General features: G+C 31.7%; 71 protein-coding genes, 1 other RNA gene, 4 pseudogenes and 1 riboswitch. Of the genes and pseudogenes, 24 read left to right on the forward strand and 52 right to left on the reverse strand.

Annotated elements, in window-relative coordinates; translation table 11 throughout:
- Positions 1-1,291, reverse strand: a 1,291-nt coding sequence (gene sufD / locus HMPREF3264_RS09110; protein WP_070873108.1) for a Fe-S cluster assembly protein SufD, incomplete at its 3' end; no start/stop codon positions are given.
- 100 nt (positions 1,292-1,391) lie between these two features.
- Positions 1,392-2,153 carry a Fe-S cluster assembly ATPase SufC gene (sufC, locus tag HMPREF3264_RS09115; RefSeq protein ID WP_002441672.1) on the reverse strand — a complete coding sequence of 254 codons (762 nt, stop codon included), beginning with the start codon at positions 2,151-2,153 and terminating at the stop codon, positions 1,392-1,394.
- 324 nt (positions 2,154-2,477) lie between these two features.
- Between sufC and HMPREF3264_RS09120 the strand changes: the two genes are divergently transcribed.
- Entirely contained in the window at positions 2,478-3,335 is an 858-nt protein-coding gene (locus HMPREF3264_RS09120; RefSeq protein ID WP_070873110.1) for a polyprenyl-phosphate transporter PopT, read from the forward strand.
- A 71-nt stretch (positions 3,336-3,406) separates the two neighbouring features.
- Here the strand turns inward: HMPREF3264_RS09120 and HMPREF3264_RS09125 are convergent, their stop codons facing one another.
- The gene (locus HMPREF3264_RS09125) at positions 3,407-3,604 is read right to left on the reverse strand and encodes a CsbD family protein (protein ID WP_002441669.1); all 198 of its coding nucleotides are present in this window, start codon (positions 3,602-3,604) and stop codon (positions 3,407-3,409) included.
- A 164-nt stretch (positions 3,605-3,768) separates the two neighbouring features.
- Here HMPREF3264_RS09125 and HMPREF3264_RS12810 point away from each other — a divergent pair, with 164 nt between their 5' ends.
- Entirely contained in the window at positions 3,769-3,924 is a 156-nt protein-coding gene (locus HMPREF3264_RS12810) for a hypothetical protein (protein ID WP_176746830.1), read from the forward strand.
- A 187-nt stretch (positions 3,925-4,111) separates the two neighbouring features.
- Here HMPREF3264_RS12810 and HMPREF3264_RS09130 read toward each other — a convergent pair whose 3' ends face one another.
- The 7 genes from HMPREF3264_RS09130 to HMPREF3264_RS09160 form a co-directional block, all read right to left on the reverse strand.
- Positions 4,112-4,921 (reverse strand): MetQ/NlpA family ABC transporter substrate-binding protein, encoded by an 810-nt coding sequence (locus HMPREF3264_RS09130; protein ID WP_070832239.1) that lies wholly within the window; start codon positions 4,919-4,921, stop codon positions 4,112-4,114.
- 20 nt (positions 4,922-4,941) lie between these two features.
- Positions 4,942-5,637 (reverse strand): methionine ABC transporter permease, encoded by a 696-nt coding sequence (locus tag HMPREF3264_RS09135; protein ID WP_002441663.1) that lies wholly within the window; start codon positions 5,635-5,637, stop codon positions 4,942-4,944.
- Positions 5,630-6,655 (reverse strand): methionine ABC transporter ATP-binding protein, encoded by a 1,026-nt coding sequence (locus HMPREF3264_RS09140; protein ID WP_070873111.1) that lies wholly within the window; start codon positions 6,653-6,655, stop codon positions 5,630-5,632. Before HMPREF3264_RS09140 ends, HMPREF3264_RS09135 begins: the two co-directional genes overlap by 8 nt.
- A gap of 88 nt (positions 6,656-6,743) precedes the next feature.
- Positions 6,744-6,846, reverse strand: a riboswitch (SAM riboswitch).
- 57 nt (positions 6,847-6,903) lie between these two features.
- Positions 6,904-7,200 carry a thioredoxin family protein gene (locus tag HMPREF3264_RS09145; protein WP_070873113.1) on the reverse strand — a complete coding sequence of 99 codons (297 nt, stop codon included), beginning with the start codon at positions 7,198-7,200 and terminating at the stop codon, positions 6,904-6,906.
- Positions 7,193-7,579: a toprim domain-containing protein gene (locus HMPREF3264_RS09150; protein ID WP_002441658.1), complete on the reverse strand. Its 387-nt coding sequence runs from the start codon at positions 7,577-7,579 to the stop codon at positions 7,193-7,195. Before HMPREF3264_RS09150 ends, HMPREF3264_RS09145 begins: the two co-directional genes overlap by 8 nt.
- 196 nt (positions 7,580-7,775) lie before the next feature.
- Positions 7,776-8,156 carry a glycine cleavage system protein GcvH gene (gene gcvH, locus HMPREF3264_RS09155; RefSeq protein WP_070832245.1) on the reverse strand — a complete coding sequence of 127 codons (381 nt, stop codon included), beginning with the start codon at positions 8,154-8,156 and terminating at the stop codon, positions 7,776-7,778.
- Positions 8,157-8,328: 172 nt separating this feature from the next.
- Positions 8,329-8,682: an arsenate reductase family protein gene (locus HMPREF3264_RS09160; RefSeq protein ID WP_070832248.1), complete on the reverse strand. Its 354-nt coding sequence runs from the start codon at positions 8,680-8,682 to the stop codon at positions 8,329-8,331.
- Positions 8,683-8,823: 141 nt separating this feature from the next.
- Here HMPREF3264_RS09160 and HMPREF3264_RS09165 point away from each other — a divergent pair, with 141 nt between their 5' ends.
- Positions 8,824-9,147 carry a thioredoxin family protein gene (locus HMPREF3264_RS09165; protein WP_070873115.1) on the forward strand — a complete coding sequence of 108 codons (324 nt, stop codon included), beginning with the start codon at positions 8,824-8,826 and terminating at the stop codon, positions 9,145-9,147.
- A gap of 77 nt (positions 9,148-9,224) precedes the next feature.
- Here HMPREF3264_RS09165 and HMPREF3264_RS09170 read toward each other — a convergent pair whose 3' ends face one another.
- Both HMPREF3264_RS09170 and aroD read right to left on the reverse strand, forming a co-directional pair.
- Positions 9,225-9,767, reverse strand: a complete 543-nt coding sequence (locus HMPREF3264_RS09170; RefSeq protein ID WP_002441651.1) for a nitroreductase family protein — start codon at positions 9,765-9,767, stop codon at positions 9,225-9,227.
- A gap of 78 nt (positions 9,768-9,845) precedes the next feature.
- Positions 9,846-10,568 (reverse strand): type I 3-dehydroquinate dehydratase, encoded by a 723-nt coding sequence (gene aroD, locus HMPREF3264_RS09175; RefSeq protein WP_070873117.1) that lies wholly within the window; start codon positions 10,566-10,568, stop codon positions 9,846-9,848.
- Between the two features lie 169 nt (positions 10,569-10,737).
- Between aroD and HMPREF3264_RS09180 the strand changes: the two are divergent.
- From HMPREF3264_RS09180 to HMPREF3264_RS09190, 3 genes and pseudogenes are all read left to right on the forward strand, one after another.
- A pseudogene (locus tag HMPREF3264_RS09180) lies at positions 10,738-11,159 on the forward strand (organic hydroperoxide resistance protein).
- A gap of 393 nt (positions 11,160-11,552) precedes the next feature.
- A complete protein-coding gene (locus HMPREF3264_RS09185; protein WP_002441644.1) occupies positions 11,553-12,059 on the forward strand; it encodes a GNAT family N-acetyltransferase in 507 nt (168 codons plus the stop codon).
- A gap of 197 nt (positions 12,060-12,256) precedes the next feature.
- Positions 12,257-12,877: a LysE/ArgO family amino acid transporter gene (locus tag HMPREF3264_RS09190; protein ID WP_070873119.1), complete on the forward strand. Its 621-nt coding sequence runs from the start codon at positions 12,257-12,259 to the stop codon at positions 12,875-12,877.
- A gap of 61 nt (positions 12,878-12,938) precedes the next feature.
- Here the strand turns inward: HMPREF3264_RS09190 and HMPREF3264_RS09195 are convergent, their stop codons facing one another.
- Complete coding sequence (locus HMPREF3264_RS09195; protein ID WP_037541214.1) at positions 12,939-13,523, reverse strand: histidine phosphatase family protein; 585 nt, start codon at positions 13,521-13,523, stop codon at positions 12,939-12,941.
- Positions 13,524-13,747: 224 nt separating this feature from the next.
- On the opposite strand from HMPREF3264_RS09195, the gene HMPREF3264_RS09200 reads away from it, so the two are divergent.
- A complete protein-coding gene (locus HMPREF3264_RS09200) occupies positions 13,748-13,984 on the forward strand; it encodes a hypothetical protein (protein ID WP_002441638.1) in 237 nt (78 codons plus the stop codon).
- Here HMPREF3264_RS09200 and HMPREF3264_RS09205 read toward each other — a convergent pair.
- Positions 13,976-14,179: a sterile alpha motif-like domain-containing protein gene (locus HMPREF3264_RS09205; RefSeq protein WP_002441635.1), complete on the reverse strand. Its 204-nt coding sequence runs from the start codon at positions 14,177-14,179 to the stop codon at positions 13,976-13,978. The two genes, HMPREF3264_RS09200 and HMPREF3264_RS09205, sit on opposite strands and share 9 nt — an antisense overlap.
- 442 nt (positions 14,180-14,621) lie before the next feature.
- Here HMPREF3264_RS09205 and tsaA point away from each other — a divergent pair, with 442 nt between their 5' ends.
- From tsaA to lnsA, 3 genes and pseudogenes are all read left to right on the forward strand, one after another.
- Positions 14,622-14,879, forward strand: coding sequence for a type II toxin-antitoxin system antitoxin TsaA (gene tsaA / locus HMPREF3264_RS09210; RefSeq protein WP_002441634.1), 258 nt, complete (start codon positions 14,622-14,624; stop codon positions 14,877-14,879).
- A 29-nt stretch (positions 14,880-14,908) separates the two neighbouring features.
- Complete coding sequence (tsaT, locus tag HMPREF3264_RS09215; protein ID WP_002441631.1) at positions 14,909-15,097, forward strand: type II toxin-antitoxin system toxin TsaT; 189 nt, start codon at positions 14,909-14,911, stop codon at positions 15,095-15,097.
- Between the two features lie 225 nt (positions 15,098-15,322).
- Positions 15,323-15,900, forward strand: a pseudogene (gene lnsA / locus HMPREF3264_RS09220) (lipoprotein N-acylation protein LnsA).
- 63 nt (positions 15,901-15,963) lie between these two features.
- On the opposite strand, the gene HMPREF3264_RS09225 reads toward lnsA, so the two are convergent.
- The gene (locus HMPREF3264_RS09225; RefSeq protein WP_070873121.1) at positions 15,964-16,197 is read right to left on the reverse strand and encodes a hypothetical protein; all 234 of its coding nucleotides are present in this window, start codon (positions 16,195-16,197) and stop codon (positions 15,964-15,966) included.
- Between the two features lie 141 nt (positions 16,198-16,338).
- A complete protein-coding gene (locus HMPREF3264_RS09230; protein ID WP_070873123.1) occupies positions 16,339-16,944 on the reverse strand; it encodes a GNAT family N-acetyltransferase in 606 nt (201 codons plus the stop codon).
- Between the two features lie 180 nt (positions 16,945-17,124).
- Here HMPREF3264_RS09230 and HMPREF3264_RS09235 point away from each other — a divergent pair, with 180 nt between their 5' ends.
- From HMPREF3264_RS09235 to HMPREF3264_RS09250, 4 genes are all read left to right on the forward strand, one after another.
- Positions 17,125-17,871: a poly-gamma-glutamate hydrolase family protein gene (locus tag HMPREF3264_RS09235; RefSeq protein ID WP_070873125.1), complete on the forward strand. Its 747-nt coding sequence runs from the start codon at positions 17,125-17,127 to the stop codon at positions 17,869-17,871.
- A gap of 118 nt (positions 17,872-17,989) precedes the next feature.
- A complete protein-coding gene (locus tag HMPREF3264_RS09240) occupies positions 17,990-18,274 on the forward strand; it encodes a hypothetical protein (protein WP_070873127.1) in 285 nt (94 codons plus the stop codon).
- 28 nt (positions 18,275-18,302) lie between these two features.
- Positions 18,303-18,521 (forward strand): hypothetical protein, encoded by a 219-nt coding sequence (locus HMPREF3264_RS09245; RefSeq protein ID WP_002441617.1) that lies wholly within the window; start codon positions 18,303-18,305, stop codon positions 18,519-18,521.
- Positions 18,522-18,822: 301 nt separating this feature from the next.
- Entirely contained in the window at positions 18,823-19,149 is a 327-nt protein-coding gene (locus tag HMPREF3264_RS09250) for a hypothetical protein (RefSeq protein WP_070873129.1), read from the forward strand.
- Between the two features lie 205 nt (positions 19,150-19,354).
- Here the strand turns inward: HMPREF3264_RS09250 and HMPREF3264_RS09255 are convergent, their stop codons facing one another.
- Positions 19,355-20,089 carry an SGNH/GDSL hydrolase family protein gene (locus tag HMPREF3264_RS09255; RefSeq protein ID WP_070873131.1) on the reverse strand — a complete coding sequence of 245 codons (735 nt, stop codon included), beginning with the start codon at positions 20,087-20,089 and terminating at the stop codon, positions 19,355-19,357.
- 125 nt (positions 20,090-20,214) lie between these two features.
- Positions 20,215-20,415, reverse strand: coding sequence for a cold-shock protein (locus tag HMPREF3264_RS09260; RefSeq protein WP_037541206.1), 201 nt, complete (start codon positions 20,413-20,415; stop codon positions 20,215-20,217).
- Between the two features lie 265 nt (positions 20,416-20,680).
- Between HMPREF3264_RS09260 and HMPREF3264_RS12645 the strand changes: the two genes are divergently transcribed.
- The 3 genes from HMPREF3264_RS12645 to HMPREF3264_RS09265 all read left to right on the forward strand — a co-directional run bounded on the left by HMPREF3264_RS12645 (position 20,681) and on the right by HMPREF3264_RS09265 (position 22,034).
- Positions 20,681-20,791 (forward strand): excalibur calcium-binding domain-containing protein, encoded by a 111-nt coding sequence (locus HMPREF3264_RS12645; protein ID WP_141764470.1) that lies wholly within the window; start codon positions 20,681-20,683, stop codon positions 20,789-20,791.
- A gap of 464 nt (positions 20,792-21,255) precedes the next feature.
- Positions 21,256-21,324, forward strand: coding sequence for an epsilon family phenol-soluble modulin (locus HMPREF3264_RS13145; protein WP_141764482.1), 69 nt, complete (start codon positions 21,256-21,258; stop codon positions 21,322-21,324).
- A gap of 161 nt (positions 21,325-21,485) precedes the next feature.
- A complete protein-coding gene (locus HMPREF3264_RS09265) occupies positions 21,486-22,034 on the forward strand; it encodes a hypothetical protein (protein ID WP_070873133.1) in 549 nt (182 codons plus the stop codon).
- A gap of 107 nt (positions 22,035-22,141) precedes the next feature.
- Here the strand turns inward: HMPREF3264_RS09265 and HMPREF3264_RS13150 are convergent, their stop codons facing one another.
- Positions 22,142-23,071, reverse strand: coding sequence for a thermonuclease family protein (locus HMPREF3264_RS13150; protein ID WP_083327801.1), 930 nt, complete (start codon positions 23,069-23,071; stop codon positions 22,142-22,144).
- Positions 23,072-23,222: 151 nt separating this feature from the next.
- Here HMPREF3264_RS13150 and HMPREF3264_RS09275 point away from each other — a divergent pair, with 151 nt between their 5' ends.
- On the forward strand, positions 23,223-23,813 hold the full coding sequence (locus HMPREF3264_RS09275) for a hypothetical protein (RefSeq protein WP_070873135.1): 591 nt from the start codon (positions 23,223-23,225) through the stop codon (positions 23,811-23,813).
- Between the two features lie 269 nt (positions 23,814-24,082).
- Here HMPREF3264_RS09275 and HMPREF3264_RS09280 read toward each other — a convergent pair whose 3' ends face one another.
- From HMPREF3264_RS09280 to HMPREF3264_RS09370, 20 genes and pseudogenes are all read right to left on the reverse strand, one after another.
- Positions 24,083-24,337: a hypothetical protein gene (locus HMPREF3264_RS09280; protein ID WP_070873137.1), complete on the reverse strand. Its 255-nt coding sequence runs from the start codon at positions 24,335-24,337 to the stop codon at positions 24,083-24,085.
- 152 nt (positions 24,338-24,489) lie between these two features.
- On the reverse strand, positions 24,490-24,891 hold the full coding sequence (locus HMPREF3264_RS09285; protein WP_070873140.1) for a DUF6941 family protein: 402 nt from the start codon (positions 24,889-24,891) through the stop codon (positions 24,490-24,492).
- Between the two features lie 295 nt (positions 24,892-25,186).
- Positions 25,187-25,513: pseudogene (locus HMPREF3264_RS12455) on the reverse strand (terminase small subunit); the annotation flags it as partial.
- A gap of 147 nt (positions 25,514-25,660) precedes the next feature.
- On the reverse strand, positions 25,661-25,819 hold the full coding sequence (locus tag HMPREF3264_RS12815; RefSeq protein WP_172605850.1) for a hypothetical protein: 159 nt from the start codon (positions 25,817-25,819) through the stop codon (positions 25,661-25,663).
- Between the two features lie 237 nt (positions 25,820-26,056).
- Complete coding sequence (locus HMPREF3264_RS09290) at positions 26,057-26,473, reverse strand: hypothetical protein (RefSeq protein ID WP_070873142.1); 417 nt, start codon at positions 26,471-26,473, stop codon at positions 26,057-26,059.
- A gap of 229 nt (positions 26,474-26,702) precedes the next feature.
- Positions 26,703-27,065 carry a hypothetical protein gene (locus tag HMPREF3264_RS09295; RefSeq protein ID WP_070873143.1) on the reverse strand — a complete coding sequence of 121 codons (363 nt, stop codon included), beginning with the start codon at positions 27,063-27,065 and terminating at the stop codon, positions 26,703-26,705.
- A 1,015-nt stretch (positions 27,066-28,080) separates the two neighbouring features.
- Positions 28,081-28,650 (reverse strand): terminase small subunit, encoded by a 570-nt coding sequence (locus HMPREF3264_RS09300; RefSeq protein ID WP_070873145.1) that lies wholly within the window; start codon positions 28,648-28,650, stop codon positions 28,081-28,083.
- Between the two features lies 1 nt (position 28,651).
- Positions 28,652-28,993 carry an RNA polymerase subunit sigma-70 gene (locus HMPREF3264_RS09305; protein WP_070873147.1) on the reverse strand — a complete coding sequence of 114 codons (342 nt, stop codon included), beginning with the start codon at positions 28,991-28,993 and terminating at the stop codon, positions 28,652-28,654.
- A complete protein-coding gene (locus HMPREF3264_RS09310; protein WP_070873149.1) occupies positions 28,990-29,439 on the reverse strand; it encodes a pathogenicity island protein in 450 nt (149 codons plus the stop codon). The genes HMPREF3264_RS09305 and HMPREF3264_RS09310 overlap by 4 nt, the downstream gene beginning before the upstream one ends.
- Positions 29,440-29,493: 54 nt before the next feature.
- On the reverse strand, positions 29,494-29,703 hold the full coding sequence (locus HMPREF3264_RS09315; protein ID WP_070873151.1) for a hypothetical protein: 210 nt from the start codon (positions 29,701-29,703) through the stop codon (positions 29,494-29,496).
- Positions 29,703-30,288, reverse strand: a pseudogene (locus tag HMPREF3264_RS09320) (pathogenicity island protein). The gene HMPREF3264_RS09315 and the pseudogene HMPREF3264_RS09320 overlap by 1 nt, the downstream one beginning before the upstream one ends.
- 81 nt (positions 30,289-30,369) lie before the next feature.
- Positions 30,370-30,702, reverse strand: coding sequence for a hypothetical protein (locus tag HMPREF3264_RS09325; RefSeq protein WP_002476284.1), 333 nt, complete (start codon positions 30,700-30,702; stop codon positions 30,370-30,372).
- 365 nt (positions 30,703-31,067) lie between these two features.
- On the reverse strand, positions 31,068-31,712 hold the full coding sequence (locus HMPREF3264_RS09330; protein ID WP_070873153.1) for a pathogenicity island protein: 645 nt from the start codon (positions 31,710-31,712) through the stop codon (positions 31,068-31,070).
- A gap of 1 nt (position 31,713) precedes the next feature.
- On the reverse strand, positions 31,714-32,235 hold the full coding sequence (locus HMPREF3264_RS09335) for a hypothetical protein (RefSeq protein ID WP_037548445.1): 522 nt from the start codon (positions 32,233-32,235) through the stop codon (positions 31,714-31,716).
- A 320-nt stretch (positions 32,236-32,555) separates the two neighbouring features.
- Positions 32,556-35,147: a phage NrS-1 polymerase family protein gene (locus HMPREF3264_RS12995; RefSeq protein ID WP_256323975.1), complete on the reverse strand. Its 2,592-nt coding sequence runs from the start codon at positions 35,145-35,147 to the stop codon at positions 32,556-32,558.
- Between the two features lie 96 nt (positions 35,148-35,243).
- On the reverse strand, positions 35,244-35,543 hold the full coding sequence (tscT, locus tag HMPREF3264_RS09350) for a type II toxin-antitoxin system toxin TscT (RefSeq protein ID WP_070873278.1): 300 nt from the start codon (positions 35,541-35,543) through the stop codon (positions 35,244-35,246).
- Between the two features lie 45 nt (positions 35,544-35,588).
- Positions 35,589-36,008, reverse strand: coding sequence for a pathogenicity island protein (locus HMPREF3264_RS09355; protein WP_070873155.1), 420 nt, complete (start codon positions 36,006-36,008; stop codon positions 35,589-35,591).
- 3 nt (positions 36,009-36,011) lie between these two features.
- Positions 36,012-36,212, reverse strand: a complete 201-nt coding sequence (locus tag HMPREF3264_RS09360) for a pathogenicity island protein (protein ID WP_070873157.1) — start codon at positions 36,210-36,212, stop codon at positions 36,012-36,014.
- Between the two features lie 12 nt (positions 36,213-36,224).
- Positions 36,225-36,443 carry a helix-turn-helix transcriptional regulator gene (locus tag HMPREF3264_RS09365; RefSeq protein ID WP_070873159.1) on the reverse strand — a complete coding sequence of 73 codons (219 nt, stop codon included), beginning with the start codon at positions 36,441-36,443 and terminating at the stop codon, positions 36,225-36,227.
- 3 nt (positions 36,444-36,446) lie between these two features.
- Entirely contained in the window at positions 36,447-36,665 is a 219-nt protein-coding gene (locus HMPREF3264_RS09370; RefSeq protein WP_070873161.1) for a helix-turn-helix domain-containing protein, read from the reverse strand.
- Between the two features lie 172 nt (positions 36,666-36,837).
- Between HMPREF3264_RS09370 and HMPREF3264_RS09375 the strand changes: the two genes are divergently transcribed.
- Complete coding sequence (locus HMPREF3264_RS09375; protein ID WP_070873163.1) at positions 36,838-37,512, forward strand: helix-turn-helix domain-containing protein; 675 nt, start codon at positions 36,838-36,840, stop codon at positions 37,510-37,512.
- Positions 37,513-37,524: 12 nt separating this feature from the next.
- Positions 37,525-38,613: a site-specific integrase gene (locus HMPREF3264_RS09380; RefSeq protein WP_070873165.1), complete on the forward strand. Its 1,089-nt coding sequence runs from the start codon at positions 37,525-37,527 to the stop codon at positions 38,611-38,613.
- 108 nt (positions 38,614-38,721) lie between these two features.
- Here HMPREF3264_RS09380 and ssrA read toward each other — a convergent pair.
- The 12 genes from ssrA to HMPREF3264_RS09440 all read right to left on the reverse strand — a co-directional run bounded on the left by ssrA (position 38,722) and on the right by HMPREF3264_RS09440 (position 51,532).
- Positions 38,722-39,083: a transfer-messenger RNA gene (ssrA, locus tag HMPREF3264_RS09385) on the reverse strand.
- Between the two features lie 129 nt (positions 39,084-39,212).
- On the reverse strand, positions 39,213-39,683 hold the full coding sequence (smpB, locus tag HMPREF3264_RS09390) for an SsrA-binding protein SmpB (protein ID WP_002441591.1): 471 nt from the start codon (positions 39,681-39,683) through the stop codon (positions 39,213-39,215).
- Positions 39,684-39,707: 24 nt separating this feature from the next.
- A complete protein-coding gene (gene rnr / locus HMPREF3264_RS09395; RefSeq protein WP_070873167.1) occupies positions 39,708-42,086 on the reverse strand; it encodes a ribonuclease R in 2,379 nt (792 codons plus the stop codon).
- A gap of 31 nt (positions 42,087-42,117) precedes the next feature.
- Positions 42,118-42,858: an alpha/beta hydrolase gene (locus tag HMPREF3264_RS09400; protein ID WP_070873170.1), complete on the reverse strand. Its 741-nt coding sequence runs from the start codon at positions 42,856-42,858 to the stop codon at positions 42,118-42,120.
- A 300-nt stretch (positions 42,859-43,158) separates the two neighbouring features.
- On the reverse strand, positions 43,159-43,392 hold the full coding sequence (gene secG / locus HMPREF3264_RS09405; RefSeq protein ID WP_002441585.1) for a preprotein translocase subunit SecG: 234 nt from the start codon (positions 43,390-43,392) through the stop codon (positions 43,159-43,161).
- A 68-nt stretch (positions 43,393-43,460) separates the two neighbouring features.
- On the reverse strand, positions 43,461-43,919 hold the full coding sequence (locus tag HMPREF3264_RS09410) for a hypothetical protein (protein WP_095323332.1): 459 nt from the start codon (positions 43,917-43,919) through the stop codon (positions 43,461-43,463).
- A gap of 254 nt (positions 43,920-44,173) precedes the next feature.
- On the reverse strand, positions 44,174-45,478 hold the full coding sequence (gene eno / locus HMPREF3264_RS09415) for a surface-displayed alpha-enolase (RefSeq protein WP_002441581.1): 1,305 nt from the start codon (positions 45,476-45,478) through the stop codon (positions 44,174-44,176).
- A 138-nt stretch (positions 45,479-45,616) separates the two neighbouring features.
- Positions 45,617-47,134 carry a 2,3-bisphosphoglycerate-independent phosphoglycerate mutase gene (gpmI, locus tag HMPREF3264_RS09420; RefSeq protein WP_070873172.1) on the reverse strand — a complete coding sequence of 506 codons (1,518 nt, stop codon included), beginning with the start codon at positions 47,132-47,134 and terminating at the stop codon, positions 45,617-45,619.
- A 2-nt stretch (positions 47,135-47,136) separates the two neighbouring features.
- The gene (gene tpiA / locus HMPREF3264_RS09425; RefSeq protein WP_002441577.1) at positions 47,137-47,898 is read right to left on the reverse strand and encodes a triose-phosphate isomerase; all 762 of its coding nucleotides are present in this window, start codon (positions 47,896-47,898) and stop codon (positions 47,137-47,139) included.
- A gap of 165 nt (positions 47,899-48,063) precedes the next feature.
- Complete coding sequence (gene pgk / locus HMPREF3264_RS09430) at positions 48,064-49,254, reverse strand: phosphoglycerate kinase (protein ID WP_002441575.1); 1,191 nt, start codon at positions 49,252-49,254, stop codon at positions 48,064-48,066.
- A 201-nt stretch (positions 49,255-49,455) separates the two neighbouring features.
- Positions 49,456-50,466: a type I glyceraldehyde-3-phosphate dehydrogenase gene (gap, locus tag HMPREF3264_RS09435; RefSeq protein WP_002441572.1), complete on the reverse strand. Its 1,011-nt coding sequence runs from the start codon at positions 50,464-50,466 to the stop codon at positions 49,456-49,458.
- A gap of 52 nt (positions 50,467-50,518) precedes the next feature.
- Positions 50,519-51,532 carry a sugar-binding transcriptional regulator gene (locus tag HMPREF3264_RS09440; RefSeq protein ID WP_037541196.1) on the reverse strand — a complete coding sequence of 338 codons (1,014 nt, stop codon included), beginning with the start codon at positions 51,530-51,532 and terminating at the stop codon, positions 50,519-50,521.
- Between the two features lie 365 nt (positions 51,533-51,897).
- Here HMPREF3264_RS09440 and HMPREF3264_RS09445 point away from each other — a divergent pair, with 365 nt between their 5' ends.
- Positions 51,898-52,146 carry a hypothetical protein gene (locus HMPREF3264_RS09445; protein ID WP_002441568.1) on the forward strand — a complete coding sequence of 83 codons (249 nt, stop codon included), beginning with the start codon at positions 51,898-51,900 and terminating at the stop codon, positions 52,144-52,146.
- A gap of 49 nt (positions 52,147-52,195) precedes the next feature.
- Here the strand turns inward: HMPREF3264_RS09445 and HMPREF3264_RS09450 are convergent, their stop codons facing one another.
- Entirely contained in the window at positions 52,196-52,858 is a 663-nt protein-coding gene (locus HMPREF3264_RS09450) for a DUF4887 domain-containing protein (protein WP_070873175.1), read from the reverse strand.
- Between the two features lie 318 nt (positions 52,859-53,176).
- Here HMPREF3264_RS09450 and HMPREF3264_RS12465 point away from each other — a divergent pair, with 318 nt between their 5' ends.
- The 3 genes from HMPREF3264_RS12465 (at position 53,177) to HMPREF3264_RS09460 (ending at position 54,858) form a co-directional block, all read left to right on the forward strand.
- On the forward strand, positions 53,177-53,350 hold the full coding sequence (locus tag HMPREF3264_RS12465) for a hypothetical protein (protein ID WP_256323977.1): 174 nt from the start codon (positions 53,177-53,179) through the stop codon (positions 53,348-53,350).
- A 394-nt stretch (positions 53,351-53,744) separates the two neighbouring features.
- Positions 53,745-54,644 carry a TIGR01777 family oxidoreductase gene (locus HMPREF3264_RS09455; protein WP_070873177.1) on the forward strand — a complete coding sequence of 300 codons (900 nt, stop codon included), beginning with the start codon at positions 53,745-53,747 and terminating at the stop codon, positions 54,642-54,644.
- Between the two features lie 31 nt (positions 54,645-54,675).
- On the forward strand, positions 54,676-54,858 hold the full coding sequence (locus tag HMPREF3264_RS09460; RefSeq protein ID WP_002441562.1) for a hypothetical protein: 183 nt from the start codon (positions 54,676-54,678) through the stop codon (positions 54,856-54,858).
- Positions 54,859-55,045 lie beyond the last annotated feature (187 nt).

Here is a 55,045-nt window from a genome sequence, read left to right on the forward strand (position 1 = left end):
GTTCAATAACTTCTCTTAATTGACGTTTAACATCCTCGATTGGTAATTCGCGAACTACAGGATCTAAGAATCCATGAATAACTAAACGTTCTGCTTCTGTTCTTGAAATACCACGACTCATTAAGTAATACAATTGTTCAGGGTCTACACGACCTACTGATGCTGCGTGACCTGCTTCAACATCATCTTCATCTATTAATAGAATTGGGTTTGCGTCACCACGTGCATTCTCAGAAAGCATTAACACACGAGATTCTTGGTTAGCGATAGATTTCGTACCACCATGTTTAATATAACCAATACCGTTAAATACTGAAGATGCGTTTTCTTTCATTACACCATGTTTTAAGATGTAACCATCAGTTTCTTTACCATATTGTACAATTTTAGAAGTTAGGTTGATTTTTTGATCACCTGTACCTACAACAACTGATTTCAATTCACTTGTTGAACGGTCACCTACAAGGTTTGTTGTGTTGTCGATAATTTGACTACCTTCGTTCATTAAACCTAATGCCCATTTAATAGATGCATCAGCTTCAGTTGTACCACGACGAATAATGTGACCAGTGAAACCTTTATCTAAGTAATCTACTGAGCCATAAGCTACATTTGAATTTGCTCCAGCAATCACTTCTGAAACAATATTAATTTGATTACCTTCACCACTTGCGTTAGATAAATAGTTCTCTACATAAGTAACTTCAGCGCTTTCTTCAGTCACAATGATAACGTGGTTGTAGAAACTAGCATTCTCATCATCATGTAACACAACGTATTGAATTGGATGTTCAACTACTACATTCTTAGGTACATAGACGAATACACCACCATTAATTAATGCAGTGTGTAAAGCTGTTAAACGATGTTCATCAATGTCTACAGCTTCAGTCATAAAATATTTTTGAACCAAGTCACTATGATTAACTAATGCTTCTGATAAACCTTCGATAATCACACCATCATTTTTAGCTTGATCCGACACTTGAGTATAAGCTAAATCGTTATTATGTTGGATGACTAAGTTTTCAGTGTTCTCCACATCAATGATTTGCTTTACTGATTCTGGTAGTTCATCAAGATTATTATATGCACTACCTTTTGTTTCGTGTTGTTTAAATGTATCAAAGTTCCATTTTCGTAATTTTGTTTTGTCAGGTTTTGGCATTTCTAAAGTTTCTGTTAATTCCAACGCTTTTTTACGTAATTCTGTCATCCAAGAAGGTTCATTGTGCGCTTTTGAATAATCAACAAGTTGTGCTTCAGAAATGTTCAAAGTTTCAGTTGTCATAACTTTCTTTTCCTCCTGCTTGATGAAATAGTTTGTTGCTCGGCATGTTCATTTTCATCATTAAAAGTGAACATCTCAATGTTAAAAGTCTGATTGACGACTATTCAGTTGCACCAAATTCTTCTTTAACCCATTCGTAACCTTCTTCTTCAAGGCGTTTAGCTAATTCTGGTCCACCAGATTTAACAACTTTACCACCATACATAACGTGTACTTTATCCGGTGTAATATAGTTTAATAAACGTTGATAGTGCGTAATCATTAATGCGCCAAAGTCTTCTCCACGCATTTGATTAATACCTTTAGATACAACTTTCAATGCGTCAATGTCTAAACCTGAGTCAATTTCGTCTAAAATAGCAAATTTCGGTTCTAACATCATTAATTGTAAGATTTCGTTACGTTTTTTCTCCCCACCAGAGAAACCTTCATTTAAATAACGTTGCGCCATGTCTTGGTCGATATCTAAGAAATCCATTTCTTTGTCTAACTTCTTAATAAATTGCATTAAGTTGATTTCTTGTCCTTCTTCACGTTTTGCATTGATAGCTGAACGCATAAAGTCAGCGTTAGTAACGCCAGTGATTTCTGAAGGATATTGCATAGCTAGGAATAAACCAGCTTTAGCTCTCTCATCAACTTCTAATTCTAAGATATTGACGCCGTCTAGTAATACTTCCCCCTGAGTCACTTCGTAAGATGGGTGTCCCATGATTGCAGATGATAATGTTGATTTACCAGTTCCGTTTGGCCCCATGATTGCATGTATTTCACCTGTGTTGACAGTTAAATTTACACCTTTTAAAATTTCTTTATCCTCAATAGACACATGTAGGTCTTTGATTTCTAATGTTGATGACATTTATATTCCCTCCGTAAAATATAAAGTTTTCTTAACTAGTTTATAATAATTTTAATCTGTAGTCAAAAAGACTTAGTGATATTCAATTCTCTTTATTATAACGCACTTAGTTGCTAATATAAACTTTTTGAACCACTAATTTAGATTTATTCTTTAAATAAAATTATTTTTATCTAACGCGTAAAATTTCATTAAATGATAAACAAGCTCTTAATTTCTCAATAGCCAATTTTTAGACATATTAAAGTATTTATTGCCCTAAAATTTCATTTCTATGATATGATGCACTTTAACCTTTAAATCATTTATAGAAAGGAGCCATTCATGAACAATTTCAAATGGATTAATATCCTTAAAGGTTTTGGTATGGGCACCAGCGATTTAGTTCCCGGCGTGAGCGGTGGAACAATTGCCTTACTATTAGGTATATATGACGGATTTATTAGTTCAATTAGTGGGCTGTTTTCCAAACGGTTTTGGCCTAGCCTCAAATTTTTACTTCCTATTATAATAGGAATGGGTTTAGCCATAGCAATATTAAGTAACTTATTTAATTATTTGTTAAGCCGCCACGAAATTTCTACAATGTTCTTTTTTACTGGACTAATCATCGGTATTATTCCATATCTACTTGAAGTTTCAGATTTCAAGCGTACCTTCGAAACTAAACATTATTTAATGGTGCTAGCAGGCATCGTCATTTTAGTTGTAATTACTCTTCTAAATAACGGTGATAAACACTCCGGCGAAACATTATCTTTATCTTTTAGTCTTATTATTAAATATTTTATAGCTGGAATGTTTGCCTCTAGTGCAATGCTACTACCCGGTATTTCTGGGTCATTTATGTTATTAGTTTTTGGTGCGTATGGCACAGTAATGTTCTCAATTTCTGAACTTGTTAAGTTGAATTTTTCAGCATTACCTATTTTACTTATCGTTGGTTTAGGAATTCTCACTGGATTTATGGTATCTAGTCGCATTATTCAATATTTTTTACATCATCACAGTACTATGACCTTCGCTCTAATCATTGGTTTTGTTATTGGATCAATTTTCGCAGTTTATCCAGGTCTTCCTGAAAATGGATTAACCTGGGCGATTTCTTTAACAACATTAATTGTAGGTTTCCTAATAAGTCTAAGCTTAGGTCGTATGACAGCTCATAATGAAACATCATAACAAGCTAGAACACAACAAAGCCCTCAAGTACGTTTCTGTACATGAGGGCTCATTTAAGTGGTTAGACAACCTTAGTTGTCTCCTTTATTACCTTTGAATTTATCAATAACGTCATTTGCTTTTTCTTTTGCGTTATCTACAAATTCTTTTGCTTTACCAGAAGTTTTGTCTTCTTTACCTTCTTGTTCTAAATCTTTATTGTCTGTAGCATTACCTACTGTTTCTTTAATATTACCTTTAGCTTGTTCAAATTTGTTATCTTCAGCCATTGTAATTTCCTCCTTATGACTTTTATCTCTATCATTTATACCCTCTAAAATATAAATTAAACATACATCTACTGTTAAAAGCTTAATTTTTAACTTAAAAAGATTGCTTTATACTTTAATTTTCATATATTAAAAGTACCTAAAATGATTTAAGGAGTGACGTTATGAATTTCGTCAACATTACATCTATGACTGAAAGTGGACTCAATAAGAAAGTGAATCGTTTTTTTGAACAAAATCCAAATATAGAAATTCTAAAATTTGATTATCAAATGGGATACGGTGGTGTAGGTGTAGGCATACTATATAAAGTATTATAATATTTAATTAAAAAATCGAGACTGGGACATATTAAATACCTCAGTCTCTTTTAACATATTGGCAGTAGATGTCTGGATTGAAAGTGCGCTTACATCAAGCTTCTCTCAATCCTAGACATCCTTGCCGGGGCGGGAAAACGAAATTAATTTTGTTAAATTATATTTCTGTCCCGCTCCCGATTTTTTGTTACTTAGCAGGCACCACGGCACCATCATATTTATCTTTAATGTAGTCTTGAATTTCTTTAGATTGTAATACTTCCATTAAAGCTTTGATTTTTTTATCATCTTTATGTCCTTTTTTAACAGCGATTAAGTTAGCATATGGATTATCTTTAGCATTTTCTAATGCGATAGAATCTTTCTTAGGACTTAATTTTTGATCGATTGCGTAGTTAGAGTTAATGATGACTGCATCAGCTTTTTGGTTTTGATAGATTTTAGGTAAGTATTCAGCAGATTGTTTGTCGTTAAATTTAATATCTTTCTTGTTTTCAGTGATGTCACTGAATTTAGCGTCTTCAATTTTAACGCCTTTTTTAAGTTTAATTAAACCTTCATCTACGAAGAATTTTAAGAAACGACCTTGTTCAGCAGGGTTATTTGAAACATAAACTGTTGCACCTTTAGGTAAGTCTTTTAAACTTTTGTACTTTTTAGAGTACACAGCCATTGGTTCAAGTTCTACGTTTCCTGCAGATTCAATTTTATATCCTTTTTCTTTACTTTCAGTTTTTAAGTATGGCGTATGTTGGAAGAAGTTAGCATCAATTTCGCCTTTATCTAATAATTTATTAGGTGTAGTGTAATCGTTAATTGTTTTAATTTGTAAATCGTAACCTTTTTTCTTCAATAATGGTTTAGCTTTTTCTAAAATTTCAGCATGAGGTGCTGGTGATGCACCTACTGTGATTGTTTTGCTCTTGTCGCCACCGCCACAAGCAGCTAAAGCAACTGTTAATGCTAATACTAAAATTATTCCTAAGATTTTTTTCATTGAACATTGTCCCCTTTTCTTTAGCGTTTATCAATTTTATTTGTAAGCCAATCCCCTAGGAATTGAATTATAAATACTATGATTAAGATGAATACAGTTGAAACTAAGATGACATCATTTTGATTTCGTGTGAAACCAGTTAAGTAGGCTAAGTTACCTAAACCACCGGCACCAATGACACCAGCTATAGCAGTTGAACCGACTAAAGCAATAGCTGTCACAGTAATACCTGAAACTAACGCAGGCATCGCCTCAGGAAGTAGTACCTTGCGTACGACTGTCCAAGTATTCGCACCCATTGACCAAGCCGCTTCGATAACTCCCTTATCAATTTCTTTGAAGGCAATTTCTACTAAGCGAGCATAAAATGGTGCTGCACCGATAATAAGTGCTGGTAAAGCGCCTGTTGGTCCACTAATCGTTCCAAGAATTACACTTGTAAACGGTATAAGTAATAAAATTAAAATGATAAATGGTATCGCTCTAAATAAGTTAACTATAAATGAAACAATTGTGTAGAAAACTCGAGCTGCTGGTGAATGACTTTTCGCAGATAAGAAAAGTAACACCCCTAAAATCAAACCAAAGATGAAAGCAAATATAGTAGAAACAACAGTCATATATAGTGTCTCTAATATTGCTTGCCATACATCTGGCCACTGAACATTAGGCATTGTAAACATTTCGTGGAATATTTCGCCATATGATTTACCCATGTTTCAACACCTCCACATTCACATGTTGTTGATGAAGATCACTCTTAAATTGTTCAAAGTTATCACTATCAATATGCGGTATTTGAATAACTAAAAAGCCTATAGAACCACTCTTAGTATTCTTGATATTAGCTTCAAGAATATTAACGTCTATATTATGTGTTTTAGTAATATATGAAACAATAGGTTCTGTCGTATTATCCCCAGTAAAGTTTAATCTCACTATGTAAGAATCACTCGCTAATGGTTCTAATTCATCTAGAGCATCTTCAAAGTCATCATTTAAATCATCCTTAACAAAACGTTTAGTAACTGAATGTTGTGGATTTTCAAATACTTCGCTAACTTTTCCTTGTTCTATGACTTTACCGTTTTCCATTACTGCGACTTCATCGCAAATGCGTCTAATCACATGCATTTCATGAGTAATTAATACGATTGTAAGGTTTTGTTGTTCCCTTACCTTAAGTAATAAGTCTAGAATTTCATCAGTAGTTTGAGGGTCTAAAGCACTCGTTGCTTCGTCACAGAGTAAAACATCAGGGTCATTTGCTAATGCTCTAGCTATACCTACTCTTTGCTTTTGTCCACCTGATAATTCTGATGGATACGCACTCTCTCTGCCTTTCAATCCTACGAGTTCCACAAGTTCAAGTGCTTTTTGCTTCGCTCTACCACTCGGTACTCCTGCAATTTCAAGTGGGAAAGTAATATTTTTTAATACGGTTCTTGACCATAATAAGTTGAAATGTTGGAAAATCATACTTACTTTTTGTCGTTTTTTACGCAACTCTGATTTGGATAATTTACTAATATTGTCACCATCAATAATGACATCTCCAGACGTAGGCGCTTCTAGATTGTTAAACATTCTAATTAGCGTACTTTTACCTGCACCAGAGAAACCAATAACGCCAAAAATCGAGCCTGATTCAATATTTAAATCAACGTGATCAACTGCTAGAACATCTTTGTTCTTAGTATGATATCGTTTCACTATTTGGTTTAACTCAATCACGTTAATAGCCTCCTTAAATTGCTTATATAAATTAAAAAATGCTTCCTCAATCTTTAGAGAGTTGAGAAAGCATTTGTATATCTTCTTTCTCTCATCTTCTAAAGTTAAACTTTATGTGAATTGGCACCATTTCTATATCAGACGGTTGCCGGGCTTCGTAGGGCACATCCCTCCACCTCTCTCGATAAGAGTTTACGCATCATTTAATTTGTTTTAATCCTACCACCGTACTAAAGTTTCGTCAATAACTATTTTAAATTTTCTAACAAATAAGGGACTGATTGAAAAGCATAGATTCTTTTTACTTCTTGATCCTTATTCATCACCAATAAAACAGGCACTGACATAATTTCTTTTTCTTTACTAAATTCAGGATGAAAATTAAGATCCACCTTTTTAATCGGAAGCTGTAAAATATCATTCGCAATATCTAACATTCTTTCTGAAACTTTACACGTTCCACACATTGGCGTATAGCCAAATATAAGATGTTTCTCTTCATTATAATTTTCTGTTATATCTTCAAGATCAATTGAACTATTCATTAACTAGAACTAACCTTTCAGTGTTTAAATTAGGCATGAGATTCTTTTCTTTTTTCACTGAGAAACCATATCTATTCAAAACATTAGCTAAATAATTTTTCGGACATTTCGCAACTTCACAATATGTTTTATCAACATATATGTGTTCACTTTCGCTTAAATATCGTTTAAACCATTTTCTAATTTTTTCTCCTTCGTCATCAGAATCTGCAAGAACATAAACTTGTTTACCATAAAGTGATTCTATCATATCATCAATTTTATCTATACTCATGGTCCCATGTGTACAAATAATACTTACTGGCTCTGCGATAACTTGTTGCACTCTTTTCTTATCCGATTTACCTTCAACAATGATAACTTTATTCACAATAGTCATGTCAATCCACCTTCTAAGCGTCGATAGTTAACTGTCACTTAAACCATTCACAGAATTTAGAAAAACTAAACATCACAACGGGCAAACTTACATATGGTTAATGAAAACTAAACACTGATTTAAAATAAAGTGTAAAAATTCTTTTATATTATAAATAAAACTCCTTGATTAAAATAATCGAGGAGTTTAACACATGCTATTCACCAATCATTTCTGAATATTGGTCTGCTGATAATAATGCATCTAATTGACTTTCGTCATTCATTTCTACTTTAACCATCCATGCTTTTTCGTATGGTGATTCATTAACGAATTCTGGGCTATCTTCTAATTCTTCGTTGATTTCTACAATTTTACCTGAGATAGGCGCGTATAATTCTGATACAGTTTTAACAGATTCTACACTACCAAAAGTATCGCCTTCATTTAATTCGTCATCTGTTTCAGGTAGTTCAACAAATACAATGTCGCCTAACTCGTTTTGAGCGTACTCTGTAATACCAATTGTTGCTACATTATCTTCTATTTTAACCCATTCATGTTCTTTAGAATATTTAAATTCGCTCGGTACTGCCACGAGAATCCCCTCCTAATTATTAATTACATTTTAATGATGCCACACTGATATAGTTCAATCAACTATTATCTAAAAGAATTAATATGATAAAATTCGTATTTATTTATGTAAAACACGATATTTGATACATTTTCATTTCTAATGTTCACTTTTTACGACGAGTGTTAAAAAATTATATCCAAGTATTTTTGTACGTTTCTTCTTTAAAACCTAAAGTGATTTTTTCTCCAGAGATAGCTAGTGGACGTTTTACCAACATTCCATCAGATGCTAATAAATCTAATTTTTCATCATCTGACATGTCTTTTAATTTATTTTTCAAATCAAGTTCACGATATTTAGCACCATGTGTATTAAATAATTTATTTATTTCTACACCTGTTTTGTCAATAATATCTTCAAACTCTTTTTTAGTAGGTGTGTGTTGAACAATATCGATAGGTTCGTAGCTCACACCATATTCATCTAAAAATTTAGCGGCTTTCTTGCAAGTCGTACAATTTGAATATTGATAAAATTTTATCATATGTTTATTACCTCCTTATCTCTATTAAGACAAATATATCATTTTCTATAAGAAAACGCTCTACTTTTTAGGCTAATATTTTTATAAAAAAGATATCATTCGTTATAATAAATTTACTAATATTGAAAGGGAGTATAAATGATGCAAGGTATTCATAAAACTGAAGATTTTAATTCAACAATTAACAGTAATCATCCAGTTATTGTAAAATTTGAGGCCGATTGGTGTCCTGATTGTAAAGCAATGGATATGTGGATTGATTCTATTGTTGAGAAATATAATAACTATAGCTGGTACGTCGTAGACCGTGATGAATTAGAAGATGTAACCACTGAAAATGACGTAATGGGTATTCCTAGTATTTTAATTTTCCAAAATGGTGAAAAATTAGCGCATTTACATTCAGCAAATGCGAAATCTCAAGAACAAGTGGAATCATTTTTAGATGAAAATTTAAATCAATAAAAGTTAAAGGAGCTTTCTCTACTGTTTAATGTAGGGAAAACTCCTTTTTTATTTTCATACACTCAATTTTTTAAACCTTATTCAAATTCAGTGATTAAATTTTTATTTTTACGTTGTGCTTTAGTTGGTTCTACTTCTAAATCTGTAAGATATAAGAAACCAGCTAAAATTTCATCATTTTTAATATCTAAAGCTTTACGCACTTTAGGCTCGAAAATGTAATGTGGTGATTTCCAACATGTTCCGATACCCGCTTCATATAAGAGAAGCATTAAATTTTGAGCAAATGCCCCAAATGCAAAGTAATTTTCACGACTTTGTCTTTGTCTAGGATCATCTTTTAAGATTAATAATAATAAACCTCCTAGATTTGTTACTGCATTATAATGGTCTTCTCTTTTTTCAGGATTATCAGGAAATGCAAATCTCGTAATATCCTGACTGAAATCACCTAATTTATCTTTTGCAACATGAACGACTCTCCAAGGTTCTCTCATTCCGTGATTTGGAGCGTCTGTAGCTTTTTCGACAGCATCATATAATGCCTTATCGTCAATAACCATATCATGTTTAAATTTCTTGATACTTCTTCTATTAGATATAGCTTCTTGTAATTCCACTTTAATTCGCTCCTTCTACGTTCGTTGATAACAATTATCAATTATAATTCACAGTCACATTTTATTCAACTTTTCTGTTTATGATTCATAAAATTGGAGTTGCTGTTTCAACTCCTTAACATGAATCTGACCAGGAGCTTGCGGTTCTCCCAAACAACCATACGAAACTGCACCGCCGAAGACGCCTTGAGCTGTACGACTGATTACACCTAATTTAGACATCGAGATGCCAATCACTTGATATGGCGTACTATCAGAAGTCACACTCATCGCCTCTAATAAATGTAAGACATCCTCTTTACTATGAGGCATCACTGCTAACTTCAAATATTGTGGTGACAATTTTTGCATTTTGAAATAAATAAATTTTAATTCCTCTAATGAAGGCGTCTCTTGAAAATTATGATGCGATAACACTACTTTTAGACCATTCTCTTGCGCGTGTTGAATTAACTTACCGTAAACCTCTACATCTATGGACGCGTTCCATTCAATATCTAACATATCAAACTGTGCATGTTGGATTAACTTATACAGTAACTCTAAATATTCAGTTTCTCCAATATCCCCTCTACCGCCTTGAGTTGATGTTCGATACGTCACAAGGATTTTACAATTCATATTCAATTGTTTTAATTGATGAATGGTCGTTTCAAATTGTTCCATATTAAAGTCGATCCATTGGTCTATTCTTAACTCCACAATATCAATCGAATCTCTATATTGGTAAATATCATTTAAGAGTGTTTGTGAAATTTGATTTTCCGGTGCAATTGTAGCTGCCACATCAACATGTGTCATAGTATATACCTCGTTTCTAACATCGTATTAAACTTATTTTATATTAATTGCTTTATCACTTACAAATTGCTGTTATTTAATTCATTTTCCTGAAAATGAAATTCTCTATGATTTAAAAAATTAGTCATCGGGTAGTACACAAGTATAATGAATTTAGGAGGTAATCATAATGGCAGTTCAATATGAAACTAAAGCTACAAACGTAGGTGGACGTAAAGGACATGTTCACACTGACGATAACGCAATAAATGTAGACGTATTACCACCACAACAAGCTGACGGAAAAGCTACAAACCCTGAACAATTATTTGCAGCAGGCTATGCTTCATGCTTTAACGGTGCATTTGATCTTATCTTAAAACAAAATAAAGTACGTGACGCTGAACCTGAAGTCACATTAACTGTACGTTTAGAAGATGATCCAGATGCAGAAAGTCCAAAACTAAGTGTCGATATTGACGCAAAAGTTAAAAACGTTTATCACAAGAAGATGCAGAAAAATATTTAAAAGATGCACATGACTTCTGTCCATATTCTAAAGCAACACGTGGCAATATCGATGTTAACTTAAATGTAGAAGTTGTAGATTAATAATAATAAATAGTAATTGAATATATTAGAGGTTCAACCACCAACAAATTTACGTATTTTGTTGGTGGCTTTTTTATATCTAAATTCAGTAAGCTTATAAATTGTATACACCTGAAATAAAATTTATTAAGATTTAGTAAATAGAGTTAAATGAATAAATATTTCGTTAAAATAGTGCGTATTAAAATCATTTCAAGCGACAAGAAGTTCTTAATATTTAAAATAATAGTTTTAATATTAAAATTTACGCTTAAATATATTTTCAGAAATGTTTTTTGTTATCATAAAACGATTATTGCGTATTTTTAATAATTCTTTTATTATGTATTTGATAAGTCTCTTTAACTAAAGGTATTTTATAATTTTGTATTTTCTTTAAATCTGGAGGTCAACATGAACAATATCCGTTTATTAAATAATGATGATTTAGAAGCATATAAAGAGTTAATGTCAAACGGTTACCATAATTACGCATGGGATCGCTATTATTTAGAAAATGTTTCGGAAGATTGCCTTAAAACCATTCTTTCTCAAGAAACAAAATATTGGAATATTTTTGGTGCATTTGAAGATGACCAGCTTGTCGCTACTTGTACGTTAAAACAAATGAAATTTGTAAGTAAGCGTCATAAAGCGATTCTTGAAAATAATTTTGTTAAAAATAATGATGAAATCATCAATAGAGAATTGATTAATCATATTATTGAATACGCTAAGACTCAAAATATTGAAATGTTAATGACTACTATCGCTTCTAACAATATTAGTGCCAAAGTTTTCTTTAGTTCTATCGGTTTTGAAAATCTAGCTTTTGAAAAAAATGCGAGCAAAATTGATGACGAATACCTTGATGAAAACTGGTTGATTTATTATGTTTGTGATCATTTAGCTAACTCATAATTGAATATATCAACAATTTTGTACGTATATGGGGTATCTCACATCATACCCTATCTACGATATATTCGATATTTATCTCTTCAATGACTTTAACCACTTTTTAAATCTGGTGAAAAGTAAATGCATTCACTTTATTTTTAAGATATAATTAATTTGAATTTTCTAAATTTTCATTTATTAAAGTGATGTGATTTAAAATGATTGAAGCTATTTTACATGCTTTCCTTTTGGCGCTCGGGCTTATACTTCCATTAGGTGCCCAAAATATATTTGTTTTTAACCAAGGGGCCACCCAACCACAACTCGTTAAAACATTACCAGTTATTATTACAGCTGGATTATGCGACACTATACTCATAAGTTTAGCCGTTCTAGGTGTTTCACTCGTACTCATGTCCTTACCTACTTTACAACTTGTGATATATATTTTCGGTCTTATTTTCCTATTTTATATAGCTTGGACACTTTGGAATGAGAAAACTCAGAATGTTAAACAGGACAGCGGTCTGTCCGCATCAAAACAAATAAGTTTTGCCCTTTCCGTTTCTCTTTTAAATCCTCATGCAGTAATGGACACAATTGGTGTGATAGGAACAAGTGCGTCAGCATACGTTGGTTACGAAAAGTTTGCTTTTACATTAACGTGTATTTCAGTTTCATGGATATGGTTCATTTTCTTAGCGTTAGCAGGAAAATCAGTAGGTTCTTTAGATAAAAACGGTAAGCTATTAATCTTTGTAAATAAACTATCTAGTATCATCATTGTTATTGTAGCTTTAATAATAGTGCAAAAAATATTCATGCTCCTTTTCAAATAAAAAAGCTCATCAACCACTTGTACCATTTAATTTCTTACAAGTAAGTTGATGAGTTTTATTTTTAAACGATTGGATCAATAATCTCTACAAATTTGAATTCATTATTATCATATTCAAATTTTGCTATATGGCAATTACCCATATCATATTTACTGCCCTCGTCATAACCAAGAATCACTCTTATAAATAAGCCAATTGTACTACCATGACTTACAGCTAAAACTGTGTCACCATTCGAGTTTTGCATGATTTTTTCAAGAGTATGATAGACACGAGTTTCAACTTCCTCTCGAGACTCTCCCTCAAACGGAACAATTTTGTCACCATACAAAAATTTAGGATCATAAGTTGCATTCAATAGACTAACACTTTCACCCTCAAATAAACCAAAACTCCATTCTTTAATGCCTTTTAAACGTTGATAATTTCGCTCAGGAGCAACATTCTCTAATGTATCACTAGCGCGCTCTTGTGATGATGAAACAAGCGTATCAAACGTAATATTATGAGTTTCGAAATATTTTCGTGCAGCCTGAGCTTGTTGAATACCTAGTGATGTTAAGGGTGAATCACTAGCGCCTTGTATTTTACCTTTTAAATTAAAAACTGTTTGACCATGTCGCATTAAATATAATGTTTTAGTCAAAATAAACACCTCTTCAATAACAATTACTTAAATTATTCTAAACGAATAGATTCTCTCTTTTTATCCCCTTCATTTAATCACTAAAGAAAACAGAAGTAAACGAAATCTATCAGTTTTAAAAAAAATATACAAATTGACGTATTTGACTATTAAATTGTTTGAAAGTTGCGACCTTGGGTAAAACTTAACATCAGGTTTACATTTATTATAAGGAGTGTTTTGCTATGGATAGTCATAATCAATGCAATTATGTAAATCCTAATACAGTCTCGTTAGACTGGGAATGTTTCATTATTAGTAAAACTGATATGTTGTTAGACGGTGTTCCAAGAGAATTGATTAATACATGGTTAGATGAAGATGTTATTGAACCATTTTCCATTCGAAATAATGAAATTAATTTTAAAACAAAAGACGTGTGGGAAGCACTAAATACTCATAATTGGTACTATTCAAATTAATTTATATAAACTAATCGCTCTATTTGTACTCTCAATTAAATTGTGATCTCGATAATGAGTCATCACGTACGTGCGAATTTCTTTATTATTTTTCTCTTCTCGGGGAAAATGAGTATCTTCTAGGATATGATTAGCTAAACTACCTAACGGCGTATCATCATTTACAAAACCTAACATAAAATCATAAAAAGTCATTAAATCTCTTCCCTTTTATAAAATTGATTAAAATCAATCATTTAATTAAAAGCTTGCTATTAATCATACCAAAATAGTCGAGATTGTCTATGTGCAAAATTTCTTTTTTTGCACATTTTTTACATAAATTCTTCAGAATTTTAAACCCTCAAAAATCTTCATACTTTAATCACTCTCAAAAAATAAGTAATCATCATACTTCCAAGCCATAATTATAGCAATAATGATAACTTTTAAATCTTCGATTGATTTTTGTCGAAATCATGACTCTTTAAATTAAGAAACGTTTTTGTCATTGTATATATTTGTTTTACAATGCTTTCTAATTGTGCATAAATAAAAATGTAAAATGTATTTATTTACCTATCTGTATTAAATGATATGATATTATAGTATATAAATGACCTTTTGCTATTCATGTGTCTAATGAGGTGAAACACCTATGAAAATAATTAGTGTAAATGTGATTAATATCATCTTAACCGTACTATTTATAGCTTTTAATGTACTCATTACCTATAATGCAAACGTTGATAATCACCTATGGTTAATACCAGGATTATGTATTTGTGGTATTGCTTTATTTACGAGTTTAACAATAGCAATTATTTATACTGATCTTTTAAGTGAAATTTTGTTCTTTATTAATATTGTCTTAGCACTTTACTATATTTATCCAATTTTTTATGACTTCCTATAGGGAAAATATTGATATAAGGAGGGAGTAAGATGAATTTACATTTTCAAATATTATTATGGCTTTCAATTATATTCATTGTTGCAGGTGCAATTATTTTAGCCATTATGCTTAAAACGAAAAAAGAAGAGAGAAAAGAATCTTATTTAGGTTTTACGGTTATTTTCTTAATTTTCGGATTTGCAATGCTCATTTATACATTTATTTTTGGTATATTATAAATTTCAATTTCACTTTTATGAACAAAAATTTTTACAGAACAGTATTGATGTATTGAATTTTAATGAAAATTGTTTACACTTTGTCACTCAGTTACAATCACGTAACTGAGTTTTTAATTTTTCTATTTGATAATCCATTTCTTGAAATTAATGTTTAATTTTCACAGATATTAATTTAATATAGTAATTAATTTAATGACTCAATTTAAGGAGTTTTCACTAATAATGAAAGCGATACATAAATACATATACTTAATTATTGCCCTTTTCATTGTATTAGTAGCATTTTTTTCGATAAATGAATTTACCAAAAATAAAGATGCTGTCGCGACAAATGATAATAATGACTTCAAACTTAAACCTGGAGATATCGTAATCACTAAAGGTCCAGTGTTATACGGGTTCTTCGGGCATTCTAGCATCGCAATCGATGAAGATACCGTTCTTCAAATTGAAGGTCCTGGCGATAAACCTATCACTGAATCATTTGAATCTTATAAGCACCGATTCGGTACGGGGAATGGATTAAAGTTTATCGTAGTGTTAAACCAGGTGCTGGTCAAAACGCCGCTAACTGGGTTAAACGTCATTATGAGAATAGTCACAGTCGCTATCTAGTCACACTTAATTTAAAAAGTACGAAATATACATATTGTACAAAAATAATTTATCAAGCATATAAATATGGTGTTGATCAAAATGCCGTGAGTGATCATGGATTATACATTATTTCTCCATATGCATTAAAAGATAATTTCACCAAAGATTATCAATTAAAGTTAGTTAAAAGTATTAAAAATTAAACCCTCCAAATGATAGCGTAGAGATTTCCTAGCTATTATGATTGGAGGGTTATTTTTAGTCAGTTAGACTTCTTTAAAATAATTAACAAACTGCTCGTTTCTATCTAGTACATCTAAATATGAAATTGAGCTAAAAGGAATAATACGTGTGCAATTCTTGAGCGGATAAATAATGATTTCGTTTTCGTAATCGACATGAATGTCATTCTCCAAGACGATTTTCTTATTTCCTATGACCACTGCTACAGCTTTAAAGCTATCATCGTTTAAATATCTTCTTAATATTTCCTTATTCATAACAACATCACATCCCTTTATTTTAAAATAGCATATTATTGTTAAGGGAGTGTGAAAACATTTCAAGTATTTATTAAAATTATTATATAATTTCGAGTGTGTAGTTATAAAATGACAAATTTGTCGTTTATGATTATCAAATTAAATATTCTTTCTCATTTGATAAAGGTAAAATGGTGATTTATTGATTTCTCCTACTATAGAGAATCCAAATTTCTTATATAGATTTAATGCTTTGTCATTATCTTTAACTACTGTTAATGATAATTTATTAAAGCCTTCTTTTTGGGCCTTTTTCTCGGCAAAATTAAGCAAACGTGTTCCTACACCTTTACCTCGCGCTTCAGGTAACGTCGCTAACATACTAATATGGAATTCATCTTTATTACCTTCGTCCATTGTAATTAAAGAATATAATTTTTTAGGGTTTGAGAAAATAATTTTCAAAGCTTTTAATTTTTTCATTTTTAATATTTCTAAAACAGTCTTAACCATAGATTTTTCTATTTTAACTAGCGATGCACACGTGATTGCTCCTAAAACTCTGTCGTCTTCTTTAGCTACATAAGAAATATCATGGCTAAATCGATTACCTCTTTTTTTCCATAATTTCTGTAACTGACAATTAATTCGATTTTTAGATGTTTCACCTAAAATGACTTTTGCCATTTCATCAATTGCAAAATGAGTTAACTTGCCACCTTTTTTGTTACTTGGATGTGCTGGAACTACTTGAATATTAACCAAAATTTCGCCTCCGTAAAATAATTTTAAAATTAAAAATACATGTATTTAACATTAATTGTATACCCTATTATAGTAAGTTCAATTATTTTAAAATTTTAAATAAAAGTTAAAATACTTGTTAATTAGATAAAATCATTGTTATCATTTATGAGTTATAATTTTGAAATTAAAGGAGACATAATGAAAGATAAAGGGAGTCTATATTCAAAACTATACTATATATTCATAGCTATAATTATTATCGCCATTATCTTAGTGGTTATGATTTTTTATAATACAAGAAAATCACCATCAAAACCGGCTAGTGATCGTTACAGTGATTTTAATGAACTTAAAAAGCATACGACTAAAAATAAAGATTGGAAAGTTGTTACAAAGCATCGAAAAGATAAGCGTATTCTAGTGTCAGCCATTCACGGTGGCGGAATTGAACCTGGGACAACTGAGTTAGCAAGACGTATCTCAAATGTTGGAAAATATAATTTCTATTCTTTTGAAGGCCTACGCACTAATAATAATGATCAGCTGCATATCACTTCTACAAATTACGATGAACCAAAATTAATTGAAATGTTAGATAAAACTAAAGAAACAATTTCTATACATGGATTTTCTGGCGATGATCCTATCGTCTATATTGGTGGTAAAGACAGAGACATGGCGAAGTCTATTGCAAAAGAATTACGTAAAAAAGGGTTTACTGCAAAGGAAAGTCCTAAGGAAATTGACGCTCAATCGTCAGATAATTTCGTAAACATGAATGATACTGATTCAGGTGTTCAACTAGAATTAACTACTGCTTTGAGACAAGAATTCTTTAAACATCAGAAATTAGACAAAACAACACGTGGTAATCCTAAAAAATACACTAAAACATTCTATAAATTTGCGAATGCTGTTCAAAAAGGCATAAAAAATGCGAATTAAATTTAAAATAGCCTTCACATTCATTTAAAATCCCAAAAAATATTATCCAATTTTAGCGTTTTTCTAAGCGTTCATCTAGGGTATATAGACATAGGTAATATGTGTGGAGGGATAATACATGGACGAACTTACGAAAGAACAAAAATCTACAATTGCAAAGTTTTATAAACTATATATGGAAAGATCCAACGAAGGAATATCAGAAGAATTAGCTAACGATTTTAAAGATTCCGTAACAGCTCAAGATGATTACTTTTGCGACCGTGAGTATGATGATTTTATCTATAATTGCAAAGTACTCATTCAAGAAGGTTATCTAGAGGGAGATATAGATGAAAGTAAAATCTATAATATCAAAGTAACCACTAAAGCTTTTACTGAAATTGAAAAAAGTTTTGGTTAAATTATTAATTTTAGTTAGGTGACATAATATGAACGACTGGAAAATAAATAATTATTCAAATCGAAAATTTCTTATTCAAAAAAATGATAATGATATTTCAATAGTCGAACCTATAGATAATGGGTCGTTTAAAATACTTGCTGAATTCAACTTATCTAATGAAAATCATGTAAATACTTATGATGATAATTTATATATTTCAGTCAAAAATGAAAATGAAGAAATAAGTATTTTCGATAAAAAATAGAAAACTTAAGCTGCGTACTAAAAATGCGTACATTTTCAAAAAATTGTCAATTTGTGTTAACAAAAAAGTAACATTAATTATATTAATTTTAACCAAATTAAATAGCCACAAATATAGTTTTATGGTAATCTGTAAATGTTACACTCTGTGAGTGTTTAACATTACTTCTTGTTGTCGCCTTGCAGACTTTAATTTTCGTCATTATTAAAGTATCTGCATAGGCGATTTTTTGTTTTTAAAAGACTTATGATGCTTATTAGTATAAAATATAGGTGAAATAAGAATATATGAGGAGGATTTTATGAAAAAAGTTGTAATTTTATTATTGAGTAGTTTTTTAATATTAACAGCATGCGGTAATAAAGACACTTCTTCAACTAAGGACGACAAAAAATCTGAATCAACACCTAAAAAAGAAAAAAGTCATAATACTAAAAAATCAGATAAAACAAAGACAGATACCAAGAAACAAAATAGCAACGACACAGTTAAAAATGAAAGCCAAAGTGTAAACAAAAAGAATAATCCTAAATCACAAGATGCTAAAAGAAATTCAGAACGTGTAGATGGTAAAGATGTAAATAAAAACAAAGATAATAGCAGCCCATCTGATAATAATAATAAATAGCTAAGTAATCTTCCAAGCTAATCTCAAAATATTCTAGATACTCAGAGTATCATTCAAACGAAAGTTATCGATATGAAATGTTACAACAATATTCACAAATCATTCATTATTATGAGAAGCAATATTTCAATTATCACAAAAAGGATGTGCGACTGCCAAAGTTAGATTTAAAGTCCAACTTTAACGTGTGCACATCCTCTTTAATTTATAATATCTCATCCAATTGTCTTACTATGATGGGTGTATATAAATAGCGGTACCCTTTTTTAGTTGGGTGAGCATCATCTGCCATCATTTCTTTATCACTTTTAGCTAATCTATTAATTTCCTCATTATTAAATATATCTATAATATGTATATCCCATTTTGTTCTAAGACGATGGAGCTGATTTACTAAATCTCGATAGTTTTCATCGTTTTCTCTAATACAAGTATAAAAAATAATTGGACAACGCCATTTCGCTTGAACATACTTAATTATATATTCTATCGCGCCGATCGTCGTGTTAATATCGAAATCCTCTTGCTCAAACGACGAACTCATCTGACCTATTTCATACTCAAATCTCCCATCATTCGTCGATAACTGACAAACTACTGCATCAATTTTTGTATTCACAAAGTTTAATTTCTTCAGTCTATTCACGTAACTATCAGACTTGTCCCCTGCAAGCGTAGTCCCTGATTTAGCTTCCTTAATCCCCTTTACTTCATATTCAGTTGTTAAATATTCGACAAATGATATCCCCTTCGAAGCTGCACCATATGTAATTGAAGATCCTAAGAAAATAATCTTTTTACCATTAAGATTATCGTCATCCTTTTTCAAGTCAATTTTAGGATTATAGTAATCTTTATTACCATTGATAATATTGAAAATGTTCTTCAAAGACTTCATCAAAGTTGTCATTTCACTCAATATCATTTTCCCTTTTTTCATGCTTGTCTCCTTATATTTATATGTATGTAGAATTAAAGCATCGTATAAATTCTTGAATGTTATTGTAACATGGTTATCATTTTCCAAATAAAAAAGCCCTCCGAAGAGGACTTTGAAAATTGTTATTACATTTTAACAACGTTTGAAGCTTGTTCGCCACGTTCGCCTTCAACGATGTCGAATTCAACGCTTTGACCTTCTTCTAATGATTTATAACCGTCTTCAACGATTGCTGAGAAATGTACGAATACGTCTCCGCCATCTTCTCTTTCGATGAATCCAAAACCTTTTTCTGCATTAAACCATTTAACTGTACCGTTATTCATATAGAATACCTCCGCGTGCTTTTGCACTAAATATTTGTAACAAATCCATTAATCAAAAGAGAATATTCTATAAAAATATTTCAACAATCAACTTCACGTGCTTTATTACTTAACCTCCACTATACGCTTATTTTGAGAAAAGTAAAGCCTTTTTAGTTAATTCTTCAAATTATTTATATTCTTCAAGTTTCTAAAGATAACAATTTATTATCAAACGTATATGAATGTTAATCCAAATGTAAATCATTCTAACGATTCTAATCACTTGCCTAATTATGGTAGTGACACACCTAAACCTGGTGAACATGTAGCGGGTTCTCCTGGCTATAATCCTAAAAAAGACCGTGACAAAGACGGTATATCAGGAGAAAAATAATTAGACCTACAGTTAGGAATTCACAATTATTAAAATATTTATTTTTTTGACATAAAGGAATCATATATTGTAATTAACGCATTTAATGACAAAACCTCCAATTCATACTATATGATAAACACATACTCAATTAATTGGAGGTGTTTCAAATGTTCATCTTTGATTTATTAAAAAAAGGTATAGAATTCTTTAAAGACGTATTCAAATAAGACTGTTCTAGAGTAGTAGCAATACCCTTCTTCAATGAAGGGTATTTTCCACAAATTAATTCCTACTATTCTTATAATATATATTGAATAAATTTGTTATTGTTTTATAATTTTAACAGAAATGAATTACAAATTATTAAATTTTAAGTTAAATTTTACATCTATGAACAATTTTTTACGACTTTTGAAATAATCAACTAAAACATATCCAATGAGAATATACTACAGTTAATAAATACATAGGAGGTGAGTCAAATGTTCATCATCAACTTAATCAAAAAAGCAATCGAATTCTTCAAAAATTTATTCGGCGGTAACAAATAATTGATTACCTTTCCCCTCTTGATAAGAGGGGCTTTTCATGCCTTTTTAAATATTCAAATTTTGAAAATAGAAATTTTACATAAATTTAAAATTAATCGTGTAGATTTTGGGTAAAGTTAATTTATTAACACCAATATTTAAAATATAGGAGCGAACTTTTTATGAAGAAATTATTTACCATCTTATTATCGAGTTTTTTAGTATTAGGAGCATGCAGTCATACTGATAGTTCTGACAAAAAAGAAACTGATAGTAGTAAGAAGTCCGATTCAAAAAAAGATAATAAAAAAGACTCTAAAGGCGATAAAAAAATAAATAACGCAAAAGATAAAATTAAAGATAGTAAATTAGCAAAGAAAAATAAAGATAAAGATTCAAAAAATAAAGACGACAAATCTAAATCTAAGCAACAAAACAACAAGCAAAATCATCCTACTAACAATAATGCATCTCAAGCGAACAACACTACTAAACAATCTCAATACAATAACAACAATGCTAATCAAAACGCAGCCAATAATAATCAAGCTAACACAGCAAATCAACAACAAAATCAAACAAACGGGAAAGCACAAAATAATGTTCAATATCCTCAAGGAGCTGCAAATAAAAATCCGCAACAAAGTAATACACAACAATACTCAAATAATGGATCAAACGTGAATAACAATCAAGGCCAGGCCAATACAAATAACCGAAATGGATATTAAAATGCAAAAGTCATGGTTAGCTATTCATAGCATCCATGACTTTAAATTTGCTTTTATGAAATTATGATTATCCTATAATAATTTTAAGAATCTTATCTGAATGAAAACTATCTGATTTCACACGCAACTCCATTATGATTTCCATCTAACCTTGCGCTGTATGCTGGATGACCTATTGGCACACCCGCAGGATATACTGCTCTAAGTGCTTTACAGTTAGAAAATTGTACGGGTAAACTATTATTGTTGTTGTTTGAATCATTATTGTTATTATTTGAGTGATTATCGGACTGATTATTGTTTTGCTCTTTATTATCCTCTTCAGAATCTTCACTCCATATATTTAACTTCTCAGCTTTAGCCAATGATTCACTCTCTTTCAATTTACTTTCATACGTATCATTAGGAGGAAAAACATACTTTACTCTAGCTAACCCATTTCTAACCAAAGCATTGTTTAACATTTCACCATCCGCATAAACATATGCTAAGCTTCTTCCATATTTATCAGTATGCGGACCTTTATCGAATTCAACTTCTATCTTTTTAGCACTGATTAACTTGTTTGTAGTAAATTCACTTGCTTCAGGACCATATTTTTCTACGGGTTTTCTTGGATCTTTTGTTTCAGGAGTATCTATTAGTAATAACCTGAAAGTAGTTTTCTTACCTTTATAATTAAATTTAACAGTATCACCATCTACAACTTTAATAAGGGTCACTACTTCTCTATGATTACTATTATTATCTTTTTTCTTTTCTTCTGTATTTTTATTATTGCTTTCTGATTTTTTACTACTTTTTACATCGTTCTTCTTACTACTTTGTGTTTGAGTAACTTTATCTTTTTCACTATGGTTTTGCTTTTGTTCTCCATTAGGTCCTATTAATAATATGCTGATTATGAAACAAGTTGTAGCTACAATTATTATTTTTTTGATTTTTTTCTTTCTTATCGCGTAAACAAGAGCCGTTATTAGCAATATAAATGCTACTAAAAATAATGATACTCCAATATTTATTAATATATCTTTCATGTTGCACCTCTAAAGTTGTTATTTTATAATATTTTATAACAAATTTATCGATTAAACTATAAATATTTTAATTTTAAAATTTAAAATTCCGATAGATGCGATTCTTTATAACAATTTTCATGAAAATTATATCAACGAAAGAAGGAATACTATGGCAAGCAAGAAGAAAAATATTTTAGTTTTAATACTCAGTAGCTTACTCATTTTAGGTGCATGTGGCCATGAAAAAGAAAAGAAAGATGAAAGCAAGCACAAGAGTGAAAGTAAAAAAACTCATAAGAAAAACTCTAACAATAATGATAAGAAACAAAAAAGTGAACGTAAAAATAATCAAAATGAAAAAGAGAGTAATAAAAACCAAGAATCTTCGAATTCACAAGAACAGCAAATAAATAAAAATAATAATAGACCTTTAAGCAAAGATGAAATGTCTCAAAGAATTAAAAGTGGCCAAAGTGTAAACGGTATGGTGGATGCGGATGGTGATACATGGTATCAGGCTCCAGGTAATAACGATATGATTGGATATACTAAACCAGATGGCACGCAGTGTACTATTGGAGGTTGTACAACACCTGAAGAACAACATAATGCATCTATAGCACAACAACCTATCGATAATGAACAAAGATATGATTACGATCATAATGGTATTTATAGAATGCCAAGAGAACAAAAAGCACATGAACGTTGGATACAAGACCAAATAGATTGGGCAAATCAACAAAAAAATAAAAAGTAATATAGACCTGAATCTCAAAAATATATAGTTTCACGTTTATAATAATCATTAGTAATCAAAATAACTATTTGACGCATAAAAAACAAGGTCAACCACACGTCAAAGAATTATTTTATTGACACCTTTTTGACACTTGCTTGATTAAAAATCCGTTATATAGAACACTTAAAAGGGTCTAAGATTTTTATGTCTCAGACCCTCTAAAAATTTATCCCCTGTCCTATTTGACATAGAAACAAAAATAACCATACCAACAAAGGTACAGTTACTCAAAAAAATAATTTTACTATAAGACTTACAAGAGCAATTATTACTCCAGTACCTGAAAGAGTCCATGTGATAATAGATTTTTTATCTTCTTTACTTTCTTTTCTAAAAGTTTCCAGTTGAGAGTTTAAGGCAATTTGTAATTTATCATTAAATCTATTTGGCAAATCATCAATTTTGGAATCTAAAGTTTTAAATTTGTCATCTATTCTTTTTTCGAATTGTTCAAATTCTTTTCTATCCACAAATCCACTCATAATGGCCACCTCTTCATAAGTAGAAGTTGAATTCGGACTAAATTCGTAACTACCACTTGCCCTTTTTAATTGTTTTGAATCAATAGTTGTTCTTTCTTCCTTGTTTTGTTATTTTATCTGTTCTTTTTTACTAACCTTTTTATTCACCATAATTACGACACCAAATTAACATTAAAATTAGATTGAGCTTCGGAGTTATCTATAGACAATTTGATAGTATAAAGCCCTTCTTTTTGAAATTTAAAATTATTGAAATTTGCATTCGATTCAAACACATTATTAAATTCTTTATCTGGGTTATCTTTAATTAATTTTTGGTGATCAATCTCTACATTGATGTCAAAAATTACTTTTTGCGCTGGATCTATAATTTGAAAATTCAATTTATATTGACCATCGTCCTCTAAATTAATTATCCTAAAAGATACACTAAAAGAAAAGTTGTTTGGTAAAGCTTCTAAGTCAATAAAAGATAAAGGTTTTTGAATAACCAAATCTCCTTGAGGATTATTAAAAACACCCAATGAGTGTACAACCCATGCAATGTTGACCATTTTCTTTTCCCCTTTTAAACATAATTAATTATATAATACACAACTTATTTAAAAAGAAATAGATAGAACATAATAGCGAACATAAAGACACCCAGTGACATGTGCGGATAATTTAAAAGTAAACGGTGCAGTCAGATCCTCAATACTTAACATTAACAAGTCCTCTGTACATAATAAAACATACATACTAAATGAGAGTATGCCAGTGTTGAACACTGTTTCCTTATTATTATACCAAAAAACAGGGCAGCCACTGATATTACCATTTTACTATTCCTCAAATCTACCAATATTATTCTACATGGTCTTTATATACAAAGTTCATTCTTCCAGTATCAGATTTCTTTTCAAATAAACTCTTCTTTACAACCTTTTTTGTTTCTGTTTCATCACCTATAGCTGATTGTGTTAATAGATACAATAACTTTTTAGCAGAAAGAATAATGTCGTCTATGAGGTTATCTTTACGACTTTTAATATAAGCGTCTACCTAAACAGAGTAACCTACTGTCAGTTACGTGGCACTATTAGGGTTATATCCTCCCTTTATAGTACTCTGAGTAACATTTAATGTCTTTATATATTCATTAGCGAAACCCTCTTGTTTCGATGTTGATTTATCCTATTAGATCAATGATTATCTGTATTTATCATGATTAAAATACATGACTTCCCTCCAATTTTTTGTAATCCCTTTAAACTGACTTGCTTGTTGGCGACAACAATGAATATCTTTTAAATAATGATGTGTGTAAGAATAATTAGGATTTCAACTCATACGATTAAGTGTATTTTGTCCTAAATTGATAAAGTCTTTTACACAAATTGAGCAATCAATAATTGCTTTAGCTAGTATTTCCAAATCTCTAAGCTTTACAATTGTAACAGCGTTACTCTGTTCATTTTCATATGCGCTAATATTGTGCACTTTCTGCGCACCCTAAACACTAAAAAACCCACAACCGCAAAGGTTGTGGGTTTCAATATGGAGACGGCGGGAGTTGATAAATAGCATTATTAATGAATTTAAAAATCTTTATGAATGTTGTCATATCAATGTTTTGATTGCCTTAGACGTTGAGTGTAAAATGTTAAAATTGCAAAAACAAGAAAGATTTGTGGCAATACAAAGTTTAAAATTAAGTGCTTATTATTTATTGTTTTTTTATTTGGCATCATTAGTAAATGCCCAAATAACAAGTCCAATAAATACTGTTGCTAGTATAATAGAAGCGATATATGTATTTATCATACTGTATAATGACATAACTATTAATAATATTGAGATAAGTATTTGTATAAATGGAGAATATAAATTTTTGGTCGCTAGTTTTATAATTAGTAACGCTATTGCAATGACAATTATAAATATTACTATTGCAGAGATGTACAGTTTAATATGTTCCATGCCCACACTTCTATAATTCTCATTAAAAAAATGAGAAAGTTTTATTTTGTCGCCATATTCCTTTTGAAAAATCTCCCTAGATTCATTTGCAGGTCTATAAAAAGTTAAGTAACCAAATAATAATATTATAAAATTAAATCCGCAATATTTTATTTCTTCAAGTAAACTACTCATCTTATCTTTCCCCTTTTGCATTAATGATACCAAAGAAATAACAATAACTGTCTAATAATTCAAAACTGTTATTTAATTATTCTTAAGTGTAAAATCTATTGCTTTTGTATCTAACCAATTTCACGAAATAATCCTAATGTATTCTACTTGAAATAACATACATAGTTACACAAAAACACGTCTCGCTGCAACACAGGACGTTTCTCAGCGTTCTTTCTCACTACAAACGTTAGTATAATATCCCTAATTCATCAGATAGACGTAGTAGTATATTGTTTCTTAAATTGTATGCAGTTGATTTACTAATATTAATCATAAGTGCTACACCTGATAAATTTAAATTATCAATATTGTTGAAATAATACCTATCAATCAATCTTTGACTATCTTCATTACTCGTTGCATATACATACTCTATTGCCTCCTTAATTCTCGTTAACTGTTTCAATCGTCTATCTTTCAATGCTTTTTGCTTATCGTACTGTGAGGGGTATACCTTACTATTTCTAATACGTTCTATATCTCTGCTTAAGTGTTTATAATATATAAATTCGCTCTCTAAATAATTAATAGTGGCTTTTCTTAATCTCATTAATCTTAACTCCTATTTTTAACAATTTTGCTAATTTTACGTAAAAAATAAGCGTCAAACCTCATAGGCCTAACGCTATCTATTCGGATAAATAAATATCCTATCATCATTAAGTTTTATAGATGGTACTATGCGCTTATCTACACCGTTCTTAACCAACATTAAATCAAAAGGTAATATTATGCCTACTCTCTCTCTGCTGCATGAAGTCCATTCCATATTACTACCTCTTCATCAATCATTAGATCGGTTTAAGTAATAACAATGTTCTCTTTAATGCTCATAGCCTTACTGAGAAACTTTAATATCGTGATATATAAGAGGATGGCTTAACTATCACATCTAACATAATATACTTTAGTACTGAATAGAATATAAATATAACTATTTTGACACTTGAATATCAAAAAAGACTACCGTATAAGGTAGTCAAAAGAACATGTTATTAAGTCTAATACAAATATACTTTTCATCAAAGGGGAGGATGAATAAGTAAATATATAAATGTTGAAAAGTAACAAGTACGAATAATGTAATTCGTAATCAGTATAATAACACGATACATTAGTTTTGCAAACAAAAAAAGCGCTACGATTTCAAAAAAGAAACCGTAACGCTCATTAAACTAAACAAAATTCAATTACCACACTGAAAAAAAGTTAGAACAACCTAGTAATTATTATACCGAATTTTGTTATCTATTCAACCATAACAATTTATGATTTTACTATTTATAGTGTTTGTATATGGTTCCTTCGTTCTTATAATAAAAAAACAGGGCAGTCGCTAGGACTACCCACGTCTTTATTAATCTTGTTTCTCTACTTTATTTTAATATCATTGATAAGTTATTTAGAATTTGGATATTGTTTACTCAACTTCTCTAAGTATCTTTTTATTCTCCGCATCAACTCGTCCGATATTATCAGTAACTATTAGTGTTATAATTACTAAATTGTACATATCTTGAAAACTAAACTTGTTAGCAAATATTGAAATAATTCAAGTACTTTCATTAATCCTTTGTAGGTATATTGTCTACTAATATAGGTCTATTAGGGTGTTCCTCTCCTACAGAATCAATTAATTGCTGTTGTTCTTCTTCATCGCCAGCCCATTCACCCACATTAGTAAATACTGGTGTGTCATAAGATAGTTCTTTTTTATCAGTAAATAACTTGTGGTACTTACCTAACATATCTCTAGCACGTAAACGGTCACTTGGTTTGATAGGTACTTCTACCAATTCTACATGCTCATTATATACGAGGTTCATTCTGTCGGTGTCTGGGTTCTTTTGAAACTCACCACGTTTAACGACAACCTCTCTCACTTCATTCTCATCACCTACTGCTGCATTACTTAAGATATGAAGTAATTCGTTAGCAGTTAACACGCCCTCATCAATTACCCTCTTACGTTGCTCATCAATATATTTTGCTACCTTCTTATTTTTAAGTAATCTGCTCCCCTGTTCACTTGCAGTATGAGGACTATAACCAGCTTTGATTGCACTTTGCGTTACATTTAACGTTTTTAGGTATTCAGCGACAAACTTCTCTTGTCTAGGATTTAATGTACTCATACTATCCCTCCTTATTTTCTAATTTGTCTAATAAATCTGAGTATATTTGATACACTCTACTTTTCGTAATCATTAATACATCTGCTATTCGTTTTAGTGATTGTCCTTCACATAACATAATAAATAACAGATGTTCCCTACTGGTGCATGTGGCGTATATATATTGATCTAACTCATTAAAAAACGCCTGCTTTCCTACGTCTACAATATTCATACTTTCAACATCTTCATTTAATGTAAAGAAATTATCTATATTGATATTTTCATCATTATATGTAGTATCATGGTTCTCTTTTGAGTAGTCACGTATAAACTGCTTAATAGCCTCTCTGTCGTAACTCATGCCCTTACACTTACTTTCTGTTTATTTGCATGTCTTAGCTTGTATAAGTCACGTTGTAGGCGTTCTATGAGGTCATAATCTATCGTCGAACCATTGGACTGCATATAATACATGATTTCCTTTTGTTCACCTGGTGAATATCGCTTAATAACTTGTTTTAATTGCTGCATATTGCTATTAGATTTCATTTTGAAATACTTTAACTTTTCCTTTTCTTCTATAATAGTAATTGCTAACTTCTCTAAGGGATATGAGATAGTTATAACGCCGTGAACTTCACTAGTAGTCATGTGGGAGATGTTTAAGTGATACATCATCTCTATTTGCATAGTGATAGCCTTAATTTTGGTATTGATAAACTTAGGGTTATATTCCGTTAGCAATGTGTACTCAGATATTTTATTTTCATGATAGATTAGTGGATATTTCACTCTTTTTAGGTTCATGTATGCACCTCACAAATAAAATGAGCCTATCGCTGAGGATAGGCAAGATATTTATTATTTAACTAAGCGATTTTCTTCGGCCATTTTCCTAAAACTTGACTCTCTTTGGGATTTCTGGGCCAATTCATCTTTTTTCTGTTGTCGAATATTTTGGGAGAATTGTTCTTCTACTACATCTAAAACTTTCTGGCATTCATCAGCAGATAATTCTGTTTCCGTTAAAAGATAGTTGCTAACCTTATCTAAATTATATTTTCTAGCCATTATTTATCACCTCTTAGTTGCATTTTCTTTCTTATATCAATGAACGGTAGTTCGTCTCCACTCACATAATTTGTATATATTAGGACTGAAATAGTTTTTAATTTCTACCCTTACTTCCCTATCCTTTTCAAAGCTTTCTTTGTCATAAACTCGAACAAATCTATCAAATTCCATTTCATATGCATCATTTAATGCTGCTATTTCATTTATTATTTTGTTATACTCTTCAATGATTGGCTCAAATTTCGCTAATATGCGTTTTTTGTCTTCTTGATATAAGTAAGGAAGATCTGACTGATGCTTGATTAATTCAATCGCCTTTTTACGTCTAGCCTCATCAAACACTTCTTTTTTAGTTGATAAGCGTTTCTCTAATGCTTTCAGTTTCTTCTCATTACTATCAAATGTAGTATAAAGTTTATCAGCCTCCTCATCTTGTGAGTTTGCAATTAGTTCTTTGTATTTAACTTTATCCTCTTTAATTCGTTGTGTGAGTTCTTGGCGTTCCTTTTCAAGTTTATTGATATTCTCTCTTTGACCTGTCACATATTCATTGTATTCATCAAAGTATTTAGCTGTTTTCAATGATATACCTCGTTTCAGTTATATTTTTAAAATTATTACTCTTGTGCAAACAATCTCAGCAGCACCACGTACTAGATAAACTTAAATCTCAGTTTTCTTTAACGCCTCATATCGCTTTAAACTACCTTCGATATGACGCTTGATACTTCTTAAGGCTAGTTCTTTCTGTTCCTCAGATTTAACCATGAAATAACCTCTTGCATCTTTTTTATAGCTGTATCCGATTGGATAACCATAATCAACTACTAAACTATTAATCGTATTTCTTAACCATCTGTCGTTGTTTCGGTTAAATTCCATATTCAATTGATTAAATATATTTTGCTTAGTGATAATCTCGTGCTTAGTGTTGCGTAATACGTTTAATACTCTAATATGATCGTTCGTTAATTCTTTTTCAATTGTTATTGTCATTGTTTTATCCTCATTTCATCTTTAATGAGGAGGTAATATTTAGGCAATAAGTAAACAACAAATATTTAATCCAGGCTTTTATTAAATATATAGAAGTCATTACTTCTATAACACTATTATACTAAATTTACACCTAAATAACAAACAAATGTTCCTGTTTTTATAGAATTCTAATAACTACTTAACAGCCTATAAACACTATTAAATAAGCTTTAATCAATACTTTCACACTAAATCATAGACTTTCTATTATAGAACAAGCGTTTTTATTCGACCTAATCCAATCTTTCTATAACTAACAAATCTTAACAATTACGATTTACATAAAAAAGCCATGCACCTATTAAAGTGCATGACCTATAAATTTACGCTTTCACTCCATCATAATAAGACTGTTTCAGTTCATTCAGTCGCTTAATCAATGCCTTACTATCATCTTCATTCGCCTTCTCATTCTGGATAAATTCAGTAACGACTTTTAAGCCCTCTACTAATTCTGGTGCAGGTTCATTAATTCCAGTAGCTAATTGATACAATGTCTCCATATTACCTATAACATCTGCATTACTAGATTGAACGCCTTCAAGTTCATCTATATTGAAATCTCTACTTATATAGTCAAACATGTCACTGTTATTGCTTTCAGCAAAGATTTCTAGTCCGTACATGAAATAATCATTATCAAACATGAAACTAGCCATCATATCGTTTATAGTGTCATGTGTGCCATCATGTAAATCATAACCAGCATAATACCCCTCAATGCTCTCTATAAGTTTCTCAGTATGCTTTACTGAGGCAATCTCAAAAGATTTTCTCACTTCACAATCTTTTATCATTACATGTGCATACATCTTACCTTTGCTTATTAGATATACAGTATTAAATGGATCATTATAAATCTTAAATGCAATTGGCATTTTATGACTACTTTCATGTAGTCCAGTGAAATATCTTAATAATGTTGCTGCTCTTGTTTCAAATTCATTTGCTATGATTTCGATGTTCATACTATACACGTTCCTTTCTTCTAATCATCAAGTTTTCGTTATCTTTTCCAATCTTACCGATACTTTCAAATTTATATCTTTCAAAATACTTAGTATTATCATCGCTCTCAGTCCATAAGCAAGCCTCAATATTGAGTTTTGTAGAAATTGCCAATATATCTTTTAATAGCATTTTGCCATGTCCTTTTTTGAGTGAATTTAAATTATCTATTTCAATGATCCAACTAGTATTAAAATGTTGTTTAAATAACGGGTTCGGCTTTCTAATGTTAAATTTTATAATTGCTTTGAAATCTTTAGTAATCAATAATATATCCCTGCCATCACAATAGAGATAGTATTTCTTGGTTAGTTGAATGACTTCCTGTATAAAAGTTTGATGTATTCCAGTTGGGTTTGTTAAAAGACTTATAATCAAACCTTTAGCCATGTTTTCTTGTTCTTTCTTCACATGCTGCTGAAATTTATTGTTATTTATAAACAATTTAAATTGTTGGTGTCCTATTTCTGTAATTGTAGGCATTTTTTACCTCAGCCTTTCATATATATTATTAAGTGTTGGAACTAATTCCAATCAGAATTTAAACAATTGGAACTCGTTCACCGCTACTATCACAAGGGGTTTACCGTATAGTTCCATAATTCCATATTTTTTTATTAATAGAGCTATCTTTTTTAATTAATACTAAAACTAAGTATGATTAGTAAAATTAAAATAATATTAGGTGTTTAAATATTTTTATGGAACTTATGGAACTATATAGGTAAAACCGTTGATATAACAACATTCAATGAGTTCCTTAATTGTATAAATTACTTGGTACTCATTCAGAACCAATGGAACTAATCTAAAATTCTATATTCTGCTTCTTTACTATAATTTGTGAAGTCAAAACCTAATTCATTTATAATTTCTTTATTGATAGCGTACCCTCTCGGCTTTCTACCTTCATGACTAATTCTTTTTGTATACGTGTTTTTATCTGTAATTAAATAACCGCGTTCGTCCCATTGTTTTACAGTGGTATTTAATTCATTTCCTAATAGTTGTTTAACTGTCTCACCTAATACACATAGGAAATCGTTTTTGTGTATGGCTTTAATGTCACCTTTAAATACTTTAGTGTATCCTTCACCTTCAATATTATTCCTGTTAGCGTCTAAATATTGTAATAAATTTCCTAATAGCTGTAATGGTTTATCAACGTTCCCGTTGTTTCTTAACATACTGGTATGCGCTTGATTAGTAATCACATAAGGATCATGCTCAAAGCCTTCAATATCATTTAGTATTTCACCAGCCACTCTAAGTAATGCAAAACTACGTGCTACCCTTTGCATTACTTCATTATTATGTGCTTTCTCAACGAAATACCTTAGCGCACTTTTAAATGATTTCTTGTAATCTTCTTTTTTGCTTTCGTACTGCTTAATAAATAATTTTCCTAAAAGCCCATGATTTTCTTCCATTGCGTCTGCTATATCACTAAAGGTTAGTTTATCCATATTGGGAAATGGTTCATCTTGTAAAGTAATCACTCGACCAGCTAAGCCACCTTTTTCTGATAAATCGGGTATAGATACCTCACCACTTGAAAGCATAATATTATGCCATGTTTCTGCATAATCTAATCCACGATTTGAATTAGCTCTTCCTTTTGATTCGCCACCTGAAAACTGATAAACAATATATGGTAATTTATTGATATTATTAATTTTCCTTGTGTCGTCTTTAATAATTGGGAATGTATTCAAAAATGCTGCCATTCGTTCAATACTCACATTAGTAGTATTCCACTCAGTTATTAATCTGTCTGTCCCCCAAACGCTTGCACATATCAATAACGTGAATGTTTTACCACTTGAAGTACGCCCTGATATTTCACTTACAAAAGGATCAACTTTAAAATCCTTCAATAAGATAGAGCCTAGCGAACTATATAACATCATCATCACCATAGGTTTGGCCTTAATTGGATTAAATACGCCGTTTATATAGCCTTCAATCGTTCCTTTAGTTTCAAAGGCTTTAATCAAAGATTGATAACCTTTATCAGAATTAAACAACTGGTGTTTATTATTTTCTTGATCTTCTTCATAAGGTGATATAAAAGCGTTCCCTATATAACCTAAACGTGTGGCTATATTAATAACGGGTTTATTATTAATTCTCATAAACATTGCCAAATATTCTACTAATTCAGTACGATTAGAAGTTGTCACGTCAAAACCTTTGCTTGCTAAATTTATTATGTGCTGAGCATCAACGATTTCACGTGCAGTAACTTTTAATTCATAGGGCAATTTATTTTGTGTAAAGGATAATTGATAATAAAATTCACCAGTTTCAACATCTTTAAATTTATGTTTAATAAATGGTGGTGTAGATGTTAGTAGTTTAGGTACAACTTGCTTATTATCTCCTTTTCCTTTTTCTACAAGTTTATAAAGCCAATTGTTATCACCAATCACATAGTTATCAGGTATTTTCTCTTCTTCATTAATTTTCACATCAAAACCATCAAACTTTTTAACTTTATAAACTTCTTTTTGATTATTTATAGCCTTATCAAGTTCCAATTGTCCCCATGATGTATTTCCACGCTTACTATCCCATTTATCAGTTAAATTATTATAGTTTAAAAATATACGTTCCATTTGCTGCTTATCTTTATTAGTGTAAAATGCTAAGTAATGTAATAAGCTTTGCACTGCTTCACTAGGGCTAGCAAAATGTTTTTCGAAGTTACCTTCCAATAAGTCGCTAATCTTATCCTTTTGTTTAGATTTCAGCATAAGATTTATAACTTCTTCATCTGACAACTCGCTTTTATGGTTAGGATCATAAGTTAAAGTAGTTTCAAAATTTTGTTCTTCTTTGAAGAATCGTTCTACTAAATTATTTAATATTTCTTGTTCATCACAAATTTCAGATTGTCCGATTGATTCACCTGTGACTGTCATAAACCTAGCATTATCATACAATTCTATATCCAAATCAGAACGCTTTTTCTTACGTTGTTCAGGTAATTCTCCTTTAAAAAAGCAATGTAACCCAGTACCACTAGGCGACATTTCACAGTAGGTAAGTTCTGTCATTTCTAGCGCTAAATCTGAATTGATTTGACCGTTCTCATCAATAGCATTATCTATATCAAGCACGATGTACTTATCATTGTCGCTTAACACAAATCCAATTCCTTGATATAAATCATTATTTTCCAAAATTTTATGAACAAAATCAAAACTAGACCAATCGGCACTATTAGTCGAACTAGCTTTGTAACCTCCACTTTTATAAGGCACTTTTTCATATTGTTGTCGCTTATCATTCCATTCAGCACGCCATAATACCCATTTAGGCAATTCTTTTAATTCTTCGGGTATTTCTAGCGTATTTACTTCAATTATCTTGTCTTTTTCTTTAATTGCCATTTAATTCCTCCCAAATACTTCTAAAACAAAACATGAAATGGTAAAATAAAAATGTGGTAAATAAACCATTCCATGCTTGTTTAGTTGTATATTATGCTATGCGTTATCTTTACTTTGGTCGGTGGAAGATGACGCTTTTTCTATTTCACGGATTTTCTTCATAATGTCATCAAAATCTTTCATATACATAAGCATTAAATCAATAACCTGTGTGTTTTTGATACGATGCTCGTGATATTTCCAGCCATGTGTATATATTTCTTTTTTAGTTAACATATGATTAGGTTCATGTGTGAAATACTCATCATCAAACCAAACAAAAGATGTTACGACATCATTAATTTTCTCTTGTACTACTTCTAATTCATCAAATAAATTTCTTAAATCCCACTCCATCATTGCTTAACTCCTTAACTAATTTTTTATTATAGATTTCTGTTATCATTTATTAATCCCCAAACTTTCAACAAAAATTGTCATTTCTTCAATAGCTATTTTTAATTCTGCAATATCGTCTATAGTTAGGAATTTGCTAATATTAGAATCTTCGTAAATAACAGGAAAGTCAGTAAAAGTTCCGACTACTGACATTAAATCTTCGTATTCTCGATAATCTGCAAGAATTTCTGAAATTTCATTATCACTTAAATATGGATATTCACTTTTAATAACTGATACATTTTTAGCATGGCGTTTTTGTAATAATTTAATCATTTTACTAGTATGCTTTTTACCATTCACCATATGCTCATAGTTCAATTTGCCTTTAATATTTTTAAAATCTTGATTAGTTAAGTTTTTCATTTTCTTATTTTCCTCTCCGAATTTAATTTGTTTGTTAAATTTTTGTTCTTGTTCCATTTCCTATACACTCACTTTCTTATCTTTAAGTTCGACGATTCTATTAATATCTAACTGCATACATGCAATTGAGATGTTAGGACTAACTTCAGGAAAATGTTTCTTAAATGCATCAGGTGCAATATTTAAAAGTAAATTCCCTTCAACATCTTTCACATTAAACCAACCAACGACGCTTTTTGTAATTACTACTTGTTGTTTCATATTTTTGTCCTCCTATGAACCCACTTTAATGTGCTTACTAAACAAATCATCAATTGACATACCATACATTTCACTCAAGATTTTAGCCTCTGGTAATGTGAAATAAGCTTTGCCACTTTCTTTCAATTGGTAACGCTGCGGACTTATTCCTAATTTCTGGGCTACTTTCCTTTGAGTATCCCCCTTTTCTTTTCTTGCGATGTATAACATCGGATAAGTTAAATTGTTCATTGATTACGCCTCCTTAATTTCAAATTCAAAAATATCTTCTATATCCACATCTAAAACATCAGCAATTTTTTTAGCCAATTTCGGACTTGGTTTTTTTTTATGATTAATAATTTGGCTTAAATATGAAATACCTACACCAGTTTTATTTGATAAATCTGATAGGTTGTAACCTTTAAGAAACATTGCTTTCTTTAAATGATTAGAATTTATAAAAACCGTCATTTCGATCACCTCTTTCTTTTTTTGAATGATTTCTCAATCAATTTACAACTTTATTATACACTTTTGCTTTTTGTTTTCAACCCATTTTTGACTGATTTCTCAATCAAATTTCATTTTTTTATACAAATAAGTTCGAAAAAATGCTATTATAAGCGTGAACAGGAGGTTTAAAATGATTAGAAACAGATTGTCTGAATTACTTTCAGAAAGAGGCTTAAAAATTTCAAGGGTAGCTAAAGATGTAAAAATTGCAAGAAGTTCTCTTACTTCGATGGTGCAAAATGACTCTGAAATGATAAGATATGACGCTATAGATAAACTATGTAGTTATTTACACATATCTCCTTCAGATTTTTTTGAACATAATCCCATAAATTTTGATTTTACTTTTGACGAAGAACCAAACTATAAAATTAATTCTAGCAACGAATTTTTTGAGATAACCACCGATATTACAAAAGCTTTTTCAATCGAAAATTTCGAATTCGAGATTTTAGTCGATGTTGAATTAGAAAATAAACAAAAATTAAATTTTGATTTAGATATCTCATACGATAAAATAGAAAAGATAACTACTTTGAAATATAGATTTGTTTTCAAAATTAAAAATGAAAAAGAAAATATGGAACTAAAAAAATATGTTGATAATTTATCTGCAGGGCTGAAAAATATATTATTTAAAAAAATCAATAAACACTTAAGTGAATATGTTTCTAAGGTAATAGTCGAAAACGTAGATGATATCGAAGAACTTTTCCCAAATGTGAATGAAAAAAACAAAACTTTACACAACGAAATTTTACAAACTAATAGCCTCTTGTCTAGTGATATTTTTAAGGAATATTAAGTAGGTGTTTTCATGCAATATAACCTTAACCTATCCCACAATATTCACAAAGACGCTAAACGTGGTACATATTATTTTAGAATTACCTATTATGATAGAACCAATAAAAGAAAAGAGATTAAACGCTCTGGCTTTAAGCAGCGTAAAGAAGCTGTGAAAAAATGTAATGAGATTATGGACGAGTTGGAAGGTATAGGACAAATTAATAAATTGCCTTTTGATAGGTTAGCTCAGGAATATTTAGATTGGTATTCTGCACGTCGGAAAGCTTCAAGTGTTAAATCCTTAAAAACACATTTAAATAATCATCTAATACCTCATTTTAATTCTATTGATGTTTTTAATCTTACGACACAAGATGTTATGAAGTTTCAAAACAAGAAATTGAAAGAAGGTCATTCAGGGGAATATCTTAAAAAAATGCATGTGTTTTTAGTATCCTTACTTAACCACGCTATGAAGTACCATGATTTAAAATCAAACGTTGCCTCATTAGTTGGTAACTTTGAAATTGAATCAAACAAACGCCTTAATTATTGGACGCTAGATCAATTTAACCAATTCTATGAAGTGCTACCTACTATTGAACAAAAATTATTTTTCAAATTACTGTTTTTTAGTGGTGCTAGAAAAGGCGAAATACGAGCATTGACGTGGCAAGATATAAACTTTGATGATAATTATATCCACATAAACAAAACGGACTATCACGGCGATGTGACAGTCCCTAAAACAAAAGCAGCCATACGTGATATTTACTTACCCACTCACATGATGGACGACTTAAAAAAATATTTAAATTGGTATCAAAATAATAACATATATAAAAATGAATATGTGCTATTCGGTACATTTTTCAAAGCATTTAGTGAAAGTAAAATAGATCGTTGGTTTACTAACGCTTATAAGTTACTACCTACTGACTTCCCTAAAATTGTAATTCATGAAATACGTCATAGCCATGCGTCACTTTTAATTAATCATGGTGCTAGTTTAATGGTTATCGCTCAAAGGTTAGGCCATTCTTCAATAGAAGAAGTAAGCACACGGTACGGACATTTATACCCTAGTACACAAAAAGAAATAGTTAAATATTTATGAGACACTACTTACTTATATTGGTAGTGTCTTTTTATGCTGTGGCACATCTGTGGCAATACTGTGGCAACAAAAATAAAAATCCTACAACCACAATGGTTATAGGCTATGTAGTGGAGACGGCGGGATTCGAACCCGCGTCCAGAGGTCCTGATACACACCTTTCTACGTGTGTAGTCTATTGATTAAATTCGCATAATAGTAAGCAACAGACAACCAGTATTATGCTAGTTTGATTGGTATTCATCTAAACAGACTTCAAACGGCAGTGTTTAGCATATCCTACTAGGGTTGAATCGCGTTAACAGCACGTAGGAGATGCTGTTAGGCGATGCAGTATGCTATTACGCAGCTACTGCGAAATTATTGTTTGATTTGTCAGTTATATTTACTGAAATGTGTTGATCTCGGAGACAACTCTCCGACACGCTTAGTGTGCTCGAGGGACCCCTGTCGAATCCAAAAACGCCCCCGCAATAAAATTATAATAATTAAATAATGACTGTTATAAACAAGCCATTTGGTGTGAAAGACTATGTCACCTTTTAAAATACAACATTAATAATCATACCAAATGGCACTCGATTAAGCAACAAACGTGCTTAATAACGGTCTTTGACCGCTCGATCAATGTCACGTTTCATTGCTTTTTCCTTAAGGGCTTGACGTTTATCATGTAATTTCTTACCACGTGCAACACCTAATAAGACTTTACATTGGCCATGCTTTAAATATAATTTTAAAGGAATAAGTGAGTAACCAATTTCTCGTGTACGTTCCCCTAATTTGAGGATTTCTCTTTTATGAAGTAACAATTTACGAGAACGTAATGGATCATGGTTAAATCGATTGCCTTCTTCATACGGTGCAATATGCATGTTATTTAAATACATTTCACCACGTTTTACTTGAGCATAACTATCTTTCAAGTTCGCACTGCCACGTCGAATAGACTTAATTTCAGTACCTCGTAAAGCAATACCCGCTTCAATCGTATCTTCAATATTATAATCATGTCTTGCTTTGCGATTCTCCGCTAACGTACCTGGTGATTTTGATTTTTTCTTAGCCATTCATTCTCACCTCATCTTTGCTGACTATTTTTTCTTACGACGTGATTTCTTTTTCACGCTTTTATCTTTATAGAATGGTTTATGATTCGTTTTACCTTGTTTATCTTTTTTACGGGCATTTTTACCCTTACGTTGTTTGCGTTTCTTCTTATTGCCTTTATTATTGTTGTCATCCTTAGCTTTGTCCAATGACTTACCACGCGTTTTAGCTTGAATTGTTTTACCACGTGCTGGACGTTGGGATTTATCATTTTTAGGTAAAGGCATACCCACAATTTGAAAATCAATCATCCGTTCGTCTACATCAACGTGTGTGACTTTAACTTTCACTTCATCACCAATACGGAATACTTTCGCTTGACGTTCACCTATTAAAGCCATTTGACGTTCGTCGAAATGATAGTAATCGTCAGTCATATTAGCAATATGAACCATACCTTCAATGGTATTAGGCAACTCTACAAACATACCGAAGTTTGCTACTGAACTAATGATACCTTCGAATTCATCACCAATATGTTGAATCATATATTCAGCTTTCTTCAACTCATCTGTATCACGTTCAGCTTCAATTGCACGACGCTCACGTTGAGATGTGTGTTCAGCAAGCTCAGGCAATGTATCTTCCCAATGTCTGAGTTCCTTTTTATCCATAGAATTCTCAATTAAATACTTACGAATTAATCGATGTACGGTTAAGTCAGGATAACGACGAATTGGAGATGTGAAATGCGTATAATACTCTGCTGATAGACCAAAGTGTCCAAGATTGACATCATCATAATGTGCTTGTTGCATTGAACGTAACATCATAGTTGAAATAACCATTTGTTCTGGTCGTCCTTCAACTTCTTCTTGAATGTTCTGTAACGTTGTAGGATGAATGTCTTCGCCCGTACCTTTAATCATAATACCGAAATTCGTAATAAAGTCGAAGAATTGTCTTAATCTTTCGGATTTAGGTTGCTCATGAACACGATAAATAAATGGAACTTCCATTTTATTAAAATGCTCTGCCACCGTCTCATTAGCTGCTAACATGAACGACTCAATTAAACGTTCACCTTCGCCACGTTCGCGCATTTGAACGTCTGTAGGAATACCTTCTTCATTTACGAGCACTTTAGCTTCATTGATATCGAAGTCAATTTCACCACGACGTCGACGCATGCTGATTAAACGATTGGATAAATCTTGTGCTAAATCTAGCATTGGTGTCAATTCTTTATATTGTGCACGTACTTGTGGATCTTGGTCAGTAATGATTTTATTGACTGCATCATACGTCATTCGATAATTAGAATGAATGACACTATCAAAGATTTCGTGTTTAACGACTTCTCCACGTGCATTAATTTCCATACGACAACTTAATGTTAATCGGTCGACTTCAGGATTCAATGAACAAATACCATTACTTAAACGGTGTGGGATCATTGGAATGACACGGTCGACTAAATAAACACTCGTCGCTCTATCATACGCTTCTTGGTCTAATGCAGAATCTTCCTTCACATAGTAACTTACATCTGCAATACTTACAGTTAATTCAGTATTACCATTTTTCAGCTTTTTAACGGCAATCGCATCGTCTAAGTCTTTCGCATCTGCACCGTCAATCGTGATGGTTAAATCATCTCTTAAATCACGACGACCTTCAATTTCTGACGGTTCAATTTCTTCAGGCACGTCTTCGGCTTCTTTAAGCACATTGTCTGGAAATTCGATTTCAATGCCATGTTGATAGATGATAGATAAAATATCGACGCCGGGATCATTCTTATGACCTAAAATTGCTGAAATATGACCTTCGGGATTGTCTGTACCATCAGCATATTTCGTAATTTGAACTAATACCTTATGACCATCTACAGCACCGAGACTTTGTCCTTTAGGAATAAAGATATCTTGCATGATACGCTTGTCATCAGGTATGACGAAGCCAAAGTGTTTCGCTTCGCTATAAGTGCCTACTACTTGCGTCACCGAATGTTTCTCAATAGATTTAACTTCGCCTTCAACTTTACCTTTGTGTTCGCCTCGAGATTTTTGAATTTCTACGATGACCGTATCTCCATCTAAGGCTCTATTAATTTTAGTTGGTGGGATGAATATATCTTCCATCTCATCATCTTCTGGTCGAAGGAATGCAAAGCCTTTCTTGTTCTGACTTAATGTTCCTTTAATTAGTTTTGAATTGGACTTACTTGTTTCTTTTCGTTGATATCTATCTGTCTTCGTACGTTCAATTAAACCAGTTTGTTCTAGTTCAACGAGCACCTTAATTAAATCTCTAAATGAGTCGGCACTATTTAAACCTAACGCATCTTGAAAATCTGACACTGACATTGGTTCATAGTCAGGTTGTTTAATTATTTCTTCAATGGATTGCTTTAAATTCATTATGCCCCTCCTTTCTTACTTCTTCATCTTTTTATTCTGTCCAATCTAATGATTCTAAAAATTGATAAACATCTTCAAAGACCTGTTCTTTCTCTTTATCAATTGTAATCACATGACCAGATTCTTGATACCACTTGATGTCTTTCTCATCAGAATCAACATGTTCGTATATATAATTTGCTGATTGAGGATCAATCATTTTATCTTGCTCTGCTTGTATAACTAGAATAGGTTCAATAACCTCATCTACTTGTTCTTTGCCACGTTTCAATGTGTCACTGAGCTCTTTAAGCGTTTCTGTAGGATGGAAATCCTCCATTTCTCTATCAATGGTTTCCTGATCCTTGCCTTCATACTTTTTAAAATTACGGGCATATTCTAGAAAACCTTCATATATTGTTCCTTCAGTCTTACCATCCATTGGTGCACACATTGTTACAATACCCTTCACATCGCGATTTAAGCTTAACTTCAATGCGAAGACCCCACCTAGTGACAATCCGGCTACAGCAATTTCCTCATAGCCTTGATCGACTAGATAATCATAACCATCTAAAACATCCTTAAACCATACGTAAGGGCTAGATTTTAAAATTTCCTCTGGTGGTGCTGAATGCCCTTCATATTGAGGTGCATATGATGTATAACCCTTTTTCTGAAGGTAACGACCTAATTGTCTCACATCAGCTGAATTTCCAGTGAAACCATGTAGTAATAATACAGCTCGTTTTCCTTCTTCGAAAAAGAATGGTCTCGGTAGTTTAATTTGCATGGTTTGAATTCCTCTCCCTTTTCATTGAGAACTAGATAGCTCTATTTAAAGTTTAAATCATTTAAGGTTATTGATTTCATTTTCAAAAATAAATTGAATCTTTGATAAATGCATAATTGGACTATTCCCTTAATTACAGGTGTTAAAAACATTGCTATCATCTATTATAAAATAAAAAAGCCCGACAAGCATATCGTCGGACTCAGGCTGATGTCAAATGTGAATGTTAGATAGTGTTTCTTTATCACATTGTACATCAGACTTGATTAGATTCATTTACTTCATTCAATAACTTATTATCTACATACCTAAATAACTGATACAGAACATAAGTACGAAGAAAATAATTGCTAAAAAAATTGTTAATCTATGCAAGAATAAATCGACGCCACGTTGCTTTTGTTTACCAAATAACTGTTCTGCGCCACCACTAATAGCACCTGAAAGTCCATTACTTTTACCTTCTTGGAGTAATACAACAGTCACTAATGCAATACAATCTATAATTAATAAAACGATGATTAATGTATGCATAAAAATTGTCCTCCGTTCATTATATACGAGACGAATTATAACACATCTCTATTCGTATTATCAAACTTCTATCTATTAAAAGTGCTTTTACGAGCGATTGACACGACTAACATATAAATTGCTAAAACAATTGAGCCAATCACAACGATTAAGATTGGTAAAATTGCGATCACGTTCTTCACATCTAAAATTGCTTGTACAAACATGTATAAATTCACTAACGTGAATAAAGCATTAGATACATAAACTGCAAACATAAACCACCATAAATAGGGATGACGATTCCATAGTGCAACAACACCTGCTAAGTAAGCAAGAATGTACATGACACCAGTATATCTATCACTATTTAAAATATTATGCACAGCAGTGTCTGACGTTTTCTGTCCTGCTAAAGATAACAATGATTTCGCCGTGGTTTCATCTAATACTACAAAATGATGAATAATAAGTAAGATACAAAATATAAAGGAACTGATCGCGATTAAACGTCCGGCTCTTATTTCTCTAGCGCTTGACTCTGTGATATCTGCCATAATGGTACTCCTTTTTCAGAATTACTTTCATTAATTATATCAGTTTAGCGAAGTAAATTAAATGAGATGTCCCTCACTCAAAAGGTTTGATGTTAAATCAAACTCATCAATTTTTCACCAATCCACTGTATTTCTCTACATAAAAAGACCCGTTACAGCCTCAACTCTGTAACGGGAATAGATTTACTTTAGGGCGTGAAACCTAAAGATATAAGCGTGAACTCTTTTATTTAGCTATAGAGATATTATTTGTCTAAATTGTAGAATGATTTAATTCCATCAAATTTAGCTGTTTCGTATAATTCATCTTCAATACGTAATAATTGATTGTATTTAGCAATACGATCAGTTCTTGATAATGAACCAGTTTTAATTTGTCCAGCGTTTGTAGCAACTGCAATGTCAGCAATTGTAGTATCTTCAGTTTCACCTGAACGGTGTGAAACAACTGCTGTGTAACCAGCTTTTTGAGCCATTTCAATTGCATCAAATGTTTCAGTTAAAGTACCGATTTGGTTCACTTTGATTAAGATAGAGTTACCAATTCCTTGTTCGATACCTCTAGATAAAATTTCAGTGTTAGTTACGAATAAATCGTCACCTACTAATTGAACTTTATCGCCAATACGATCAGTTAATTGTTTCCAACCTTCCCAATCGTTTTCGTCCATACCATCTTCAATAGTGATGATAGGATATTTACCAATTAATTCTTCTAAGTAGTCAACTTGTTCTGCTGCGCTACGTTTAGCACCGTGTTCACCTTCGAATTTAGTGTAATCATATACACCATTTTCGTAGAATTCAGAAGAAGCACAGTCGAATCCTAAGAATACATCTTCACCTGGTTTGTAACCTGCTTTTTCGATAGCTTTGATGATAGTTTCAACAGCATCTTCAGTACCTTCAAATTTAGGAGCGAAACCACCTTCGTCACCTACTGCAGTTTCTAAACCACGTTCACTAAGGATAGATTTCAAGTTGTGGAAGATTTCAGCACCCCAACGTAATGATTCTTTAAATGATTCAGCACCAACTGGTAAAATCATGAACTCTTGGAAAGCGATTGGTGCATCAGAGTGAGAACCACCGTTAACAATGTTCATCATTGGTACTGGTAATTGTTTACCATTGAATCCACCTAAATATTTATATAAAGGTTGACCTAATAAGTCAGCTGCTGCACGAGCTACGGCAATAGAAACACCTAAGATAGCGTTAGCACCTAATTTACCTTTGTTACTTGTACCGTCTAATTGAATCATCATTTTATCGATAGATACTTGATCTAATACTGAAAATTCACCTTCAACGATTTCTGGTGCGATAATTTCATTTACGTTTTCTACAGCTTTAGTCACACCTTTACCTAAATAACGTGATTTATCTCCATCACGTAATTCAACTGCTTCGTGTTCACCTGTAGAAGCACCTGAAGGTACTAATGCGCGACCGAATGCACCACTTTCAGTTAAAACTTCAACTTCAACTGTTGGATTACCACGTGAATCTAAGACTTCGCGAGCGTAAACATCTGTAATAATTGGCATGTTAATATCTCCTTTAAATATATTATAAAGCTATTATAGCCCTATTTATAATTTTAATAAAATAATTTTACTAAGTAATATTCAAATTTCGGGAGTACGTTTATTCCTCCCAAAATTTGAGTGTTTTTATAATCAAAATTAATGATTAATCAATGATTCACCATTCATATCAGAAGGTTGTTCTACATTTAACAAGTCTAATAATGTAGGAGCTAAATCTCCTAATCGACCTGTTTCACGTAAAGTTACGCCTTCTTTAGTAACAATAACTGGAACTGGATTAGTTGTATGCGTAGTCATAGGTTGATCATCATCTGTTAACACTTGATCTGAGTTACCATGGTCAGCAGTGATAATAGCATAACCATCCATTTCTAAAATCTTATCTACAACTTCGCCAAGACATTCGTCTACAGCTTCAATTGCTTTAATTGTAGGTTCAAGCATACCACTATGACCTACCATGTCAGGGTTAGCAAAGTTTAATAAGATTAAATCTAAATCACCTTTGTCTAACTCTTCTAAAAGTGCATCTTTAACTTCATATGCACTCATTTCTGGTTTTAAATCATACGTAGCAACTTTTGGAGAGTCGATAAGACGACGACGTTCTCCTTCAAATTCCTCGTTACGACCCCCACTCATAAAGTAAGTCACGTGAGGATACTTTTCAGTTTCAGCAATACGTAATTGTTTTAAATTATTGTTTTGTGCGACTTCACCAATTGTATTGTTTAAGTCAACTTTTTCAAATACAACTTCAGCATCTACATCGTCATTGTATTTCGTGAACGTTGCATAGAATAAATCTTTAACTTGTTCAACTTCGAAACCATCAAATGCTTTATTAGTGAAAATTTCTGAAAGTTGAGCAGCTCTGTCAGGACGGAAGTTGTAGAATACAACAGCATCGCCGTCATTAACGCCATTATTTTGATTATCAATAATGAATGGTTCAACGAATTCATCAGTAACGTCATTACTGTAATTCGCTTCTACACCTTCTTTAGCTGAAGCGTATGTTGGGCCTTCAAAGTTACGGATAGCATTGTAAGCTTTCTGTTCACGGTCCCAACGTTTATCACGATCCATTGCATAATAACGTCCAGACACTGAAGCGAATTGGCCAACGCCTAATTCTTTGAATTTAGCTTCAGTTTCTTCAATATATTTGAGGGCAGATTTTTGATCAACGTCACGACCATCTAAGAAAGCGTGCACGTAAACTTTATCTACACCTTGTTTTTTAGCTAATTCTAAGATTGCAAATAAGTGTTTATAGTGACTGTGAACACCACCATCTGATAGTAAACCAAACACGTGAAGTGCTGAGTTGTTATCTTTTACATGTTTAATTGCGTTGTTTAACACATCATTTTCAAAGAATTCTCCATCTTCGATTGATTTGTTAATACGAGTTAAACTTTGATATACGATTCGTCCAGCACCGATGTTCATGTGACCAACTTCAGAGTTACCCATTTGTCCTTCTGGAAGACCTACATCTAAACCACTTGCTTCAATTTGAGTCGTTGGGTATTTCTCATAATAACGATCAAAATTAGGTTTGTTTGCTAATTTAACAGCGTTGCCATGTTCACTTTCACGATTTGCAAAACCATCTAGGATGATTAAGGCAGTTGGTTTCTTAGCCATAATTATTTTGCACCTTCTAACAATTGTACGAAATCTTCAACTTTTAATGATGCGCCACCTACTAATGCACCATCGATATCTGATTGAGCCATGTATTCTTTAATATTATTTGGTTTCACACTACCACCATATTGAATACGAGTTGCTTCTGCAACGTCTTGGCTAGATAAGTCAGCTAATGTTTTACGAACGTGTGCGCACATTTCATTAGCGTCTTCTGAAGTTGATGATTTACCTGTACCGATTGCCCAGATTGGTTCATATGCGATGACAACTTCTTTAAGTTGCTCTTCTGATAAACCTTCTACAGCTTTCTTAACTTGGTTGCCAACAACTTCATTAGCTTTGCCAGCTTCACGTTCTTCGTCTGATTCACCAACACAAATAATTGGTGTCATACCATGATTGAAAATAGCATGAGCTTTTTTATTTACTTCTTCGTCTGTTTCGTGGAAATAGTCACGACGTTCAGAGTGACCAATCACTACATATTTAACACCTAAATCAGCTAATGCGACAGGTGAAGTTTCACCAGTATATGCACCGCTATCTTCAAAGTAAGCATTTTGAGCACCGATTTTTAACCCTTGTGCTTTGCCGTCTTTAACAGCAGTTACTAATGCGTCTAATTGAATTGTAGGCGCACAGATTACTGATTCTACTTCTTTAGGATCAGGTAATGTTGGTAATTCGTTTACGAAATCTTTAGCTTCTTGAACTGTTTTATTCATTTTCCAGTTTCCGGCTATAATTGGTGTTCTCATTCGTTACACTCCTTAATAATTTAGTGTTAAATTTAAAAGCTTATATCGATCATTACTTGAATAACTTAAGGTTAAAACACGAAAGCTTACTGTGGCTTTCACTTGTTCATTTTCCCAAATCATTTCATTTAGAAACTTTCGCCTTAACTAAGCGTCGATTAATAATTATTTATTATTAATTGCTTTAATTCCAGGTAATTCTTTACCTTCAAGATATTCTAATGACGCGCCGCCACCAGTTGAGATATGTGTGAAATCATCTTCAAATCCTAGTGAGATTGCAGCGGCTGCAGAGTCACCACCACCGATAATAGTCGTAGCGTCTTTTAAGTTAGCAATAGATTCACATACGCCGATAGTACCTTGGGCAAAGTTACTAAATTCGAATACACCCATCGGTCCATTCCATACTACTGTATGAGCGCCTTGTAATTCTTTATTGAATAATTCAACCGTTTTAGGTCCAATATCCATTGCTTCTTGATCTGCAGGAATATCATCGATGGATACTTCAGTGATTTTAGCATCATTAGAGAATTCTTTAGCAACTTTACAATCTACTGGTAAAACGATTTGGTCGCCATTGTTTTCTAATAGATCTTTTGCAAAATCAATTTTATCTTCTTCTAATAATGAAAGACCGATTTCTTTTCCTTGTGCTTTCATAAATGTGTAAGCCATACCGCCACCAATTAAAATTTTGTCAGCGATATTCACTAAGTTTTTAATTACATTGATTTTATCTGATACTTTAGCTCCACCAAGGATTGCTACAACTGGTTTATGTGGGTCGTTAACTACGCCACCGATAAATTTAATTTCTTTTTCCATTAAGTAACCAGCTGCTGTTTCTAAGTGTGTAGAAATCCCTACATTTGAAGCATGTTCACGGTGAGCTGTACCGAAAGCATCGTTAACAAATACATCGCCTAATGAAGCCCAATATTTACCTAATTCAGGGTCATTTTTAGATTCTTTTTTACCATCGATATCTTCGAAACGTGTATTTTCAACTAATAATACATCACCTTCATTTAGGTTTTTAATAGCAGTTTCTAGTTTTTCACCACGAGTTTCAGGAACGAAAGTAACTTCTTTACCTAATTTCTCAGATAAATCGTCTGCTACAGGTTTTAAAGATAAACCTGCTTTATCGCTTTCTTCTTTCACTTTACCTAAATGAGAGAATAATACTAATTTACCACCTTGTTCGATGATGTATTTAATAGTTGGTAATGCTTGAACAATACGGTTATCGTTTGTGATTTTTCCATCTTTTAAAGGAACGTTAAAGTCTGCACGTTCGAGAACTACTTTACCTTTTAAATCTAAATCTGAAACGATTTTTTTAGCCATTATTAATTTCCTCCTTTTAATAGGAAAACTTTATATAAAAATAAGCGGAGAAGCGTCTGTGCTCCCCGCTTACTCATAAGCTTTTATATCTAATTAAACAGTACAGAGCACCAATCAAATTATGAAGGTTTGGAAGAGTTCAATCTCTTCACATGTGTACTTTAAATAACTTGAATAACGTGCTTATACACTATGGTTCAATTATTTAGAAAGTTCAGCTAAGTGAGCTAATGTACGAACTAATTGAGAAGTGTAAGACATTTCATTATCGTACCAAGCTGCTACTTTAACTAATTGACGGTCACCAACAGTCATTACACGAGTTTGAGTTGCATCGAATAATGAACCATAAGTGATACCTACAACGTCAGAAGATACGATTTCATCTTCAGTGTAACCGAATGATTCGTCAGAAGCTTGTTTCATTGCTTCGTTAACTTGATCAGCAGTTACATCTTGTTTTTCTAATACTACAGTTAATTCTGTTAATGAACCTGTAGCAACTGGAACACGTTGTGCACCACCGTCTAATTTACCGTCGATTTCAGGAATTACTTTACCGATTGCTTTAGCAGCACCTGTTGAGTTAGGGATAATGTTTTCTGCTGCTGCACGAGCACGACGTTTGTCACCTTTTCTGTGAGGTGCGTCTTGAGTATTTTGGTCACCTGTGTAAGCGTGGATAGTTGTCATTAAACCTTCAACTAAACCGAATTCATCATTTAATACTTTAGCAACAGGAGCTAATGAGTTAGTTGTACAAGAAGCACCTGATACAACTGTTTCTGAACCATCTAATTCGTCATGGTTAGTATTGAATACGATTGTTTTTAAATCACCAGTAGCTGGAGCTGAGATTAATACTTTTTTAGCACCTGCATCGATATGTGCTTGTGCTTTATCTTTATCAGTGTAGAAACCAGTACATTCTAATACTACATCGATGTCAAGGTCACCCCAAGGTAATTTGCTTGCATCTGGTTCGTCGAATGATTTAATTTCTTTACCGTTTACGCGGAATCCGCCTTCGATAACTTCAACTTCTCCAGTGAAGCGTCCTTGCATAGTGTCATATTTTAATAAATGAGCTAACATTTCATCGTCTGTTAAGTCGTTAACTGCTACTACTTCAAGACCTTCTACATCTTGGATTCTTCTGAATGCTAAACGACCAATTCTACCAAAACCATTAATTGCTACTTTAATTGCCATTATAATGGCCTCCTTTAAAAATGATATTTAAAAAGTATTAAACTTTTTATTACTATTGTAAAATAACTTTCGCTGCAGCTTCATCTGTAATGAGTACAGTGTTGTCAGGTGCAATCGAAAGATAAGCTTTAATCGCTTCTCCTTTAGATTGTCCACCTGCTACAGCAAAGATAAAATCTTTACTCTCAAGATCTTCTAATTGTAGTCCGATTGTCTTCACTTTATGAACTACCTTTCCTTGAGCATCAAAATAATATCCAAAAGCTTCTCCAACGGCTTGATGATGTTGAAGTTTATCAATCACTTCTTTAGGTGATTGACGTCGATGCGCCATCTTCAGCGCATCACCAATGCCATGTATGGTAACATTTGCTTGTTTTATTTTATCGAGCGTGTGAATAACTGATGGTTCTAACATTAATGTGTTATATGTCGTTTCACTCACATTATCTGGTACATATAACGTTGTATAATAACCACCAGCTTGTTGAGCCATGCTTGATGAAATGGTATTTGCTTGGTAGACCATGTTTTCACCAAGTCCACCTCTCGCCGGCACGAAGAATACATTGAATGGAAGTAAATGAATGGATTCACTTACATAAGCCATTGTAGATCCTCCAGTTACTGAAACAATGGCATCTTCGTAAAGAATGCTTTCAACTAACTGACCAGCTTGCCGCCCCATTTCTCTTTTAACTGTTTGATTAGAATCTGAATCTCCTGGAATGACGTGAACATCTTTGATGTGAAATTTATCTCTGATTGCTCGAGCCATTTTATTGTCATCACTATATACATTGAAGTAATCATTTAATTGCGATAGTACTTCAGTTCCTTCATTAGTGATTTCCATGCCAGTTGATTTGACTCTGATTAATTCTTGTTTCTTTAACATGTCTGTTTCAGATCGTAAGACCCTTTCAGTCATATCCATGTGCTCACTTAAACTTCGTCTTCCAACTGGTTGATTTTGTGAGATAGTAGTTAAAATTGAAAAACGTCGATACATCTTATCTACAAGATCAGGTATGAGCTTTTGTTGAACTTTCATTAAGTCTTTCACTACTACCTTCCTCCTTATATCTTTATAAAAAGGTATCTAAGGGGTCGCTCACAACCATTGGTTGACTTTTTAAGTCCCACCTGGGACAAAAATTAACCTCTTTACACATGCAATAGTACTATTGTGTATAATAAATTGCAAGCAAATTAACTCAAAATTTTATTAATATTTATTAAAGTTAACAATAAAACGTTTACATCTAGATTTTGCTATCTCACGACGCCAAAAAGTTCACATTTTTGTGTTATTACCTTTACGAGATAATTTTACCCACGGTCTTTTGTGAATAATCATTCGTTTTGATTACATAATCATTTCATTTATAATTAAATTGTTATGAAGCTTTTTATAAAGAAGGAATATTAATGGCTAACGACAAACGTTCCGAGGATAAAATAGAAGTCATCGATCCAGATGATTCACGTTATAAAGATGATGATTATTTTAAAAATCATCAGTCTACATATAAACATCATCAATATGAAAATGGTAAGACCATCAATAAAACATATTCTTATGGTTGCACGCATACGGGTTGCGGATGTTCTATAGGCTGCTTTTCAATTATGTTTATTTCATTTCTCTTATCGATGTTAATCTACTGGTTATTTTAATATGTACTTAAAAAGCCAATGCCCTAAAAGTGGACATTGGCTTAAACTATTAATCTTCGTTTGAACTATGTGATTGATTACTATTTGAGTTTTGACTGCTTGATTGTTGTGACTGACTAGAATTTCTTTGACCGCTTGACTGTTGTGACTGACTTGTATTTCTTTGCGCAGATTGATTACTATTATTAGATTGCTTTTGCTGAGAGCTATTTTGTTGTGAACGAGGTTGTTGAGAAGATGGTTTCTCTTCTGAACTTGGTTGTTCTTTAGAAGCATTATCTTCTTTTGGTTCCTCTTTTTCTTGTGTTTTAGGTTGTTGTGATGATTTTTCATCAGTTTTAGTTTCTTGCGTTGAACGTGGTTGTTTTTTCTGTTGTTTTGTTTGTTGTGTTTCTTGCGTATTTCTTTGTTGGGTTGGTGCTTGTTTAGTCGGCGGTGGTGTTTGTTGAGTCTGTTGCGTTTGCTGAGTTTGTTGCGTTTGTTGTGTCGTGTTCATGCTATTCTCATCAGACTTTTTATCTTTTTTCTTGTCTTTGTCTTTATCTTTATCTTTTTTATCCTCTTTAGACTTATCATGTTGTTCTGTTTTTTCACTATTAAGTCGTTCATTCGCTTTTTTTGAACTATCTACAAAAGAGAATATTCCAAATGCTAAGCCAATTAGTAATAATAATACGATAATTGTGCTAATTATTTTTGCCATGCCACTCATTCTCTACTTACCTCTCTTTCAATTATTAGGAATTAATTTATAATAAAAATATGTTTGTTGTTAAATGTGCATTTCAATCTTGTTCATTACTTTTAATTGAGGATGACCTCAACGCATTACAATTACTTATAATGTCGAAACTACAGAATTCAACTTATTATAATGGACTAACTATGTAATAATTGCAATAAATTACCATTACTTAAAAGTTGTACGTTTACAAATATCTATCCTGTATATGATAACATCATACACATAGGTGAACATTATTTTTTTAGTAACTTAATCTAAACTTAATATGAATGGTACGTGATGTTTATGTATGGATTTAATGATGATGAATTTTTAAAAAGTAAGTCTAAAAAAAGTTTAAAATATATGATGATTGAGAATGATAATTATGAGGAAGAAAAAACGAATCGTGTTGCCGGATTTATCATTACATCTTTTATTATATGTATCATACTTTTTGTAAAATGGATGATTGGTTAAGTAATTAAATAATGTAATTTGTTTTTAACCATTAATAATACAAATTAAACAATGATTATAGATTTTATATTCATCAAAATAATTTTTGTATAAAGCAATAATTATACCTTAAAATACAAATAAAAAGGATCCATACGTTGCTCGCATGGATCCACTACTAAAGGGAGTCAAAATTTACCTTCGTTAGTATATTATGGGGTATACTCATACTAATTAAGAGATGTTTAATTAATTATCGAAGGTACAAGTTCATTATAACTGATATCTTTTAATTTTAAATGCAAATTAAAAAAAGTATTTGACATCTTATTGGCTAAAAAATGTATAAAATTTGAATATCAATAATGACTATCAATAAGGTTAGCGCTTTAATTTTTCAAAATGAGGTGAAATAATGAAACACTATTTAATTACAGGTGGAACAGGAATGGTAGGTTCCCACTTAGTAAATGAAATCAAGCAAACCGATGCACATATTACGATCTTAACAAGACAAGATAAAACTTCGAACGACGCTAAGATTTCATATGTCAATTGGTCAAAAGAGGGTTGGCAAGAGAAAGTTCCAGATATCAATATTGTCATAAACTTAGCAGGTGCCACTCTCAATAAAAGATGGACAAAATCACATAAACAAATCATGATGGTAAGTCGCATCCAATCAACCCAAGCTTTATATGAATTATTTAAAAATCGTACTCAAAAGCCTGAAGTGTTATTTAATGCTAGTGCGATGGGATATTATCCACCAGATTTATTTTATAGTTATACTGAATTATATAAAACATTACCTTTTGATTTCTTATCAGATGTTGTTTATCAATGGGAACGCTTTGCGAATAAATTCAAAGACTTCGGAACTCGCGTAGTCTTAGGAAGATTCGGACTTATTCTTTCTGATGATGGCGGTGCATTGCAAACAATGGAATTACCTTACCGTTTCTATGTAGGTGGTAAATTAGGTTCAGGACAACAATGGTATTCATGGATTCACATTAATGATTTAATTAGAGGAATTTTATTCACAATCGGTAATAAAGATGCACATGGTCCATTTAATATGACAGCGCCTATACCTGAAAGACAAAATTTATTTGGCTATACTTTAGCACGCGCAATGCACAAACCTCATGAAACATGGGCGCCTAAATTAGCAATGCGCTTAGTTCTAGGTGAAATGTCTACAGTTGTTCTCGATACTCAAAAGGTTCTACCGAATAAATTACATGCACTTGGTTTTGAATTTAAATTTAACAACTTGAAAAATGCTTTAGATGATTTAGTTAAAGCATAAGAAATAACTACGTACGAAGAAGGTTTATACAATGAAAGACAATCAATTAACTTATATTTTGTTAATTATTGCTAGTATTTTATTAATTTTAAATGGGATTTTTGCGTTTGAACATACAATAGCAATGATACTACTTTCTTTGCTATTTATAATTATTGGAGTAGTGTTATTAATTGTTGTTGTACGCTTAATGTTCAAAGGAAAGAAAAACTAAAATAGAGACAGTCTATGATATTGTCACTATTGGCATATGAAGAGGCGATGACGCGCCTCTTTATGTTTCATAACACTATAAATTGAAATATAAAGACTGTCAGAAGAGTTTGCAGGGGCGATGATATGAATTCTTAACTTCTAGAATTCTATATCGCCCCTTTTTTCATAAAAAAACTAGGACATTA

Source organism: Staphylococcus sp. HMSC62A08 (genome assembly GCF_001839105.1).
GTDB lineage: Bacteria > Bacillota > Bacilli > Staphylococcales > Staphylococcaceae > Staphylococcus > Staphylococcus caprae.

What these genes read in the sequence shown, in the direction of transcription:
- sufC (WP_002441672.1), bottom strand. Translation starts at nt 2,153, where the DNA reads ATGTCATCAACATTAGAAATCAAAGACCTACATGTGTCTATTGAGGAT.
- HMPREF3264_RS09120 (WP_070873110.1), top strand. Translation starts at nt 2,478, where the DNA reads ATGAACAATTTCAAATGGATTAATATCCTTAAAGGTTTTGGTATGGGC.
- HMPREF3264_RS09125 (WP_002441669.1), bottom strand. Translation starts at nt 3,604, where the DNA reads ATGGCTGAAGATAACAAATTTGAACAAGCTAAAGGTAATATTAAAGAA.
- HMPREF3264_RS12810 (WP_176746830.1), top strand. Translation starts at nt 3,769, where the DNA reads ATGAATTTCGTCAACATTACATCTATGACTGAAAGTGGACTCAATAAG.
- HMPREF3264_RS09130 (WP_070832239.1), bottom strand. Translation starts at nt 4,921, where the DNA reads ATGAAAAAAATCTTAGGAATAATTTTAGTATTAGCATTAACAGTTGCT.
- HMPREF3264_RS09135 (WP_002441663.1), bottom strand. Translation starts at nt 5,637, where the DNA reads ATGGGTAAATCATATGGCGAAATATTCCACGAAATGTTTACAATGCCT.
- HMPREF3264_RS09145 (WP_070873113.1), bottom strand. Translation starts at nt 7,200, where the DNA reads ATGAATAGTTCAATTGATCTTGAAGATATAACAGAAAATTATAATGAA.
- HMPREF3264_RS09150 (WP_002441658.1), bottom strand. Translation starts at nt 7,579, where the DNA reads ATGACTATTGTGAATAAAGTTATCATTGTTGAAGGTAAATCGGATAAG.
- HMPREF3264_RS09160 (WP_070832248.1), bottom strand. Translation starts at nt 8,682, where the DNA reads ATGATAAAATTTTATCAATATTCAAATTGTACGACTTGCAAGAAAGCC.
- HMPREF3264_RS09165 (WP_070873115.1), top strand. Translation starts at nt 8,824, where the DNA reads ATGCAAGGTATTCATAAAACTGAAGATTTTAATTCAACAATTAACAGT.
- aroD (WP_070873117.1), bottom strand. Translation starts at nt 10,568, where the DNA reads ATGACACATGTTGATGTGGCAGCTACAATTGCACCGGAAAATCAAATT.
- HMPREF3264_RS09185 (WP_002441644.1), top strand. Translation starts at nt 11,553, where the DNA reads ATGAACAATATCCGTTTATTAAATAATGATGATTTAGAAGCATATAAA.
- HMPREF3264_RS09190 (WP_070873119.1), top strand. Translation starts at nt 12,257, where the DNA reads ATGATTGAAGCTATTTTACATGCTTTCCTTTTGGCGCTCGGGCTTATA.
- HMPREF3264_RS09200 (WP_002441638.1), top strand. Translation starts at nt 13,748, where the DNA reads ATGGATAGTCATAATCAATGCAATTATGTAAATCCTAATACAGTCTCG.
- HMPREF3264_RS09205 (WP_002441635.1), bottom strand. Translation starts at nt 14,179, where the DNA reads ATGACTTTTTATGATTTTATGTTAGGTTTTGTAAATGATGATACGCCG.
- tsaA (WP_002441634.1), top strand. Translation starts at nt 14,622, where the DNA reads ATGAAAATAATTAGTGTAAATGTGATTAATATCATCTTAACCGTACTA.
- tsaT (WP_002441631.1), top strand. Translation starts at nt 14,909, where the DNA reads ATGAATTTACATTTTCAAATATTATTATGGCTTTCAATTATATTCATT.
- HMPREF3264_RS09225 (WP_070873121.1), bottom strand. Translation starts at nt 16,197, where the DNA reads ATGAATAAGGAAATATTAAGAAGATATTTAAACGATGATAGCTTTAAA.
- HMPREF3264_RS09235 (WP_070873125.1), top strand. Translation starts at nt 17,125, where the DNA reads ATGAAAGATAAAGGGAGTCTATATTCAAAACTATACTATATATTCATA.
- HMPREF3264_RS09240 (WP_070873127.1), top strand. Translation starts at nt 17,990, where the DNA reads ATGGACGAACTTACGAAAGAACAAAAATCTACAATTGCAAAGTTTTAT.
- HMPREF3264_RS09245 (WP_002441617.1), top strand. Translation starts at nt 18,303, where the DNA reads ATGAACGACTGGAAAATAAATAATTATTCAAATCGAAAATTTCTTATT.
- HMPREF3264_RS09250 (WP_070873129.1), top strand. Translation starts at nt 18,823, where the DNA reads ATGAAAAAAGTTGTAATTTTATTATTGAGTAGTTTTTTAATATTAACA.
- HMPREF3264_RS09255 (WP_070873131.1), bottom strand. Translation starts at nt 20,089, where the DNA reads ATGAAAAAAGGGAAAATGATATTGAGTGAAATGACAACTTTGATGAAG.
- HMPREF3264_RS09260 (WP_037541206.1), bottom strand. Translation starts at nt 20,415, where the DNA reads ATGAATAACGGTACAGTTAAATGGTTTAATGCAGAAAAAGGTTTTGGA.
- HMPREF3264_RS09265 (WP_070873133.1), top strand. Translation starts at nt 21,486, where the DNA reads ATGAAGAAATTATTTACCATCTTATTATCGAGTTTTTTAGTATTAGGA.
- HMPREF3264_RS13150 (WP_083327801.1), bottom strand. Translation starts at nt 23,071, where the DNA reads ATGAAAGATATATTAATAAATATTGGAGTATCATTATTTTTAGTAGCA.
- HMPREF3264_RS09275 (WP_070873135.1), top strand. Translation starts at nt 23,223, where the DNA reads ATGGCAAGCAAGAAGAAAAATATTTTAGTTTTAATACTCAGTAGCTTA.
- HMPREF3264_RS09280 (WP_070873137.1), bottom strand. Translation starts at nt 24,337, where the DNA reads ATGAGTGGATTTGTGGATAGAAAAGAATTTGAACAATTCGAAAAAAGA.
- HMPREF3264_RS09285 (WP_070873140.1), bottom strand. Translation starts at nt 24,891, where the DNA reads ATGGTCAACATTGCATGGGTTGTACACTCATTGGGTGTTTTTAATAAT.
- HMPREF3264_RS09290 (WP_070873142.1), bottom strand. Translation starts at nt 26,473, where the DNA reads ATGAGTAGTTTACTTGAAGAAATAAAATATTGCGGATTTAATTTTATA.
- HMPREF3264_RS09295 (WP_070873143.1), bottom strand. Translation starts at nt 27,065, where the DNA reads ATGAGATTAAGAAAAGCCACTATTAATTATTTAGAGAGCGAATTTATA.
- HMPREF3264_RS09300 (WP_070873145.1), bottom strand. Translation starts at nt 28,650, where the DNA reads ATGAGTACATTAAATCCTAGACAAGAGAAGTTTGTCGCTGAATACCTA.
- HMPREF3264_RS09305 (WP_070873147.1), bottom strand. Translation starts at nt 28,993, where the DNA reads ATGAGTTACGACAGAGAGGCTATTAAGCAGTTTATACGTGACTACTCA.
- HMPREF3264_RS09310 (WP_070873149.1), bottom strand. Translation starts at nt 29,439, where the DNA reads ATGAACCTAAAAAGAGTGAAATATCCACTAATCTATCATGAAAATAAA.
- HMPREF3264_RS09315 (WP_070873151.1), bottom strand. Translation starts at nt 29,703, where the DNA reads ATGGCTAGAAAATATAATTTAGATAAGGTTAGCAACTATCTTTTAACG.
- HMPREF3264_RS09325 (WP_002476284.1), bottom strand. Translation starts at nt 30,702, where the DNA reads ATGACAATAACAATTGAAAAAGAATTAACGAACGATCATATTAGAGTA.
- HMPREF3264_RS09330 (WP_070873153.1), bottom strand. Translation starts at nt 31,712, where the DNA reads ATGAACATCGAAATCATAGCAAATGAATTTGAAACAAGAGCAGCAACA.
- HMPREF3264_RS09335 (WP_037548445.1), bottom strand. Translation starts at nt 32,235, where the DNA reads ATGCCTACAATTACAGAAATAGGACACCAACAATTTAAATTGTTTATA.
- HMPREF3264_RS12995 (WP_256323975.1), bottom strand. Translation starts at nt 35,147, where the DNA reads ATGGCAATTAAAGAAAAAGACAAGATAATTGAAGTAAATACGCTAGAA.
- tscT (WP_070873278.1), bottom strand. Translation starts at nt 35,543, where the DNA reads ATGGAGTGGGATTTAAGAAATTTATTTGATGAATTAGAAGTAGTACAA.
- HMPREF3264_RS09355 (WP_070873155.1), bottom strand. Translation starts at nt 36,008, where the DNA reads ATGGAACAAGAACAAAAATTTAACAAACAAATTAAATTCGGAGAGGAA.
- HMPREF3264_RS09360 (WP_070873157.1), bottom strand. Translation starts at nt 36,212, where the DNA reads ATGAAACAACAAGTAGTAATTACAAAAAGCGTCGTTGGTTGGTTTAAT.
- HMPREF3264_RS09365 (WP_070873159.1), bottom strand. Translation starts at nt 36,443, where the DNA reads ATGAACAATTTAACTTATCCGATGTTATACATCGCAAGAAAAGAAAAG.
- HMPREF3264_RS09370 (WP_070873161.1), bottom strand. Translation starts at nt 36,665, where the DNA reads ATGACGGTTTTTATAAATTCTAATCATTTAAAGAAAGCAATGTTTCTT.
- HMPREF3264_RS09375 (WP_070873163.1), top strand. Translation starts at nt 36,838, where the DNA reads ATGATTAGAAACAGATTGTCTGAATTACTTTCAGAAAGAGGCTTAAAA.
- HMPREF3264_RS09380 (WP_070873165.1), top strand. Translation starts at nt 37,525, where the DNA reads ATGCAATATAACCTTAACCTATCCCACAATATTCACAAAGACGCTAAA.
- smpB (WP_002441591.1), bottom strand. Translation starts at nt 39,683, where the DNA reads ATGGCTAAGAAAAAATCAAAATCACCAGGTACGTTAGCGGAGAATCGC.
- rnr (WP_070873167.1), bottom strand. Translation starts at nt 42,086, where the DNA reads ATGAATTTAAAGCAATCCATTGAAGAAATAATTAAACAACCTGACTAT.
- HMPREF3264_RS09400 (WP_070873170.1), bottom strand. Translation starts at nt 42,858, where the DNA reads ATGCAAATTAAACTACCGAGACCATTCTTTTTCGAAGAAGGAAAACGA.
- secG (WP_002441585.1), bottom strand. Translation starts at nt 43,392, where the DNA reads ATGCATACATTAATCATCGTTTTATTAATTATAGATTGTATTGCATTA.
- eno (WP_002441581.1), bottom strand. Translation starts at nt 45,478, where the DNA reads ATGCCAATTATTACAGATGTTTACGCTCGCGAAGTCTTAGATTCACGT.
- gpmI (WP_070873172.1), bottom strand. Translation starts at nt 47,134, where the DNA reads ATGGCTAAGAAACCAACTGCCTTAATCATCCTAGATGGTTTTGCAAAT.
- tpiA (WP_002441577.1), bottom strand. Translation starts at nt 47,898, where the DNA reads ATGAGAACACCAATTATAGCCGGAAACTGGAAAATGAATAAAACAGTT.
- pgk (WP_002441575.1), bottom strand. Translation starts at nt 49,254, where the DNA reads ATGGCTAAAAAAATCGTTTCAGATTTAGATTTAAAAGGTAAAGTAGTT.
- gap (WP_002441572.1), bottom strand. Translation starts at nt 50,466, where the DNA reads ATGGCAATTAAAGTAGCAATTAATGGTTTTGGTAGAATTGGTCGTTTA.
- HMPREF3264_RS09445 (WP_002441568.1), top strand. Translation starts at nt 51,898, where the DNA reads ATGGCTAACGACAAACGTTCCGAGGATAAAATAGAAGTCATCGATCCA.
- HMPREF3264_RS09450 (WP_070873175.1), bottom strand. Translation starts at nt 52,858, where the DNA reads ATGAGTGGCATGGCAAAAATAATTAGCACAATTATCGTATTATTATTA.
- HMPREF3264_RS12465 (WP_256323977.1), top strand. Translation starts at nt 53,177, where the DNA reads ATGTATGGATTTAATGATGATGAATTTTTAAAAAGTAAGTCTAAAAAA.
- HMPREF3264_RS09455 (WP_070873177.1), top strand. Translation starts at nt 53,745, where the DNA reads ATGAAACACTATTTAATTACAGGTGGAACAGGAATGGTAGGTTCCCAC.
- HMPREF3264_RS09460 (WP_002441562.1), top strand. Translation starts at nt 54,676, where the DNA reads ATGAAAGACAATCAATTAACTTATATTTTGTTAATTATTGCTAGTATT.